Annotated in this window: 63 protein-coding genes (1 of these 63 cut by a window edge); 25 read left to right on the forward strand and 38 right to left on the reverse strand. The window is 47.8% G+C overall.

Going from position 1 to position 56,329, the window contains the following annotated elements:
• Window positions 1-472: divalent metal cation transporter (locus tag FO440_RS23410; protein ID WP_144250749.1), on the reverse strand; the 472-nt coding region annotated here is incomplete at its 3' end.
• Window positions 473-702: 230 nt separating this feature from the next.
• Between FO440_RS23410 and FO440_RS23415 the strand changes: the two genes are divergently transcribed.
• Window positions 703-1,095 (forward strand): response regulator, encoded by a 393-nt coding sequence (locus FO440_RS23415; protein WP_144250750.1) that lies wholly within the window; start codon window positions 703-705, stop codon window positions 1,093-1,095.
• Here the strand turns inward: FO440_RS23415 and FO440_RS23420 are convergent, their stop codons facing one another.
• From FO440_RS23420 to FO440_RS25175, 9 genes are all read right to left on the reverse strand, one after another.
• On the reverse strand, window positions 1,096-1,341 hold the full coding sequence (locus tag FO440_RS23420; protein WP_144250751.1) for a hypothetical protein: 246 nt from the start codon (window positions 1,339-1,341) through the stop codon (window positions 1,096-1,098).
• A 61-nt stretch (window positions 1,342-1,402) separates the two neighbouring features.
• Window positions 1,403-1,819, reverse strand: a complete 417-nt coding sequence (locus FO440_RS23425; RefSeq protein ID WP_186292779.1) for a hypothetical protein — start codon at window positions 1,817-1,819, stop codon at window positions 1,403-1,405.
• 43 nt (window positions 1,820-1,862) lie between these two features.
• On the reverse strand, window positions 1,863-2,294 hold the full coding sequence (locus tag FO440_RS23430) for a response regulator (protein ID WP_246104312.1): 432 nt from the start codon (window positions 2,292-2,294) through the stop codon (window positions 1,863-1,865).
• On the reverse strand, window positions 2,225-3,427 hold the full coding sequence (locus FO440_RS23435; protein WP_246104313.1) for an ATP-binding protein: 1,203 nt from the start codon (window positions 3,425-3,427) through the stop codon (window positions 2,225-2,227). Before FO440_RS23435 ends, FO440_RS23430 begins: the two co-directional genes overlap by 70 nt.
• Window positions 3,424-4,434 carry an ATP-binding protein gene (locus tag FO440_RS23440; protein ID WP_144250753.1) on the reverse strand — a complete coding sequence of 337 codons (1,011 nt, stop codon included), beginning with the start codon at window positions 4,432-4,434 and terminating at the stop codon, window positions 3,424-3,426. The genes FO440_RS23435 and FO440_RS23440 overlap by 4 nt, the downstream gene beginning before the upstream one ends.
• Window positions 4,427-4,840, reverse strand: a complete 414-nt coding sequence (locus tag FO440_RS23445) for an anti-sigma regulatory factor (RefSeq protein WP_144250754.1) — start codon at window positions 4,838-4,840, stop codon at window positions 4,427-4,429. The genes FO440_RS23440 and FO440_RS23445 overlap by 8 nt, the downstream gene beginning before the upstream one ends.
• Window positions 4,821-5,231, reverse strand: coding sequence for an STAS domain-containing protein (locus FO440_RS23450; RefSeq protein ID WP_144250755.1), 411 nt, complete (start codon window positions 5,229-5,231; stop codon window positions 4,821-4,823). The genes FO440_RS23445 and FO440_RS23450 overlap by 20 nt, the downstream gene beginning before the upstream one ends.
• A gap of 11 nt (window positions 5,232-5,242) precedes the next feature.
• On the reverse strand, window positions 5,243-6,106 hold the full coding sequence (locus FO440_RS23455) for an STAS domain-containing protein (protein WP_144250756.1): 864 nt from the start codon (window positions 6,104-6,106) through the stop codon (window positions 5,243-5,245).
• A 116-nt stretch (window positions 6,107-6,222) separates the two neighbouring features.
• Complete coding sequence (locus FO440_RS25175) at window positions 6,223-6,381, reverse strand: alpha-amylase domain-containing protein (protein ID WP_144250860.1); 159 nt, start codon at window positions 6,379-6,381, stop codon at window positions 6,223-6,225.
• Between the two features lie 54 nt (window positions 6,382-6,435).
• Here FO440_RS25175 and FO440_RS23465 point away from each other — a divergent pair, with 54 nt between their 5' ends.
• The 3 genes from FO440_RS23465 (at window position 6,436) to FO440_RS23475 (ending at window position 8,490) form a co-directional block, all read left to right on the forward strand.
• The gene (locus FO440_RS23465; protein WP_144250757.1) at window positions 6,436-6,972 is read left to right on the forward strand and encodes a hypothetical protein; all 537 of its coding nucleotides are present in this window, start codon (window positions 6,436-6,438) and stop codon (window positions 6,970-6,972) included.
• Between the two features lie 16 nt (window positions 6,973-6,988).
• Entirely contained in the window at window positions 6,989-7,285 is a 297-nt protein-coding gene (locus FO440_RS23470) for a hypothetical protein (protein ID WP_144250758.1), read from the forward strand.
• Between the two features lie 404 nt (window positions 7,286-7,689).
• Entirely contained in the window at window positions 7,690-8,490 is an 801-nt protein-coding gene (locus FO440_RS23475) for a hypothetical protein (protein ID WP_144250759.1), read from the forward strand.
• A 69-nt stretch (window positions 8,491-8,559) separates the two neighbouring features.
• Here FO440_RS23475 and FO440_RS23480 read toward each other — a convergent pair whose 3' ends face one another.
• The 7 genes from FO440_RS23480 to FO440_RS24620 form a co-directional block, all read right to left on the reverse strand.
• The gene (locus FO440_RS23480; RefSeq protein WP_144250760.1) at window positions 8,560-8,886 is read right to left on the reverse strand and encodes a glycine-rich domain-containing protein-like; all 327 of its coding nucleotides are present in this window, start codon (window positions 8,884-8,886) and stop codon (window positions 8,560-8,562) included.
• Between the two features lie 90 nt (window positions 8,887-8,976).
• Window positions 8,977-9,198: a hypothetical protein gene (locus tag FO440_RS23485; protein ID WP_144250761.1), complete on the reverse strand. Its 222-nt coding sequence runs from the start codon at window positions 9,196-9,198 to the stop codon at window positions 8,977-8,979.
• 58 nt (window positions 9,199-9,256) lie between these two features.
• Entirely contained in the window at window positions 9,257-9,454 is a 198-nt protein-coding gene (locus tag FO440_RS23490) for a hypothetical protein (protein ID WP_144250762.1), read from the reverse strand.
• A gap of 4 nt (window positions 9,455-9,458) precedes the next feature.
• A complete protein-coding gene (locus FO440_RS23495; protein WP_144250763.1) occupies window positions 9,459-10,124 on the reverse strand; it encodes a response regulator in 666 nt (221 codons plus the stop codon).
• Window positions 10,117-11,784, reverse strand: a complete 1,668-nt coding sequence (locus FO440_RS23500) for a tetratricopeptide repeat-containing sensor histidine kinase (protein WP_246104314.1) — start codon at window positions 11,782-11,784, stop codon at window positions 10,117-10,119. The genes FO440_RS23495 and FO440_RS23500 overlap by 8 nt, the downstream gene beginning before the upstream one ends.
• Window positions 11,785-11,872: 88 nt before the next feature.
• On the reverse strand, window positions 11,873-12,046 hold the full coding sequence (locus FO440_RS24615; RefSeq protein ID WP_186292780.1) for a hypothetical protein: 174 nt from the start codon (window positions 12,044-12,046) through the stop codon (window positions 11,873-11,875).
• 34 nt (window positions 12,047-12,080) lie between these two features.
• Complete coding sequence (locus FO440_RS24620; protein ID WP_186292781.1) at window positions 12,081-12,224, reverse strand: hypothetical protein; 144 nt, start codon at window positions 12,222-12,224, stop codon at window positions 12,081-12,083.
• 362 nt (window positions 12,225-12,586) lie between these two features.
• On the opposite strand from FO440_RS24620, the gene FO440_RS23505 reads away from it, so the two are divergent.
• Complete coding sequence (locus tag FO440_RS23505) at window positions 12,587-13,258, forward strand: hypothetical protein (protein WP_144250764.1); 672 nt, start codon at window positions 12,587-12,589, stop codon at window positions 13,256-13,258.
• 38 nt (window positions 13,259-13,296) lie between these two features.
• On the opposite strand, the gene FO440_RS24625 is transcribed toward FO440_RS23505, so the two are convergent.
• Window positions 13,297-13,443: a hypothetical protein gene (locus tag FO440_RS24625; RefSeq protein ID WP_186292782.1), complete on the reverse strand. Its 147-nt coding sequence runs from the start codon at window positions 13,441-13,443 to the stop codon at window positions 13,297-13,299.
• Window positions 13,444-13,550: 107 nt separating this feature from the next.
• On the opposite strand from FO440_RS24625, the gene FO440_RS23510 reads away from it, so the two are divergent.
• A complete protein-coding gene (locus FO440_RS23510) occupies window positions 13,551-14,201 on the forward strand; it encodes a DNA/RNA non-specific endonuclease (protein WP_144250765.1) in 651 nt (216 codons plus the stop codon).
• 46 nt (window positions 14,202-14,247) lie between these two features.
• Here FO440_RS23510 and FO440_RS23515 read toward each other — a convergent pair whose 3' ends face one another.
• The 4 genes from FO440_RS23515 to FO440_RS23530 all read right to left on the reverse strand — a co-directional run bounded on the left by FO440_RS23515 (window position 14,248) and on the right by FO440_RS23530 (window position 21,019).
• Window positions 14,248-15,792, reverse strand: coding sequence for a RagB/SusD family nutrient uptake outer membrane protein (locus FO440_RS23515; protein ID WP_144250766.1), 1,545 nt, complete (start codon window positions 15,790-15,792; stop codon window positions 14,248-14,250).
• A gap of 27 nt (window positions 15,793-15,819) precedes the next feature.
• Window positions 15,820-19,227 (reverse strand): SusC/RagA family TonB-linked outer membrane protein, encoded by a 3,408-nt coding sequence (locus tag FO440_RS23520; RefSeq protein WP_222104044.1) that lies wholly within the window; start codon window positions 19,225-19,227, stop codon window positions 15,820-15,822.
• A gap of 173 nt (window positions 19,228-19,400) precedes the next feature.
• Window positions 19,401-20,366, reverse strand: coding sequence for a FecR family protein (locus FO440_RS23525; RefSeq protein ID WP_144250767.1), 966 nt, complete (start codon window positions 20,364-20,366; stop codon window positions 19,401-19,403).
• 95 nt (window positions 20,367-20,461) lie between these two features.
• Window positions 20,462-21,019 (reverse strand): RNA polymerase sigma-70 factor, encoded by a 558-nt coding sequence (locus FO440_RS23530; RefSeq protein ID WP_144250768.1) that lies wholly within the window; start codon window positions 21,017-21,019, stop codon window positions 20,462-20,464.
• A gap of 604 nt (window positions 21,020-21,623) precedes the next feature.
• Here FO440_RS23530 and FO440_RS23535 point away from each other — a divergent pair.
• The gene (locus FO440_RS23535) at window positions 21,624-22,556 is read left to right on the forward strand and encodes an NAD-dependent epimerase/dehydratase family protein (RefSeq protein ID WP_144250769.1); all 933 of its coding nucleotides are present in this window, start codon (window positions 21,624-21,626) and stop codon (window positions 22,554-22,556) included.
• Between the two features lie 140 nt (window positions 22,557-22,696).
• Window positions 22,697-22,885: a hypothetical protein gene (locus FO440_RS23540; RefSeq protein WP_144250770.1), complete on the forward strand. Its 189-nt coding sequence runs from the start codon at window positions 22,697-22,699 to the stop codon at window positions 22,883-22,885.
• Here the strand turns inward: FO440_RS23540 and FO440_RS23545 are convergent.
• The 3 genes from FO440_RS23545 to FO440_RS23555 form a co-directional block, all read right to left on the reverse strand.
• On the reverse strand, window positions 22,861-23,697 hold the full coding sequence (locus FO440_RS23545) for a DUF808 family protein (protein ID WP_144250771.1): 837 nt from the start codon (window positions 23,695-23,697) through the stop codon (window positions 22,861-22,863). The genes FO440_RS23540 and FO440_RS23545 overlap by 25 nt on opposite strands.
• A gap of 190 nt (window positions 23,698-23,887) precedes the next feature.
• Window positions 23,888-24,214 carry a hypothetical protein gene (locus tag FO440_RS23550; RefSeq protein WP_222104045.1) on the reverse strand — a complete coding sequence of 109 codons (327 nt, stop codon included), beginning with the start codon at window positions 24,212-24,214 and terminating at the stop codon, window positions 23,888-23,890.
• A 61-nt stretch (window positions 24,215-24,275) separates the two neighbouring features.
• Window positions 24,276-24,662 (reverse strand): TraR/DksA family transcriptional regulator, encoded by a 387-nt coding sequence (locus FO440_RS23555; protein ID WP_144250773.1) that lies wholly within the window; start codon window positions 24,660-24,662, stop codon window positions 24,276-24,278.
• Between the two features lie 123 nt (window positions 24,663-24,785).
• Here FO440_RS23555 and FO440_RS23560 point away from each other — a divergent pair, with 123 nt between their 5' ends.
• A complete protein-coding gene (locus FO440_RS23560) occupies window positions 24,786-25,043 on the forward strand; it encodes a hypothetical protein (protein WP_144250774.1) in 258 nt (85 codons plus the stop codon).
• Between the two features lie 76 nt (window positions 25,044-25,119).
• Here the strand turns inward: FO440_RS23560 and FO440_RS25020 are convergent, their stop codons facing one another.
• Window positions 25,120-25,242 carry a hypothetical protein gene (locus FO440_RS25020; RefSeq protein WP_262711513.1) on the reverse strand — a complete coding sequence of 41 codons (123 nt, stop codon included), beginning with the start codon at window positions 25,240-25,242 and terminating at the stop codon, window positions 25,120-25,122.
• A 493-nt stretch (window positions 25,243-25,735) separates the two neighbouring features.
• On the opposite strand from FO440_RS25020, the gene FO440_RS23565 reads away from it, so the two are divergent.
• A complete protein-coding gene (locus FO440_RS23565; RefSeq protein WP_144250775.1) occupies window positions 25,736-26,185 on the forward strand; it encodes a LexA family protein in 450 nt (149 codons plus the stop codon).
• Complete coding sequence (locus tag FO440_RS23570; protein ID WP_144250776.1) at window positions 26,169-27,419, forward strand: Y-family DNA polymerase; 1,251 nt, start codon at window positions 26,169-26,171, stop codon at window positions 27,417-27,419. The genes FO440_RS23565 and FO440_RS23570 overlap by 17 nt, the downstream gene beginning before the upstream one ends.
• A 1-nt stretch (window position 27,420) precedes the next feature.
• On the opposite strand, the gene FO440_RS23575 is transcribed toward FO440_RS23570, so the two are convergent.
• The gene (locus FO440_RS23575) at window positions 27,421-28,398 is read right to left on the reverse strand and encodes an alpha/beta fold hydrolase (RefSeq protein ID WP_144250777.1); all 978 of its coding nucleotides are present in this window, start codon (window positions 28,396-28,398) and stop codon (window positions 27,421-27,423) included.
• A 93-nt stretch (window positions 28,399-28,491) separates the two neighbouring features.
• Between FO440_RS23575 and FO440_RS23580 the strand changes: the two genes are divergently transcribed.
• Genes FO440_RS23580 through FO440_RS23590 form a run of 3 tightly spaced genes read left to right on the forward strand, consistent with a single transcriptional unit; the run spans window position 28,492 to window position 29,810 of the window.
• A complete protein-coding gene (locus tag FO440_RS23580) occupies window positions 28,492-29,091 on the forward strand; it encodes an SOS response-associated peptidase (protein WP_144250778.1) in 600 nt (199 codons plus the stop codon).
• Window positions 29,092-29,138: 47 nt separating this feature from the next.
• Complete coding sequence (locus tag FO440_RS23585) at window positions 29,139-29,525, forward strand: response regulator (protein ID WP_186292783.1); 387 nt, start codon at window positions 29,139-29,141, stop codon at window positions 29,523-29,525.
• Between the two features lie 57 nt (window positions 29,526-29,582).
• A complete protein-coding gene (locus tag FO440_RS23590; RefSeq protein WP_144250780.1) occupies window positions 29,583-29,810 on the forward strand; it encodes a hypothetical protein in 228 nt (75 codons plus the stop codon).
• A 44-nt stretch (window positions 29,811-29,854) separates the two neighbouring features.
• Here the strand turns inward: FO440_RS23590 and FO440_RS23595 are convergent, their stop codons facing one another.
• The 6 genes from FO440_RS23595 to FO440_RS23620 form a co-directional block, all read right to left on the reverse strand.
• The gene (locus FO440_RS23595) at window positions 29,855-33,520 is read right to left on the reverse strand and encodes an ATP-binding protein (RefSeq protein ID WP_144250781.1); all 3,666 of its coding nucleotides are present in this window, start codon (window positions 33,518-33,520) and stop codon (window positions 29,855-29,857) included.
• Between the two features lie 3 nt (window positions 33,521-33,523).
• Window positions 33,524-35,104, reverse strand: coding sequence for a GAF domain-containing sensor histidine kinase (locus FO440_RS23600; RefSeq protein ID WP_144250782.1), 1,581 nt, complete (start codon window positions 35,102-35,104; stop codon window positions 33,524-33,526).
• Window positions 35,105-35,290: 186 nt separating this feature from the next.
• Window positions 35,291-37,258 (reverse strand): HRDC domain-containing protein, encoded by a 1,968-nt coding sequence (locus FO440_RS23605; RefSeq protein WP_144250783.1) that lies wholly within the window; start codon window positions 37,256-37,258, stop codon window positions 35,291-35,293.
• Between the two features lie 48 nt (window positions 37,259-37,306).
• Complete coding sequence (locus FO440_RS23610) at window positions 37,307-38,296, reverse strand: LLM class flavin-dependent oxidoreductase (protein ID WP_144250784.1); 990 nt, start codon at window positions 38,294-38,296, stop codon at window positions 37,307-37,309.
• A 280-nt stretch (window positions 38,297-38,576) separates the two neighbouring features.
• Window positions 38,577-39,869 carry a sensor histidine kinase gene (locus FO440_RS23615; RefSeq protein WP_186292784.1) on the reverse strand — a complete coding sequence of 431 codons (1,293 nt, stop codon included), beginning with the start codon at window positions 39,867-39,869 and terminating at the stop codon, window positions 38,577-38,579.
• Between the two features lie 90 nt (window positions 39,870-39,959).
• On the reverse strand, window positions 39,960-41,645 hold the full coding sequence (locus FO440_RS23620; protein WP_144250786.1) for an FAD/NAD(P)-binding protein: 1,686 nt from the start codon (window positions 41,643-41,645) through the stop codon (window positions 39,960-39,962).
• Window positions 41,646-41,711: 66 nt separating this feature from the next.
• Between FO440_RS23620 and parS the strand changes: the two genes are divergently transcribed.
• Together parS and FO440_RS23630 are read left to right on the forward strand one after the other, a co-directional pair.
• Complete coding sequence (gene parS, locus FO440_RS23625; protein WP_144250787.1) at window positions 41,712-42,119, forward strand: type II RES/Xre toxin-antitoxin system antitoxin; 408 nt, start codon at window positions 41,712-41,714, stop codon at window positions 42,117-42,119.
• Between the two features lie 2 nt (window positions 42,120-42,121).
• Complete coding sequence (locus FO440_RS23630; protein ID WP_144250788.1) at window positions 42,122-42,571, forward strand: RES family NAD+ phosphorylase; 450 nt, start codon at window positions 42,122-42,124, stop codon at window positions 42,569-42,571.
• 42 nt (window positions 42,572-42,613) lie between these two features.
• On the opposite strand, the gene FO440_RS23635 is transcribed toward FO440_RS23630, so the two are convergent.
• On the reverse strand, window positions 42,614-43,441 hold the full coding sequence (locus tag FO440_RS23635) for a hypothetical protein (protein ID WP_144250789.1): 828 nt from the start codon (window positions 43,439-43,441) through the stop codon (window positions 42,614-42,616).
• A gap of 43 nt (window positions 43,442-43,484) precedes the next feature.
• On the opposite strand from FO440_RS23635, the gene FO440_RS25025 reads away from it, so the two are divergent.
• From FO440_RS25025 to FO440_RS24630, 3 genes are read left to right on the forward strand one after another with little or no spacing between them, the layout of a single operon-like run.
• Window positions 43,485-43,619 carry a hypothetical protein gene (locus FO440_RS25025; RefSeq protein WP_262711514.1) on the forward strand — a complete coding sequence of 45 codons (135 nt, stop codon included), beginning with the start codon at window positions 43,485-43,487 and terminating at the stop codon, window positions 43,617-43,619.
• 1 nt (window position 43,620) lies between these two features.
• On the forward strand, window positions 43,621-45,090 hold the full coding sequence (locus FO440_RS23640; protein WP_144250790.1) for an SDR family oxidoreductase: 1,470 nt from the start codon (window positions 43,621-43,623) through the stop codon (window positions 45,088-45,090).
• A 4-nt stretch (window positions 45,091-45,094) separates the two neighbouring features.
• A complete protein-coding gene (locus FO440_RS24630) occupies window positions 45,095-45,238 on the forward strand; it encodes a hypothetical protein (RefSeq protein ID WP_186292785.1) in 144 nt (47 codons plus the stop codon).
• Here the strand turns inward: FO440_RS24630 and FO440_RS23645 are convergent.
• Genes FO440_RS23645 through FO440_RS23655 form a run of 3 tightly spaced genes read right to left on the reverse strand, consistent with a single transcriptional unit; the run spans window position 45,231 to window position 49,300 of the window.
• On the reverse strand, window positions 45,231-46,454 hold the full coding sequence (locus tag FO440_RS23645; RefSeq protein ID WP_144250791.1) for a delta-60 repeat domain-containing protein: 1,224 nt from the start codon (window positions 46,452-46,454) through the stop codon (window positions 45,231-45,233). The two genes, FO440_RS24630 and FO440_RS23645, sit on opposite strands and share 8 nt — an antisense overlap.
• Before the next feature lie 15 nt (window positions 46,455-46,469).
• Complete coding sequence (locus FO440_RS23650) at window positions 46,470-47,513, reverse strand: CsgG/HfaB family protein (RefSeq protein ID WP_144250792.1); 1,044 nt, start codon at window positions 47,511-47,513, stop codon at window positions 46,470-46,472.
• Window positions 47,514-47,542: 29 nt separating this feature from the next.
• On the reverse strand, window positions 47,543-49,300 hold the full coding sequence (locus FO440_RS23655; RefSeq protein ID WP_144250793.1) for a DUF5018 domain-containing protein: 1,758 nt from the start codon (window positions 49,298-49,300) through the stop codon (window positions 47,543-47,545).
• Between the two features lie 245 nt (window positions 49,301-49,545).
• Here FO440_RS23655 and FO440_RS23660 point away from each other — a divergent pair, with 245 nt between their 5' ends.
• The gene (locus tag FO440_RS23660) at window positions 49,546-51,414 is read left to right on the forward strand and encodes a sensor histidine kinase (RefSeq protein ID WP_186292786.1); all 1,869 of its coding nucleotides are present in this window, start codon (window positions 49,546-49,548) and stop codon (window positions 51,412-51,414) included.
• Window positions 51,414-52,079 (forward strand): response regulator transcription factor, encoded by a 666-nt coding sequence (locus FO440_RS23665; protein WP_144250795.1) that lies wholly within the window; start codon window positions 51,414-51,416, stop codon window positions 52,077-52,079. The genes FO440_RS23660 and FO440_RS23665 overlap by 1 nt, the downstream gene beginning before the upstream one ends.
• A 4-nt stretch (window positions 52,080-52,083) precedes the next feature.
• On the opposite strand, the gene FO440_RS23670 is transcribed toward FO440_RS23665, so the two are convergent.
• Window positions 52,084-53,253, reverse strand: coding sequence for a BamA/TamA family outer membrane protein (locus tag FO440_RS23670; protein WP_144250796.1), 1,170 nt, complete (start codon window positions 53,251-53,253; stop codon window positions 52,084-52,086).
• Window positions 53,254-53,658: 405 nt separating this feature from the next.
• Between FO440_RS23670 and FO440_RS24635 the strand changes: the two genes are divergently transcribed.
• From FO440_RS24635 to FO440_RS23685, 4 genes are all read left to right on the forward strand, one after another.
• A complete protein-coding gene (locus FO440_RS24635) occupies window positions 53,659-53,823 on the forward strand; it encodes a hypothetical protein (protein ID WP_222104046.1) in 165 nt (54 codons plus the stop codon).
• On the forward strand, window positions 53,820-54,563 hold the full coding sequence (locus FO440_RS23675; RefSeq protein WP_144250797.1) for a hypothetical protein: 744 nt from the start codon (window positions 53,820-53,822) through the stop codon (window positions 54,561-54,563). Before FO440_RS24635 ends, FO440_RS23675 begins: the two co-directional genes overlap by 4 nt.
• A 133-nt stretch (window positions 54,564-54,696) precedes the next feature.
• Complete coding sequence (locus FO440_RS23680; protein ID WP_144250798.1) at window positions 54,697-55,947, forward strand: YdcF family protein; 1,251 nt, start codon at window positions 54,697-54,699, stop codon at window positions 55,945-55,947.
• Window positions 55,948-55,951: 4 nt separating this feature from the next.
• Window positions 55,952-56,329, forward strand: the 5' portion of a protein-coding gene (locus FO440_RS23685; RefSeq protein ID WP_144250799.1) for a hypothetical protein. The gene runs 498 nt beyond the window's last position; the window shows 378 of its 876 coding nt (coding positions 1-378); its start codon is at window positions 55,952-55,954; its stop codon lies beyond the right edge, outside the window.

Raw genomic sequence — 56,329 nt, forward strand, 5'->3', positions numbered from 1 at the left:
CCAGGTATAACAGTAAAACAAGGCACAGCCATTTTAAGATGGAAGCGATGCGGTCATAATCAAACCGCACGATCACAAAGATCAGCAATGCTGTAAAAAATATACTGAACACAAAATCCGGGATGGCCGGGATGATCAGGTGGGTCACCGCGCCCATGCTTTGGATATCCGCGCCGATATTCAGTACAATGGCAGGAACGGTAATTACCAGTAAAGCATAGAGCACCCATTTTGGGTAATGCGCCTTTAACGTTCCGGGTAGTCCGCTGCTGGTTACCGTCCCGATGCGTGCACACATTTCCTGGATAGCAGCCATTAGCGGAAAGGTGATCAGCGCTGTCCATAGCGTAGCGAGTCCGAAACCGGCGCCTGCCTGAGAATAAGTAGCAACACCTGAAGGGTCGTCATCACTGGCGCCGGTTACCAGGCCGGGGCCCAGGTTTTTAAAAAAAGCTTTAATTTTTGATGGCATAACGGGTCAAACCCTGCTAATTATTGTGCCATTTTCCAGCAATGGTAGAACTGTCCGGGACCGGCATGTTTAAATTAGCTTTAATTAGTTTCCCGGGGACAGTCAGCACTTAATTTAGGCCGGTGATTTCTACCATAAGCTTTTATTGCCGCACAACCTTTCGTTGTTATTCCCTGCTTGTTTGATGGTATGTTTATTGACCTGTAAAGCCAAACATTTAATTTAACGATTTGCATCATAAGACGCTGCTGGTACTGGATGATGATGGTATTTTTCACCACCTCATGAAACTGGCCAATAAACCAAATTTCTTTAAAGAGGTCATTCATTATGATCAGGTAGGAGAGCTGATCAGTGACCTGCTTGAAAATCAGGGTACAGCCGCGCTCCTCCCTGATGTGATTTTCGTCGATATTGCCCTGCCGGTCAGAGACGGTTACAGCTTTTTAGACGCCTTCGCTACTTTGCGCCCTTCGTTGTGTAAAGAGATCAGTATCTATGTCGTAACCGTTTCGGTGAGGCAGGTGGATCATGAAAGGGTATCTGCCTATCCTTTTATAAAAGAATACATCACCAAGCCGGTTTCCATGAACCAATTCCGGAACATCGCTTTAGCTAATTAATTAAAACTCATCTTCCCTTGCTTTCAGGTTGGCCCTGATCATCTCGTTAATCAGTTGCCGCCTTAAAGATTTGAACATCATTGGCTTCAGCAGGTTCACGGCCTTTAACAAATTGATCTTCTCTTCATCCGTTTTCTCCGATGCAACTATTTTCTCCTCAATATTGGCGAAGCGTTCCATGACAAAATCCACCTTGTACTGGTATGACGCGTTTGCTTCCACCATTTCAATAAAAGAATCGTCCATCTTTTTCAGGCAACGCTAATTTTTACTACTCAAACAACAAATCTTCCTGACTTATGTTGGACTAATGTGCTAAAAAGCGCTTGTTTTTATTCTGCCAGTAAATCAGGTTTAAGCTGATGTGGTGCGCATTGGCAAGCAAAACGCGTTTTACCTCCAGTTTTGCATTTTTTTCAGCGTCACTCAGGTTTCCGGGAAGGGTCGCATGTGCAATAGTATTGCCGGTTTGTGAATTGATGAACTCATAATAATCATTGATACTAATCACAGGCATCGCCGGCGCGGCACCGGAAAATAGCGTTTGGTAATGGAGCTGATCAAGGGATGCAGTCAATTCTGCCTGATAGCCATCCGTAATTTTAAAGACGGTAACGGTTTGCTTGTCGTGGTCTATAGCCGCCGAAAAATCTTCTCCAAGTTTGAGGTTCATCTGGTCAACGACAATGAACACAAATCTTCTGGTATCCTTACTAATTTTCATCCTCGGTAAGGTACGCTTAATTATCGGCCGTTTGGCGTTAATGCTATAATTTCATAGCCTGTGCTTTGCGCACAATTTCCTTGAGTGCATCCAAATCAAATGGCTTTGGGAAAACCAGGTCGGCGCCGGCTTGTCTGGCCAGCGTTTCTATATCACTGTTGGCAGAGAAGTAAATCACCGGGATACGCTTTAAGGCATCTACGGACTTGATCTCCCGGGTCGCCACTACGCCGCCCTCATCGGGAATCCAGTTGTCCATGATAATCACATCCGGTTTGAATAAGGAGATCTTACTGACCAGGTCTACGCAATCCAAATTGGATTGTACCTGCCAGCCTTCCCCTTCTAATATGTATGTGCAAATAGAGAGAATGTCTTCGTCATCATCAAAGATCATGATCTTTTTCATTCCCTGATGGCTATCGGTATAGTGAAATAAAAAGTTGAGCCGCGCCCTTCGAGACTTTGCACCCAAATTTTGCCTTGGTGATCGGTAATGATCTTTGATGTAATGTATAAACCCATTCCCAAACCGGTATGACTTTTCAGAACATCTTTGGCCCGATAGAATTTATCAAAAACCGATGACATGGTTTCTTCGGTCATACCGCGTCCCTGGTCGCTAACGCTAACCGTTATCGTTGATGGATCCGTGATTACAGTTGATAGCTGAATAGCGGTATTGCGGTCTGAATATTTTCCGGCATTACCCAGCAAATTGGCAAATACCTGTTCCATCCGGAGTTCATCGATCAACACTTCTACATTATCAGCAAAACTCGTGGTAAAATGATGGTTCGGCAGGATGTGCTTCATCACTTCAACCTGCCGTGTCAGGAAATCGTTCAGCGACACCGGCTGAATATTGTATTGCAGGTTTCCGTTTTCGATCTTTGAAATATCCAGTAACTGCTGAACCAGCGCCATTAATTTGTTGGACTGCGCATCAATTTTAACAAGCAATTCATTTAAATGCGCGCTGACCGGCTCTTTGGTACTCCTGGCCATCTGTGTATACGCTTTCAACACGGTCATTGGCGTCTTCAATTCATGGCTGGCCGTTGAAATAAACTCGGTCTTCTTCTCATCGATCAGTTTAGACTGCCGCAGTTCTTCTTCCTTTTCGGAAGCCAGCCGGTGCAGCGTAGCATTACGCTGTTTGATCTCCTCGTACGCATTAAGCGGCTGTTCCTCTTCAAAGTCTTTTTTCAGCGCATTGATCTTTATGGGATCAAGTTTCAGGGAGCGGGGCAGCCCGATCTTCATCGTGATCCTGTTCAGATCTTCCAATTCCGACAAATCAAACTCAGGCACCAGTTTCTGGGCATAATAAAAGCCCGCGTCTGCGTTGGTAAATCGGATCTCCTTATCAAAGCTCACGGTAGCCATCAAACTGTAGCGTGTTTTATTTTGTTCCAGACCGATATCCAGTATGCCATCGTCCGTGTGTTCAATGACCGTACGGGCAATTTCAGAAACAGCGGTAGCAAAAGTGGTCTGTGTGGCTATGGTCAGTCCCAGCCGTTCTGCGACCTTCATGGACCGTTTATGCGCCAGCACCAGGTCCATCTCGTTTTCTAAAGAGATCGATACAACTTTTATCATCATTTCACTTTTGCTATGATTACCGACATATCATCATTCCGGCGGGCGTGGTCCTTATAAATTGCAGCTGCTAAGATAGTTAAATCATATTTATACATTTGGGGGTAGCGGGCCATATCGATGCGCGTTTTGATCCCGTCTGAACAAAGCATGACCTGGTTGTATTCTTCTGCCGGGTATTCCTGGTCGTTCATGGTATTGGGTATGTTGTGACCCACGATACCGTTATACGACATTTGATTTTTAAAACTCACCGGGCCAAAAAAACGGGCCGCGATATTGCCTATACCGGCAGAGGTCCATACCCTGCGCGCCAGGTCATAGCCCACCACGTTTATGACAGCTCCCCTTGTTTTTTTGACCGCGCTGTGGATGAAACGCAGCGTTTCGGTCGGGCTGTAATCAGGGAATATTTTAAAAGCCGCAGCCGCTTCGTTCACCGCCAGGTTGGCTTCCGGTCCGTGGCCCAGGCCATCGGCCAGCATGAGTTTTAGATATTTATCCGTTTTTTTATAGACGAAGCCGTCACCGCTGGTTTTTTCTCCCGGCTTGTAGACAACAATAGGCCGCATGATCACCGCATTCTTTTCATTTACTTTTTCGGGGTCGCTGTAGACCCGGCTTAGAACGATCGTACCCCAGCCAATTTGTGAGTACAATTCAAAAGTATCGGACAATCTTTTCATACTTCCCAGGCCATGCCCAAGCGTATTGGAAGTAGAAACCCCGTCCTGCATCATCCGCGAGGGATTCATCATCCCCGGCCCGTTGTCGATACTGATGAGTTCCACGTAGGGGTTTCCGCCATTGGCGAATACACCCATCAGCAGTTCACCGTCATCGCTGTATTTAAACAGGTTGGATGTCATCTCAGCGACGATAAGGTCCAGCTCGTTGATCCGGGATTCTATGAGACCGCCCTCTGTGGCCAGGCGATGGATCTCTTTTTTGATCAGGGAAAAATAGCTCCGGTCATCTGCTGTAAAACTAATATGTGTCGCATCAACCATTGGCCCATTTTAATATAGTCACTACTGTACCTTCGCCCACTTTGCTTTTGATCTCAAATTCATTGACCAGTCTTTTGGTTCCCGGCAGTCCGAGTCCCAGGCTTTTCCCGGTGGAAAAACCGTCACGCATCGCTGCCTGTATATCAGCGATACCGGGACCGCGGTCGGAAAAGGTTAACCGAACCCCGTTGTTGCGGCCGCTGGATACCACCTCGATGATGCACACGCCGCCATCGGCATAACGCATCATGTTACGCACCAGTTCACTGCATGCGGTCAAAAGGCGGGTCTGGTTGACCAAGCCCATCTTGATCTTCACCGCGGTTTCCTTGACGCGGTTCTTCAAAAAGACCACGTCCTGTTCTTTTAAGACCTGTATGGTATCTTTACTCAGTGATAAGGTCATCAGCTGTCTGGTCTTCGTCTGCGTCGTCTTCTGTGGAGTCGATCATGGACTTCAGCAAATTCATGCCTTTTTCCATATCCAAAGCGGTGTGCACGCCTTTTAGCGGCAAGCCCAGCTCAATTAATGTGATCGCCACCGCAGGCTGCATACCCACGACAACGGTTTCTGCATCCAGTATTTTGGACATACTGGCAATATTGCCGATGATCCGGCCCATAAAGGAGTCCACGATCGAGACGGCCGAAATATCAATTAAAACACCTTTCGCACTGGTCTTGTTTACCATTTGCACCAAATCAGCTTCCAGGTTGAGGGCCAGGCGGTCGTAAAGGTCAACTTGTATGGTTACCAGCAGGTAGGCTCCCATCCGGAGAATAGGAATTTTATCCATTTGCTATGACGTTAAGATTTTGAAACTGTACTGATCTTTTTCACTTCCAGGCGCATGACCTTAAACGAATAAGCCAGGGCGCTGGCCAGCGTAGCCTTGGTGATGATATTGGATAGATCGATTCCCAGATGCACGACCGTTTGCGCGATCTCGGGACGAATGCCGCTGATGATACACTCAGCACCCATCAGGCGGGTGGCGCTGACGGTTTTGATCAAATGCTGGGCGACCAGTGAATCGACCGCCGGTACACCTGAGATATCAAGGATAGCGATGCTCGAGCCGGTCTCCACGATTTCCTGTAAGAGATTTTCCATTACGATTTGCGTACGGGCGCTGTCCAGCGTGCCGATGATCGGCAAAGCCAAAATGCCGTCCCAAACACGGATCACCGGCGTAGAGATCTCGGTGATCTCATCCGTCTGGCGCAGGATCACTTCTTCACGGCCTTTGATAAAGGTCTCAAAAGTCACCACGCTTAAATTGTCCATGATCTTGTTGACCTTGGTGCTTTCTTTAAAAAGCGTCAGCGGATCGTCGGTGATCTCCTGTTGCAGCACATCCAGGATGGCTTCTTTTAAAGAAAATACAAAGTTTCCGGTCTCGCGCGGGCTGAAGCCCTGACGGGCACGGGTGATGGCAATGCCGCCTAAAATTTCGATAACGGGGCTCCATTCGTCAGACTCAAGATTATTGAAATTTTCTGAAGACAGGTTATTGATCAGCGAATTGATCAGTTCCTCCGACTGGCTGCGCAGTTCGTCGTTGCTGATCAGGTCTTCGCGTAAGCCTTCATCAGCCAGCTGGTTCTTCATCCAAAGCTCCAGGATATTCTTTTTTTTGTTTTTTAACAATTGTTGTGTGTTTTGAGACATGAGTGAAGGATACAGGTTAAAAATTGATAAACTATATGGTCCAAACTTGGCATTTGAAAATTAAAGCGGAAAGGTAAAAAATAGGTTTTGGATAAAAAAATTAATTCGAATTGTATTTATTTGGCGGCCCAAACCGAAACTGAGGCGGCCATGACCTTAAATTCGGCCCAGCCGTTTTCAGCTAACGCCACTTCTTCCGCAACGTTCCCTAAAAGATCAAGCAGGGTCTTCCCCGCGAGGCGATGCCCGTTTCCGTGTGCTTGATTAAAATTTATAAAGAATCTGTTTAACCCACATCTGCCCGTTCGCTTTCAGCGTACATAAGGTACATGAAAAATAACAGGTTGATCCGGTTCCTGATCCGGCAGGAAAAAAAAGCCGTGGACTGGAAAGCCCGGAACGGCCTGAATATTTTAAGAGTATCCCTCGGACTGGTCTTTATCTGGTTTGGTATCCTCAAATTCTTTCCCGGCGTAAGTGCCGCGGAAGTCATTGCCGGCAAGACCATCGCTAAACTTACTTTCGGGTTTGTTCAGCCGCGGTTTTCCATGCCGGTGCTGGCAATTTGGGAATGTACGATCGGGCTCGGTTTGATCTCCAAGAAATGGCTCACCCTTACCCTGGCTTTATTATACCTGCAAATGGCCGGCACTTTTCTGCCGCTATTCTTTTTTCCTCACGAGACATTCACTTCCTCTGTCCTGGTTCCGACCTTGTTGGGTCAGTATATCATTAAAAACATCGTTTTGATGTCCGGCGGAATTGTGATCGGTGCAACGGTTAAGGGCGGACGTTTGACCTCAAGACCGGATGTGCCTTTGAAGCCTGCAAAAGCTGGCACGCTTATCGTATCAATAAACCGTTGATTATTAAACCCTTTTCATGAACCCATCTTTACTTGCCAAAAATGAACTACTTAAACTGATCCGGGCCAAAAGCAGGGTAGGTGCTGAAGGCTTATATGACCAGTATGCCGTAGTTTTGCGGCTGGCCATTTTCCGGATTACCGGCGACAGGGACCTGAGCAATATCGTACTTGAAAAGACCCTACATAAAATATGGGACAGCGCCGCCCTCTATAATGAGCAGGAAACGCCTTTGCTCACCTGGATGCTGGTGATCGCCAAAGGGCTTGCTTTAGAAAACCGCGTTATGCCGGCGGCAACACTAAGCGCCTGATACAAAATCACCTTTACGTGTAATCAGGATTTCTGTTATATTTACAGACCATCATCTGATTACACCATTATGAATATTGTAATTTCTGTTTTATCCGCATTGGTATAAATTACGAGGCCATTGACCACCTCATTCCGCAAATTCAATGAATCGATTCCGTAAAACTTTGACCATGCTAACTTATTGATTGCAATAAATAAATCGGAGAATCTAACGACACAAATTGGTGCTCTAAAGCCTACGGTATTGCATGGTCAAGCCTTTCGGAATCTCCTCTATACAATAGAACAATTAATATTTTGAAAAAAAACGTTAATTTTAGTTGAAAAGTTTAATTACGAAATCGAACTGGCCCATCGAGTTTTCGTTGAGGAATATTAAACCATTTGATTAAAGTACTGAGGATGAAAAATCTGACAAACGATTCTAAGAAAAGCTTAATCAAATTATTGGTTAGCGGTGGCATTAATTGCATAACGAACGAAGGGTTTAGAAAATTTTTGGATGCGCATGCAGTAACAATTGCAGGCGTAGGTGCTTCAGCTACCGGACTTGGCATTGTGGCCCCGATTGTCGCCGGAGTCGCGAATTCAATTTCTTCAAATATTGCAAGTAATCATGTCAACAAATTAGCCAATGTTGACGATTTATTGAGCTGGATAGAAAACAGCGATCCCGGTAGCATCAATCATGACTTGGAAAAGTCCATCATCCGCGCGGGCATTAATGCTTTTAAGTTTATTGAAGTCTTATATATCAAAGGCATAAAGCAAGATGAGACCTTTTGGCTGTCCTCTGAACCTGACGAAAAAAAAGAATTTTTAAGTAAACTTAAAAAATTTTTCCGACAAGCGAATGAAGACCTGAAAAGAGAAATTACCTACATTAAAATCCAGCGCAAATTTATCCAAAAACCCCAGCCTTTACTAAAAGCCTTGTCGGATTACATTCTTATAGGGCCTAATGGCAACCTATCACCAGCAGATCTCAAGAAGTTCAAGGATTTTTATATTTATAAAATGCCTTATTGTTTCGATCTGGCCTTTAAGGAAGAGTTAAAAAGTAATGACCGGAGTTATAAAGCTTTTCAAATGTGGATCGCAGAAGGGATTCAAAAGCAAAATATTCATATTCTACATCTCCAGGAAAAAGCGCTCAAAGTGGAGATTCCGAAAGGATTGACCATGCAATACCTTAGGCTTTAGAGCACCAAATTGTGTAGCTGGCTTTTCCGATTTATTTATTGCAATCAAGAAATTAGCATGGTCAAAGTGTTACGGAATCGATTTACTGCATTTGTGGAATGAGGTGGTCATTGGCCTCGGAATTTCCACCTGGCAATCTTCCGCATATTTTTGCGTATCCAAAATGTGTTGATGCCAAAAGAGGTCAACCAAACGGTTAGGTACGATTTCTTTGTCCGGATATGTCCTTTTCAAGGTTAAAAACTTTTTATATTCGGCTTCTGCATATTCACATTGAACTTTTGTCCATCCGGGACCTTCTTCCTTGTCCTGCATTTTAAGTTTTACCATCGAAAAATCAATAGCATTTATATCAGACATGAATAAAGGAGATGTTATTGTAAATGTTTCGCTCATAATTGTTTACAGTTTTTACATTTCAAAAGTAAACAGGTCTTATCAGTGATTTTTACGGGAAACCGTAAAGCAGGAAATTTTTAGTGATGCTTATTTTTCATATCTGCACAGCGTTTTGCCGCGCTTTTTGGCTTGCTCGAGGGTGAGTTTAACGATCTTGTGGCTGCAGTTGTGCAGGCCTTTGCAGTTTTGGCTGAGGTGATACTTTTTTCCGCCGGGGCTGTCGCAGATGTATACATAGGTGGAATCTGTCGGGAGTACCGGGTGTTTACAATCACTGAACAGTAAAAACAGCAGCAGTAGGGTTTTCATGACAGGTCGTGTTAATAGATCTTTATTTATGAATAAATATAGAAATTTTCCGGATCTTTTACCAGGTGTGACAGCTTGGCGAACAGGTTTTGCAGCCATCTGCGGTGGGGAAAGTTTTTTTGGCCTCGTCTACCGCCGGTTTGCAGGAGGGATAATCCCCCAGATATTCCCGGTTAATTGGAAAGTAAGGGCAATGTTTGGTGTGCACTTCATGGTATCCATTGGTTTGGGCGTGTTTGTTTACGTAATACTCCATGAAACTAGATGATTTTATTGTCTTTGCAGTAGGCGACCAGTTGCTCGTTCTTTGAGAAATCCAGGGTTTCTTTAATGAGGTTCAGCCGTTTTTCAACGCTGCTCAGGCCTGCGGGTTTGATGTTGTTTTCCAGGAAATAAGCAGGGATGTCCTTTTGGAGCGTACCTTTGGCGAGTTGCGAAATAATGGCGATTTCATAGTTACTGAAATCATGCGCGTTCTTTGTTCTTACGGTTTGCTGCAGGCTCGGGGAGATATACTTTCTCCCTTTAAAGATCGCCTCAATGGCATCTTTTAGTTCGATAGCGTCACTTCGGCCTTTCCGTACAAAACCATTGATCTGCTGGTCTTCGAAAAGTTTGTGAACCACTGCTCCGCTGGATTCGGCAGAAAATACGAGTATTTTTAAGGCTGGCTGCATTTTTCTTACCGCTTCGATGAGGTCCCTGCCGGTAGTGATCTTTTGCTCCCGTCCGTCCTCATCAAAGGAAAGGTCGGTAATTAACAGTTGGTAGGGGTTGCTTTCCAGTAAGGCGGTTTTTAGCCGGAGCAGCGCGTCATCACAGTAATACGCGTAGTTATGGACGGTTATCCCCAATGTATTCAGGGTTTGTTCCACGGTGAGTTTTATGCTTTGGTGATCTTCAGCGATGAGTACATTTTCAAACATATGGACAGGTGATTTTAATTTGCAGGCCCGTACCTGAGCTGCTGTCAAAAGTAATGGCACCGCCGATCGTTTTTATACGGTTTCCCGTATTTTTCAACCCGTTGCCTTCAGCCGTACCTGCCGCCATACCGATGCCATTGTCTGTGTAAAGGATCGTAGCCTTATCGCCACTGGGTTCAAACCGGATGACCACGTTGGTGGCATGGCTATGTTTGCGCATATTGACCATCAGTTCCTGCAAAATGTATTTGAGCTCTGTCTTGTACAGCGGATCTATATGGTCCCAGAACTCAAGACTGTTACCGACCAGTGAAATCCTGGTTGTATCGGTCGCAAATGCTTTCAGCCTTGCGGAAAGGTTCTCGTGAAAATGCGCTTCAGCAGCCGGCGTGATCTCGTAGGAAATGTCCCGTGCCCGTTCATAGATTTCGTCGATATGATTGACCAGCCAGTCTTTATCCGGCACATCGTCATTTTGAACTTTTTTTAACAGGTAATAAATATCGTTGGCCAGCGTATCGTGTACTTTTTTTGAATCTTTCAGCTGGGTATCCCGGACTGCCGCCAATGTAGCGGCCTGTTGTTCCTGTTTTCGTTTCCTGTACCAGAAAAATAAAGCGATAAAGGTTCCAATTACAGCTGCTATGATCACCCCGATGATCACACGCTGCCCTAAAATCTGGTATTTGGCATTTGTATTGTCTTTTTGTAATCTCAGGTTATCTGTTTTGGCTTTTTCGGTATTATACCTGATCAAGGCAAACTGATTTTTGGCGGCACTGCGCGCGGTTTCCAGGCTGTCACTCAATTTTTGATAACGGGCAAAATAACCTTTCAGTTCTTTTTGGGGGCCTGTACTGATCAGTTTCTCCAATGCTTCCAAAACGTCGTCAGGACTGCCGAGTTTACTTGCTACAGTATACATTTGATGTGAATACCACAAGGAAGAATCGGGTCTTGAGCTTTTATAAAAATCAGCCAGGTGCGCGTAGCTGGAATTTTGGCCCCAAAGATCTTTTTCTTTTACCCGCATGGCCAGCGCCTTTAACAATTCAGGCGCCGCGTTGTACGAGGGATGATACAGCCATCGGGCGGTAGTGCTATTGGACAAAATACGGGCATAAGTTTCGGGCTCTTTGGCCTTCAATAGGGTTGAATCGTAGATGCGGATCGCTGGTTGGTATTCCTTGTTTTCCCGGTAAGCCAGGGCTTTGTTATTGAATAGAACAAGTTTATAACTCGGCCCGTCGGAATATTTGATGGCCAGATCAAAAAAGGCAATGGCGGCGCTATTGTTCCTTAAACGGATACTGGTCAGGCCTAATTCATTGTAAGTTGAAGAAAGGCATTGCCGGTCTTTTTCTTTCAGCGTATCTAAATATTTTAATGCTGCGGAAAGACTTTCCTGGCCTCCGAAATAATCCCCTGCATCAGACTGGATCGATGCCATATAGTTATAAGCAAAAGCAGCTTGCAAACTGTCTTTCACGCGCGTGGCGACCTTATTGAAATAGTAGAAGGCTGAATCGTCCTGATGGTAGAGAAAGGTCTTCGCTTTTTTGTAATCCGGGTCGTCTGCCACAGTAGCAGCCGGGCGCGGTTTGTTGCACGAAAGCAAAATGTTCAGGATCAGGATTGCCGGCAGTAGAAATTTTCCCAAGGTTCGGTTTTTTGACCTAAAGATAAAAATAAACCGGCACTTAAAAGTAAGGCAGGGTATACCTGCCTTACTGAATTAAAATGATCGCTTAGTGATGTGGCGGCCCGTCCGGTGGAATATGGCCGCCGTCACCGCCTGTTCCACCACCTCCGGGCGCTGTAGGGGTGTCCTGGGTAGTAACTGTACCGCCGCCATTAGCAGGCGTATGTTTATCTGCCGGGCATGACAATGCCAGGAAGAGCGCTAAAAAGATCTCAAACATTTCAAAAAAATTAAAGGGTTAATAAATCCGGCAGCTACCCGGAACCTTGTCCCGGGCATGACTGCCAACCGCGTAAGAAGCGCTTCTTACATTTTTTTGGGAAGTGTGAGCATTGGATGCGGAAACCTTTACCTGCTTCCCAGGCCGGGCTCGGGTCGCCGCATTTACTGCTCTTCATGATCGCGGCCTGAACGTCCTGACCGAAATCGAAAGCAAATGTATAGGGCTGTAATCCGCTTGTTTGCAGACAATTCCGATAATTCCGTTTTGTCCGTAATAATTCCGATGAGGGTCCGGTCGGGCGCGGAAAATGCCGCAGATTTGTTAGATTTACCTTAAAATTTTATTATGACCTCCGCCGATCACAAAAAAAATGTACTTGAGAGATATCGTGAATTAATGTTGAACGGGCCGCTTTCAGAGAACTTAAAGCAGCCTGCGCCGGCCAGGATACGCGATGAAAGTTTGTCGGTTATTGAGCGCAGGTTTTCCAAAGATGACCGGGAGATCCTAAGCTCGTATTTTGGATACCACGCTGATATGTTAGAATACGTTAAAGCGATTGAAGATGTCGATATTGATTTATTTAGGCCTTTGATCCGGTTTATGAATGACACGGTTGCGAATCCACATTCAAAACATGTGGAACTTTTGGCCTGGCTTATTGACTATAAGCCACGGCCTAATCGGGTAAAGGATATGTATGATGTATCAGGTGATGATCAAAACAAAACACCCTCAATAAATTTGGTTGAAAATGATCAAACGCAAAGCGAAGATGTTGAAATCTCACTGGTAGCAGGCAATGCGCCGGAACCACCCAAAATTAACAAGCGTGTAATTGCCTTATCAGCTTTGTCACTACTGGTGTTATTTGTTGGACTTTTTTTTGCGTTTAGGGGAAGGAACAATATTGTTCAGAAGTGTATGTACTGGAATGGTGAGGAATTTAAGCCAATTGCCTGCGATGAAAAGCCCGATGATACAAATGCAGTTGTTATCGCAAAGGATAGTGATAAAATGGTGCATTTCAGACGAGATACCCGTGCAGATACCCTAACCGCAAGTTCGATTGGAAAAATTTGGTATATCAAAATCAATGGAAGGGTCGAATACTATACCGCACCCGGCGCGCCGCCATTATACCCTGACCGGCGGTTGTTGCCTTTGACGGTCTATATCCTAAACAAATACCCGAGAAGCCCCGGTTAACGAGAAAAGCCCGCTTAACGGGCTTTTAAATAGGAAGGTTATTTTCCTTTGGGTTTAGGTGGTAAGTGCGTCGGGAGCGTTGGGTGTTTTGGTTTGTTTGGCGGATCCACATGTCTTCTCCGGTCGTCGCTGCCATCTTCCTTTTTAGGTTTAGGCCCTGGTTTGATCGCTTCTATTTTTTCCATTTTGGTGCTGATTTTATGAATATCCGAAGTTCGAAATTCGTAAGGTCTGATTCTTACGGTTTTCCGTAAAACCGGTTTTTAACACCGGATTATTATCTTCGCCGTAAATGAAGCTATTCCTATACCTTATAATTTTGTGTTCCTCGGTGGTTTACGCCCAGGACACTGTTACCATTCATCACAAACGATATACAACCACCTTCGACAGGGTTTTGCTGTACCCGGTTAAGGTGTATTGGGTGGATAGCGCGGAAAATATTTGTACGGCCAAGGCGCCGGGTCATGTGAAGCGAACGAATGATTTTAAGGCGGATCCTTTGCTGGCGGGGGTTACGGAGCTGAGGGAGGATTATAAGCAGGGGAGCGACCGTTATGACCGGGGGCATAATATGGATGCGGCGGATAATGCCTGTGATGTTGACCAGATGCACGAATGTTTTTATTATTCGAATATGACCCCGCAGACAAAGCATTTGAATGAGCAGACGTGGAAGGCGTTGGAGGAGTATACGCGTAAACTGGCTTTAAGCGCTCGCAGGGTAGAGGTCTGGTGCGGGAGTTATGGGAGTACGGAAAAGATTGGCCGGGTCACCGCGCCGGCTTTTTGCTGGAAGATCTTGCGGTACCAGGGGAAGGTCGAGGCTTATCTGATGCCAAATACGGCGGATGTGAACCTGCATCCCTATTATTACTATAAAAGCACGGTCGCTGAGATCCGCGCGGGTTCGAAGCTGGCCCTGGGGGAAATAAAAAGGTAAACAAAGATTTAACTTTGTTTACCTTGATCGTGATGGTTCAGGCGGGTTAATAGCCTGGGTTTTGGGTCAGTTTGTTGTTGATCTGGATCTCCCGGAAAGGGATCGCGTAGATGAGCCTGTCCGGGGTTACGTTAAAGGTGATGGGCAGCAGCCAGGGGTCGATCGCTTTTAACCTTACGCCTTTGGCGTTGAGGACGTCGACGGCGGTGCCGTTGCGTACCAGGTCGGTCCAGCGGTGGTTCTCGAAGGCCAGTTCGTGGCGCATTTCATTGGCTACGTTTTCTTTGGTGGCGGCTGCCAGGTCCGGCAAACCGGCCCTTTTCCTGACCTGGTTGATATAAGGCAGCGCTTCTGTGTTTTTATTTTCGTCGACCAGGCATTCTGCCAGCAGCAATAACGCGCCGGAGTAACGGTAAACCGGCCAGTTATCGTCGGTATTGTACTCGACCTGGTAGGGCGGGTGCAGGTATTTTTTGATGAAGTAATAATAACCCAGCCCGGCGGTCGGGGTATAGTTTACCGGGCTTTTTACGGCGGTGGTGGTCAGTACCTCGTTGGCGACGGTACCTTCGGCTACGGCGATGGAAATAGGCAGGCGCAGGTCGCCTTTTTCGTAGGAGTCAACGAGTTCCTGGGTGGGAACGTTCCAGCCGCCGCTGGCCAGTCCGCCACGGGCATTGGTACCGTGCAGCCCTAAAATGGCTTCCGAGTTGGTGGTTTTAGGGATGAAGCGCCAGATGAAATCACTTTGCTGGCCGTCATTGCCGGCTTTGTATTGGACCTCAAAGATCGATTCCTGGTTGTTTTTGTTGGCGGGGTCGAATACCGTCGCGTAGTCGGGGAGCAGGATATAGTTCATTTTGGTGATATCCAGCAGGGCTGTTTCCGCCTTGTCATACTCTTTGGTCGGTTCGGACATATAAGCGTAGGCTAAAAGCATTTTAGCCGCGCCCTGGGTCGCCCTGCCACTTTGCGGGAAGGTTTTAGCGACGGGCAGGACCGGGATGGCCGCGTTCAGGTCGCTGATGATCTGCTTGTATACGTCTGCCGCGCTGCTGCGGGGTAAGAAGGCGCCGGTAACATCGGTCACTTCAGTTAATTGCAGGGGCACGCCGCCGTAGTGCTGCACCAGGTCGAAATAATAAAACGCCCTTAAGAACAGCGCTTCCCCGGAGATCTGGTCTTTATCCGCCTGCGCCAGGGTGGACTTAGGCAAGCGGGTCAGGATGGTGTTGACCTCGGAGATGCCGGAATAGTCATTGCCGTAGCGGTTGCCGGGATTGTTGGGTTCCTGGCTGGAAATATTATTATCGATGAATTCGGCCATCGCCTCCGCGCTGGTAGAAGTGCCCCGGTCGGCGGAATAGATGGTGAAAAATGTATTGTCCGAACGCATTTCGTCCATATAGATCCCGATAAAGGCGACGCCCCTCAGGTTGGCGTAGGCCCCGGTCAGCGCCTGATTATATTCTGCCGCGTTCTTAAAGAAGGTGGCGGAGCTCAGCTGTGTCTGCGGAACAAGATCGAGCGTGTCCCTTTTACAGGCGGCCAGGCTGCAGATGATGAAGAGTAGATATGATAACTTTTTCATGTGAATTTCTTTTTGTTTTAAACTGGTTTAAAAACTCGCGTTAACCCCGGCGGCGAATACCCGCGGAACCGGGTAACCGGTAAAGTCACGTCCCTGGTTCAAGCCATTTAAGCCGGCAAGGCCCGCTTCCGGGTTCATGCCTTCATAACCGGTGACGATAAAGGCGTTCTGCGCGGATACGTAAACGCGTAAGCTTTTAAAGTACTTGCTTTTTTGTACCGGCAGCGTATAACCAAATGTGATGTTCTTGGCGGCCAGGTAAGTACCTTGGAAGACCTGCCTGCTGGTAAAGTTCCTGAAATCAGCGGTCGTTCCGCTTCTTGTCCTGGGGTAGATCCCGTCACCCGGGTCAGCTTCCGAGCGCCACCTGTTGGCCACGCCTTTGCGCACATTGAAAACACCGTCCAGGTTCTCGGTCGACTGAAAGGCGTCATCGGCGATATCATTGCCTACGGTACCTGCCAGTACGATGCTCAGGTCGAAGTTTTTATAAGAGAAGGAGTTGGTGATCCCGTAAATGAAGGTTGGGTTAGGGTTACCGATCCAGGTACGGTCATAGCTGTCGATCTTACCGTCCGGGACACCATTGGGTCCGCTGACATCTTTGAAACGCGCGGTTCCGACCATAGCGGTAGCGTCATGCGGCTGGGTGTCAAACTCCTGCTGGGTCATATACACCCCGGTATTGATATAGCCATAGAATAAGCCGATCGGGTGGCCGACAGCGGTACGGTTATCGTCCCAGTACTCGCTGTAACCGCCGATAGGCGCGTTATTGGTGCCGAGTTGCTTGACGATGTTCCGGTCAAATGAAATGTTGAAATTGGTGTTCCATTTGAAGTTACCGGTGAGGTTCTTGGAGGCCACGGTAAACTCATGTCCCCAGAAATCAAAGCGGCCGATATTGGAAGTGATCGAGCTGAAGCCGGATTGTACCGGGATATCGATGCCGTAAAGCAACCCGTCGGTTTTCTTCCAGTAATAATCATAGGTAAAGGAAATACGGTGGTCGAGGAACTCCGCGTCCAGGCCGAGGTCATAACTGGTCGAGGTTTCCCAGGTCAGGTTATTATTGCCGATCCCGCTGAGCACCTTACCCGGTGTTACCTGGTTGCTGAACACATAGTTGCTGCTGTTCACGGAAGCCAGGTAGGTATAATCACCGATGTTATTGTTCCCTACTTTACCATAGCTGGCCCGTACTTTTAAGAAACTGATGGGCTTGATGTCCTTCAGGAAGCTTTCATCGGAAACGACCCAGCCCAAAGACAGGGACGGGAAATTACCATATTTGTTATTAGGCCCGAATTTGGACGACCCGTCACGGCGGAACGCGAACGATAACAGGTATTTACTGTCATAATTATAGTTAAACCGACCAAGGAATGATAATAACGACCATTGGTTCGCGTCCACGTTACCGATGCGGGTAGTGGCGGCATTGATCCAGGTGATGTTATCATCGGGGAACTGGCTGCCGTCGATCTCGCTGCTTTCGAACGAATATTTCTGGACGGTGTAACCTGCCAGGACATCGAAATTATGCTTGTCCGCGATCGTCTTTTGATAGTTCAGCGTGTTCTCACTCAACCAGGTCAGGAAATGGCTGGTGGAATAACTGCCCGAAGCAGGGTTCGGCGGCGCGCTGCCCAGGCCGCCCTGCGCGGTAGAAGGGGTGAACTCCCGGTTGATCATATCATTGGTATTCACATTGATGGTCGATTTGAATTTCAGGCCATCCACGATCTTCAGTTCCGCAAAGCCGTTGGCGATCACACGCGTCGCCTTGGTCTTGTTGGTAATCTGGGTGAGTACCAGGTAATAGTTCGGGTTCGGGAACATCCCCGGTTGTGAAAAGGAAGTAGGGTAGCTGCCGTCAGGATTTTTATAGTTCAGGGTAGGGTCCATCAGGTAAGCGTTCTCGATGATATTACGGCCGTTATCCAGTCCCGGTACGACCTGGTTATTGCCATACGAAGTTTCCAAATTGATGCCGAGGGTCAGGCGGTCGGATGCCGTGTAGGTGTTATTGGCCCTTGCGGTGAAACGCTGGTCGTAGGAATTGAGCATCACCCCGTCCTGGCGGTTATAATTGATATTGACCACGGACTTGAAATCCTTGTTACCCGCCGCGTAATTCAGATTGTAGTTTTGGGTAGGGGCGTTCCTGAGCAAAATGTTGAACCAGTTGGTTCCTTTCTGCCCGGCATACTGACTGGGGTTCTGGTAAATGGCCGGAACACCGCCCGTATAACCTTCATAGGTCGCCTCATCCTCGTAATACTCCTTTTTATATTCGGCGAACTCTTCCGGGTTCATCAGGTCGGGACGTCCCCTGGACGGCACGGATTGCACGCCGGTATAGGCGGTAAAGGTCAGGCTTTTCTGGCCGATCTTGGCTTGTTTGGTCGTCACCAGGATAACGCCGTTGGCGGCACGTGAACCATACAAAGAAGAGGCCGAGGCATCCTTCAGTACCGATATCGACTCGATCTCGTCAGGGCTCAGGGTTTGCAGCCCGCTTTCGGTCGGGAAGCCGTCGATCACGATCAGCGGGCTGTTACCGGCATTGATGGATGCCGCGCCCCGGATGCGGAAGGTCATTTCAGCCCCGGGCGTGCCCGAGTTCTCGTTGATCTGCACACCGGCCAGTTTGCCCTGCAGCTTTTGCCCTGCATTGGCTACCGGCAGGTCCTTGACCTCCGATTCATTGATCTGGCTGATCGCGCCGGTCACTTCGCGTTTGCTCTGCGTGCCATAACTGACAACGACCACCTCTTTCAGGTTGCTGGTCGCTGAAGCCAGGCTGACATTAATGGTCGTCCGGCCGTTCAGGGCGATCTCCTGTGTTTCAAAACCAAGATAGGAGAACACCAGCGTCGCTTTTACCGTATCCACCAGTTTCAGCAAATAATCGCCGTTGGCATCAGTGGTCGTGCCGACCGCGGTATTTTTTACCGTTACGTTAACGCCGGCCAGGTCTTCCCCTTTATCATTGGTTACCTTTCCTTTGATGGTAATGGTCGCGGCCTGGTTTTCCCTGCCGTCGAGCATCCGGATCTCCGGCTGTGCTTTTTCAACGATGATGATCTTGTTCTTCTTTTCAATATAGCCCAGGTCGGCAGCGGCAAAAATGCTTTCCAGGAGCGCGGCTACCGTTTGCTCCCCCTTACTGACACTGATGTGCTGGTACTTATTGATCAGGTTCTCATTATAGGTGAAGCGGATACTGGTACGGTTCTCAATATCCTTGAGTACTGATTTCAGGCTTTGATGATCCGCCTGCATATTTATTTTCGTTTTTTCTAAGATCTGCCCGGAGGAGTCGCTCGCCCAGATCAGCTGGGTGCCCGATACAACAAACAGGAACATATAGAAGGTAAGCTTCATGGTGCGTAAAATTAACGGCATGAGGAGGTTGGTATATTTTTCCATACCTTTGAATGTGGTTAAGTGAATAAAAATGTTTACTAACTCGCATTGATGATCAGTGAGTGATTGGCGTTACAGAACTGATTTTTCAATTGATACAGCCGGTATGATTTCAAGCTCATACCGGTTTTTTGTTGTGGTGGCGTGTAATTTTTTTAACTCATAGGTTTTGGTTTTTAAGGTTTGCTGATCGGGCTCAGCATGACGGCCTGCCCGTTGATGGTATAGGTTAATTTATTGGCATTGCAAATAGCGAACAGCAGGTCCTCCAGTTTATCCGTACTGTCGAACTCAGAACTGAACCGGATCTCCTTCATGTCATCCGCCGCGAAGGTGATCCTGATCTTATAATAGGATTCGAGCATCCCGGCGACATTACCCAGGGTCTCATCGTCAAATTTATATTTACCCTTCACCCAGCCGGAAAAGTCGTTCGCGTTGATATGGCGCCTTGAAATTTCCCCGTGGGCCTTTCCGATGCTCACCTGTTCATCCGGTAATAAAATGACATTGGCGGCGGTTTGCGGGTTGTTCAATGACCGCACGGATACCTTGCCGCGGCTGACAGTTACCTGTACACTGTTTAAGAACTTATAGGCCCTAACGTTAAAGGCCGTGCCCAGGACATTGATCTGGGTCCGTACCGCGTTGACGATAAAGGGCCGTTTGGGCTCATGCCGGATATCAAAGAAACCTTCCCCTTCCAGGAGTTCCACCTGCCTGGTCTTCGCGTTGAAGTTTTCCGGGTAGCGTAACCTGCTGCCGCCGCTGAGCACGATCGTTGAATTATCGCTCAGCGTAAGTTTCCTTTTTTCCCCTAAGGGTACATAAATTTCGGTATAGTTATCCGCGGCTTTGGGTACCTGCCTTTTAAGGAGCCAGCCCATGCCGATGCACAGCAGCAGGGAAGCCGCCGCCAGGAAAAGCCTGAACGGGGTAATAAGCCGCCGGGGCGGGGCGATCTGCTGATCGAGGGCATTTTTCAGCTCATCCCGGATGCTTTGCTTTTCAAACGGGTTCAATTGCAATTCACCGGTCTGCGCGAGCAGGTCAAACCAGGCCTCCAGTTTTTCTTTTTCTTCAGGTGTGCAGTTGCCGTTATGGTAACGGTCTAAAAGTTCCTTTGCTTCTTGATGGTTCATGATGGTGCTGCTAATGATAAGTCTCTATCCGGGCGCTCTGGTAGTAGGGGAAATTTGGAAAAAGATCTAAAGGGCTGTATTACAGCTGTAAAAAATTATTTTTCCGCGAGCTTTAACCGGAAATGCTTCAGGACATTGTTGATCTGTTTTTTTACGGTCTTGTCGGAGATCATCAGTTTTTCCGAGATCAGCTTATGGGAAAGCTGTTCCGTTCTGCTGAGTATGAATACTTCCTTCATTTTAGGCGGAAGTTTTTCCAGCTCCTGCTGGATGATCAGGTTTAACTCATCGGCTTCTACCTGCCCGGCAACCGAGGCGCATTCCTGCTCAAAAAATAAGCTGAGCGATTCCAGGTACTTGTTTTTATGGCTGTTGTTTTTGATATAGGTCAATCCTTTGTACCGGGCAGCCGTAAACAAATAAGCCTGTAAAGAGTTGATCGGGTGCAGGCTGCCCCTGCGGTACCAGAGGGAAACGAATACTTCCTGTACGATATCCTTGGCCTCGTCACGATCTTTTACCGCTTTGGCCACATAAGTAAAAAGCGGTTCCCAATAACGCTGATAGATCAGGTCAAATGCTTTTTTATCATCTTCTTTTAACAATTTCAGCAAATGTTGATCCGAACAAAGAATGTGATCTTTATCAAGCATAAATTATAGGTTAGTCTAGCTTTTCCTGCTCCGCTGCTATCAAAACATAATGGCTATGCGTTTGAAATAACGATGGGTCAGGAGGTATAATTGGTTTAATTTCCGGCACTGCCGGATCTGTTGACCGACAATGCCGCAATTACAAAATTAACAATTAGTTTATCCGAACTATCCTGAACTGTCTTACCCGGGGCGGATGCCGTGGAAATTCCTGTTTCCCGGCAATCCTGCAGTGGGTTTTCACAAAGCGAAAATAATCAGTCCCGGTGCCCTGTTAATTGTGAACCTTTAGTTCATAATTATAAGCGATCTCTTCAGGAGGTTTCATTAGTTTATTTGGTTTTAGTTCGTAAAAGTGTGCCGGCCAGCCGGCACACTTTTGAAATGGTCAATGTCTACACTTCTCATAAGGTAGTATCATAGGTTGGTAAAAAAGGTGCCGGATGTTCCGGTGCCTTTTATTCACAGATGGTACGCCCGGAGATCAGGATACTCAGGCGTTCTTTATCGTTTTTTCATACCGTTAAATGAAATCAGTTAAATAGTTAAAACGAAGCGTGCCTCCCGCCGGGTCGGGAGGCTTCTTTTTAAACTTTATTCTTTCATGAACAAGATCTTAGTCATTGGTGCCTGCGGGCAGATCGGTACCGAACTGGTTTCGGCTTTAAAAGCAAAACATGGTGATGAGGCGGTTCTTGCGGCGGATGTAAGGCTGCTGGATGATGTGCCATTCGCGCTTCGCCCTTATGTCAGGCTGAACGTCCTGGACAGGACGGAACTGCGCGGGCTGGCGCTGAAGGAAAAGATCGGAACGGTCTATCATTTGGTGGCCATGCTTTCGGCGACAGGGGAGAAGCAGCCGCTCGCGGCCTGGGACCTGAATATGCAGGGTTTGCTGAATGTGTTGGAGATCGCTAAATCCGACCGGATCAGGGTATTCTGGCCAAGCAGTATCGCGGTATTCGGGCCTGCGAGCCCGGTATCATTCTGTCCGCAGCATGCGGTCACCGAACCCGCGACCGTCTACGGGATCAGTAAGGTTGCCGGTGAGCTTTGGTGCAAGTATTACCATGACCAGTACGGGGTCGATGTCCGGAGCATCCGTTACCCGGGCCTGATCAGCTACACGGCACAGCCGGGCGGCGGCACCACGGATTACGCGGTGGATATTTTTCACCAGGCCCTGAAGCATAAACGTTACCAATGTTACCTAAAGTCCGATACGACCCTGCCAATGATGTATATGCCGGACGCGATCCGCGCGACACTCGAACTGATGGATGCCCCGGCGGACAGGCTGACGGTAAGGACAGGCTATAACCTGCATGCCTTAAGTTTTACGCCGGATGAACTGGCCCGCGAGATCCAATCCCATATCCCGGAATTTAAGATCACTTACCAGCCGGATTACCGGCAGCAGATCGCCGACAGCTGGCCCTCCAGCGTCAACGACCGTGACGCAAGGCTCGACTGGGGCTGGCAGCGGCAATTTGACCTTCACGCGATGGTGGCGGATATGCTGTCGCACCTGAAATAGGCGGGTATCCCGGTCGGATACATCAGGTTCAGGGCCTGTACCGTATTGATCAATGCCGTCCGCGTTCAAAGAACAGGCAGCAGACCGTTTCCAATGAGAAAATTTCATAAACCTAATGCAAGCTTGATTGTTAAATTGATATGAATTGGAATATACGACCCCTATATCCCTTAGTTGTGCTGCTGATCATTTTCGCCATGATCGCAAGCGACCAAAACCGGGACAAAGTGACGATGGGCAATGATACCGCCAGTATGCGTAAAGACGCTTCCACGATAGCAGATACCACAATAGTAATTGATCATCAATTGCGTTCGCCACGAAAGTAATGGCCTAGCCTTACTATAGCAAAGACCAGCAATCCGCCGATCAGGCCCAATAACAGTTCCATGATAAAAGACGGTAAATGGGGAAAAAGCTGAAGTAAGTGTTCCGCATGGTGCAGGAAGATCCCGCCGGCGACCAGGATCAGCGCTACGGTGCCCACGATCCCAAGCAGTTTGATCACGAGGGGCAAGGCTTTTACCAGTACATTGCCAAGCGCGAAAAGCAATCCTTTATTTTTTGAACTTTTGATCAGGGAGTAACCTGCGTCATCCATCCGGACGATCAGGGCCACGATACCGTAAACACCGATCGTTGCCAGTATTGCGACTAAAGCAACTGTAATGATCTGTACTAACAATGGCTCATCCAGTACGGTGCCCAGCGCGATAATAACGATCTCGATGGACAGGATAAAGTCGGTCGTGATGGCGGCCTTGACTTTTGCGCTTTCTTCCTTTACCTCAGGTGCTGTCCTGCCCTTGTGAAAAAAGAATTCGATGATCTTTTCGACCCCTTCATAAGCCAGGTAAAAGCCGCCCAGTACGAGGACGATCGGGATGATTGCCGGGAAGAAGGCATTGAGCAGTAAGGCGATGGGGACAATGATCAGTTTGTTCAGCAGCGAACCTTTCGTGATGGCCCATAGCACCGGCAACTCGCGGGAGGCGACAAAGCCGGTCGCCTTTTCCGCGTTGACCGCCAGGTCATCGCCCAGGATCCCGGTCGTTTTTGTTGCCGCGACTTTCGTTGTCACGGCTACGTCGTCCATTAAAGAAGCGATATCGTCGAGTACCGCGAAAAATCCTGATGCCATTTAAAACAAATTTATTGTTAAACCCTTAAATATAAACTTGTTTAATAACAGGGGTCAGTTAATTAGTTTTTTAGGCTAACCAGCAATGGTTAGCCTTTTTACAAGATGCAAAGCAGGATAACAACCAGGGTAAGCACGATCACGTAACAAGAAACCTCTATGCTGTTCCGCTTAAAAATAGCTTTGAAATTCAAATAATCGCTTCGTTCTGGTTTTGTTTCCATATCCGGTTGATCTGATTTGTTAAACAATACAGCGCTTCACTTAACGGCATTTTTACCTGGTTGATGATCGCTCCGTTTAGTAAGGTGATTTCCAGGTCCTCAAAAGTTATTCCGGGCAGGAAATCCGTATATTCAATTTCAAATCTGAAAAATTCCACTGTTTCACTTAACAGGTAAACCACTTCCATTAATCCGCGGCTTTCGGTCTGGAAATAAAAACTAAATTCAAATAAAGTGTTGCCGGACCTGAATGGTTTACTTAAGAATTCCTGTACTTGTTGTTCGGGAGTCATCGTCATCAATTGGTCAAGCAAACGTGAAGCCAATCAGCTTCTGTAAGAAGAAAGTTACAGATCACGATGCCTGTTTCAGTTTGGCTTCCATGCTCAGAGTGGTATGCGGCACGGCACGCAGGCGTTCCGCAGGAATGATCCGTCCCGTCTCCCGGCAGATCCCGTAGGTTTTATTATGGATGCGGATCAGCGCGGCTTCCAGTTGTTCGATAAACTTTTTTTGCCTTGCCGCCAGCTGGGTGTTTTGTTCCTTTTCATAAGTGGCCGAACCATCTTCCAGGGTTTTACCGGCGATGGCCGCGTCGTCACCGTTGCTGTTTGATGAACTTAACGCAGCCGTTAACTCACCCAGTTCCTCCCGGGCCATCCTTATCTTATCTTCTATTAGCAATTTAAATTCCTGCAGCTCAGGATCGCTGTAGCGTGTTTTTGTATTTTCGTTTTTCATGTTGCTTTCAACAATTAGTCACAGGAATGGTTTGTTCAGGTAGCGTTGCTTTTTATGCAGTTTTATCAAATAGTTTTTTGCAACTTTCACTGCAACCTCATAGCTTTATAAGAAAAACCAATCATGAGAAAACTACTTGCTATGCTAACCGTTGCCGCGTTAGCCTTCACGACAACATTTAAAAATGTTCAGGCATCACCGCTGGCTGTTGCCGTATTTCAGCAACATTTAAAGAAGGACGGTACACCTGACAAGCGCTTTAAGGAAAACAAAGCAACTAAAGGCCCGCTCAAGAAAGATGGAACACCTGATATGAGGTACAAGGCTAATAAGACTTCGGCATCTAAAACGACTACGGTCAAAAAGACCAAGAAATCTTAACATTCAATTATAGCAATGCCTGGTTTGGAAAGCCGGGCATTGCTATATAAGCATGATGTAATGCTGAATGTCGCGTCTAATCCTCTCTTACGTATACTTCGTCGTATATGGTAGGTTTACCGTCAAGTCCTGACCCGCTAAGTGTACCTACCGTATGAAGTTTGCCATCTTCCATCGTCAGCTTATAGTTAACTTTCATTGTTTCAAATCCTTTAAAGGATGCGTATTCGGTCAACTCTTCGTAATCACCATTGACCAGGGTATAGTGACCGCCAGCTACCGATACCGCTAATTTCTTATAATCGTAGTTCGGAATTTTTTGTTCTATGGTAACAACGAAAGTGGTAGGGGTGATTATTTTATGTTGAAATACATTTGAACTATCTCCAATGGAGATCTTGCCGTCGGGATATGTTACCTTTTGTGAAATGAGCTTCCAGGAACCGATGTGGCTGTACCCGAAGCCTGGGACGTTTTCTTTTTAGATTGTGCGAATACAGTTGTAGAAATACAGATGCATACCATGGCGAGTGGCAATAGGTTTAGTTTCATAAGGTTATATATTTGGTTAGGCTAAATATAATTAATATTCTATCAAATCAAACCACTGCCGCAGCTATTATAAAATATGCTGCGCCGGCTTTTTTTGTTGATAATAAAAATTACTAAAAATATTAGCATTTTAAAATTAATTGATAATTTTGAAGGCTATGCTGAGGATCAGGAAACAGTCGACGAAAAGGGATGTGCTGGGCTTTCGTTTGCCCGCGCAGACATTCGAGGAACCCGCGCTCGATATCTCCGACATTACGGTCATCGACCCGGATAATACGTATTATATGCGGATGGGCAGCGGCGCGATGCGGAGCTATCATATTTTGGAAGATCATATCCTGGTCATTGACCGCTCGTTGGCACCGGTGAGCGGCTGTATCGTGGTCTTTTTTCATGAAGGTGATTTTTATGTAAGGGAGTATTGCCCGGGCGGCGCGGTATTGCTGTTAAAAGCGGATACGCCCCGGGAGACGATCACCATTACGGCTGCACAGTGGGAATGCTGGGGCGTGGTCATGCTGACCTTGAACCCTTTGCTGCAGCCGGCACAAAAAACAGGGAGGTACGGCCGTGTTTGCGCATGTTGATATCAATAACTGCTATGTCAGCTGCGAAACGCTGTTCAACCCGGCGCTGCGCGGCCGTGTCGTTGTCGTGTTGTCTAACAATGATGGCTGTGTGATCGCGCGGAGCAATGAGGCCAAAGCGGCAGGGATCAGGATGGGCGACGCGGAATTTATCGTCCGCAAGCGGCTCAAAGAACTGAATGCCGTCATCTTCAGCAGCAATTACGCTTTTTATGCGGACATGAGCGCCCGTATGATGAACAACCTGGCCCGTTATACTTATCTGCTGATGGTGTACAGTATTGACGAGGCTTTCCTTGCGATGGGGAATTTGCCCGTGGACCTGGAAGCGCATGTGGCCATGATCAGCCGGAACGTGATGCGGGACACCGGGCTTTCGATAACTGTGGGCGTGGGGCCCACGATGGCACTCGCCAAACTGGCGAATAAAGCCGCCAAGAAATTAAAACGCAATTACCTTGTGCTCGACACCACCGCTAAAGTAAATGAGGTGGTCAAAGATTTTTTGATCGAAGACGTTTGGGGCATCGGGAAACAATATTATGAAATGCTGCGGGAAATGGGGGTCACGACCGCCGAAGATTTCCGGCAGCTGAAACCGGACCTGGTACGGCAGCGGATGACCGTACAGGGCTGGCGGTTGCAACAGGAGCTCTGGGGTAAGCCATGCAATGTGATCAAAGATGTAGCCGACCGCTCGAAGGGGATCGAAAGCAGTCAGAGTTTCAATAGTTACCAGACCGACCTGGAACAGCTGGAGGAAGCGGCGGCGATGCACGCGGCAACCATTGCATTTAAACTCCGGCAGCAAAACAGCATGGCGCTGCTGCTGACGGTTTACCTGCGGACAAACAAGCACAATATCAGCCATGACCAGCACTACCCGGTGATCACGGTCAAAGTACCTTTCGCATCGAACAGTACCCAAAATTTGACCAGGATCTGCGTACAGGCTTTGCGTGCGATTTATCAGCCCGGTTACAATTACCTGAAAACCGGCGTCCGTGCGACCGGCATTATCCCCGCCGGCGAGGTGCAATACAATTTATTCAGTAACTATGATAACAGCCGGCGGCAGGCGCTGAGCCATTTAATGGATGAGATCAACGCCCGCTACGGCCGCGGCGCACTGCGTGTGGCGGCGGAGGGTTATAAAAAATCCTGGAAGATGAAACAGGAATTTTTGAGTAAGCGGTACACTACGGACTGGCGGGACATCGTGGTAGCGCGTTAGATTATTGGCGTAAAAATTTTTTTAACGGGACGATAAAGCGGTCAAAGGCCTCGATCTGCGGCAGGTGTCCGACGCCGTCAATAATGACCAGTTGCGCGCCGGCGATTTGCTGCTGTGCCTGTCTGGCAAGTTTAGGATATTGTCCCATTTGCGCTTTAAGGGCCGGGTCTTTGACCAGGTCCCTGTTAATGGCCGTACGGTCCAGGCTGCCGATGATCAGCAGGGTAGGCGCTTTGACCAGGTTGAATTCGTAGACCACCGGTTGGGTAAAGATCATATCGGAAGTGAGCGCGTTGTCCATGGCCACTGTCGGGTACTGCGGGTCGCCGAACCAGGCAGTCTGCAGTTTGGCCCATTCGTCATATTCGGGCTTCCAGTTGCCGTGGTAATAATTTTCCTGCTGGTATTTTTTGGCGGCGGCAAAGTCGGTTTTCATTTCTTTTCGGTAACCGGAGTCGATTGGGGCGTAAGGCGCGACCCGTTTCCAGTCTTCGAGGCCGAGCGGGTCCAGTAATACCAGTTTACTGACCATCGCCGGGTACATCAGCGTGAAACGAACGGCGATCATCCCGCCCATGGAATGCCCGAGCAAATAAACTTTTTGAATATTTAACTGGTCTAGTAAGGATTTGGTGTTTTGTGCCAGTTGCTGAAAAGTGAACTGGTAGCCGGCGGGTTTGGACGATTTGCCGAAACCGACCTGGTCGGGCGCGATCACGCGGTAGCCTTCCCTGTTCAGCGCCCCGATGGTGGTTTTCCAGTAGGCGCCGTTAAAGTTTTTTCCATGGAGCAATATTACTGTCTTTCCATTTGGAGTTTGCGGCCGTAAATCCATATAGGCCATTTTTAGTTGCTGATGCTGGCTGTTCAGCTCCAGGTAGCTCACCGGGAAGGGGTAGGGATAGGTACTCAGCAGAATATCCTGCTGTGCCCTTGCCACCTGGCTAAAAAGGGCGAGTATAAAAATAAGGCGTTTCATACCCTTAAAAGGATCGAACGATTAAATCGTTTTAGTTAATAAATTAAATTAATTACTAAAATAATTAGTATTTTTGTGCGTTAAAAGGATCATATGTGCGGAAGAGTATTAATAGGAGAACAAAAAGATATCGTAATTACCGGCAGGGACGGACAGCAATTCAAACCGAAGCCCAATGCGGGCGGCAATCCGGGTTCGATGCTGACCGTTGTGACGGATGCGATGCCCGATAAGGTCCAACAGTATCGCTGGGGCTTACTGACAGCGGATGACGATAAGATACACGCCAGGCACAAGCATGCCAGGATCGAAAATATCCATACGGTCTGGCGCAGGCAATTGGGCAGGAAACACTGCGTGATCCGTATCCAGGCATTTTTTGAATATAACAAAGACCAGAAGAAATCTTACCGCGTTGAAAGGGCGGACGGGAAACCGTTTTATATCGCGGGCTTATGGGATATCTGGATGGACGTGGACACGAATGTTTTACTGCCGACCTGCCTGATGATCACCATGCCGCCGAACCGGGCGATGGGAGAGATCCATGACCGGATGCCGGCCATGCTGGAACGCTGTGATGTAAAGACCTGGCTGAACGGGAATTTGACGGGCCAGCAGCGGACGGCATTTTTGCAAAGTCATCCCTGTTTACCGGAAACATTAAAGATCACCGTGGAAAAAGAGTTTTAATGGTATGATTGTTGTCATTACCGGCACGAAAGCTAACACTTAATAGATTGCAAACGAAAACCCTCCTCGTGCTGGATGATGATGTACAATTTCATCGCATACTCACCTTAGCCAATAAACCCAACTTTTTCCATCATATCGATCACCACTACGAAGTCGACGCGCTGATTCGCTATCTTACTGCAAATCAGCAAAGTAAAGCTAATTTGCCCGATGTGATATTTGTGGACCTTTCCTTGCCGGTCAATGACGGCTGGAGTTTCCTGAATGCCTTTGAAGTCATCCGCAGTTCGCTCTGTAAACAGATCACCGTGTATATTTTAACGGCTTCTGTACGAAAAGCCGACCGTGAGCGCGCTTCAGGCTATACTTTTGTAAAACAATATATTTCTAAACCTTTCACGATGGATCAATTCAGGGAGATTGCAGCCTGATTTACCGTGATTTTATAAGTTACACAAACCTGGTGCAACTTTTATTGTTAGTTGAATATGAAACCGAACATAGAACCCTTTTATCCTTTACTTGTGCTGCTGATCGTATTCAGCATGATCGCCTGCGAACAAAACCGGAACAAAGCGACGATTGGCAAGGATACCGCCAACATGCATAAAGACGCTTCCACGATCCTGGATACCGCTAAGAGGGACATGGTTCAAAAGGATTCTGCCAAAGCCAGGCAGGCCAGGAACCCGGACTCCACAAACCATAGCAATTAAGCATGGACGGCGCAGAGGGCCGGGTTAACCAAACAGCAGCCCGCTCAGGCTATATTTAATGGTAAACTGAAGTAAAAAACAGAACCTGCACCACGCTCGCTTTCTACCCATATCTCCCCATTATGCCGGTGAATTATCTCCGCGCTGAGATACAAACCAATACCAAAACCCGCGATTTGCTGCGTATCGCCGGATTGCACCCGGTAGTAACGCTCAAACACTTTGTCCCTGTCCTGCGGTTTTAAACCCATACCTTCGTCTTTTACACTGACCTGCACGTGGCTGCCGATCACCTCGCATTTGATATAAATATCTTTACCTTTTGGCGAATATTTGACAGCGTTACTGATCAGGTTGGTGATAACCGAACCAATCTTATCATGATCCGCATGGACGATCACCGGATCGCAGGGTTGAAAATGGATCGTGTGGCTGCTAACCGTCAGTTCCGTTTCCTGTATGGCTTCATTTATCAGCTTCTCCAGGTCAAATTTACGCTTGTCAATGATCAGCTTAGCCGCTTCCAGCCGGGACACGTTGAGAAAGCCATTGATCATATTACTCATACGTTTGACCTGCACGCGCGCCTTTTCCATTGCCCCGGATAAGAAGGTATCTTCGCTGTTCTTCAATTTTAAATTGGCGACCTGCACAATAGCTGTTAAGGAGGTCAGCGGCGTTTTCAGCTCATGGCTCACCATCCCGATAAAATCATTTTTACGGAGATCGTCTTCTTTACTCTCCGTTATATCCAGGATCGTGCCGACCACTGAGATCACTTCGCCTGCACTGTTCAGCTCCACTTTCCCGGTAGAATTCAGCCATTTTCGCTTACTGCCATCGAAAGGTTGTATCTGGTAATCCTCACTGAAACTCCCCTTGTTCTCCACCGCCTGCATAATCGCCTGCGTAAAACGCTCCCGGTGTTCCGGTACGACCACACTCAGCGTCTTATCAAAAGATAAGACCTCATCCATGGGTATGGCGTGGATCTGCCGGGCTTTAGGGGACACTTCCAGCAGATCGCTGCCCCAGGTTGTTTTCCAGATCCCCATGCCCGAAGCATCCATGGCCAGGCGCAGTGTACTGCTTACTTTCTCCAGTTCCAGGCGGGCGTTTACCTGCTCGGTCACATCCGCCGCTACAGCGATCATCCCGTTGACTTGTTTCTTATCATCCACCAGCGCCTCCATCGTCAGGTTGAGATAGACCATTTCCTCTTGTCCGAACCTATGCAAAGTGACCGGCGTTTCTGAAGAAACAAAACGTTCACCTGTTTGAAATACAGCATCCATCACGCGGCGGAAACCCTGGTCTTCCAACTCCGGTATCGCTTCAAAAAGCGGTCGTTTGACCGTGACCTCTTTTGTGCGGCCCCAGTAAGCCAGCATCCGGCTATTGGCCAGTTCTACGATATGGTTCGGTCCGCGATAGATCGCCATCGCTACCGGCGCTTCGGTCAACAGGTTCCGCAGTTGTTCTTCCGCATGCCCGCGGGCCTTGCTGATATTGATCTGAGCGCGGACCTTCGTCAACAGTTCCGCCGCCGAAAATGGTTTCACTAAATAATCATCCGCGCCGGCCTCCAGGCCGTCGATCCGGGCTTCTTCCCCCGCACGGGCCGACAGAAAGATCACCGGCAGCCGGTAAGTATCTTCATCATTGCGGATCTGCTGTAATAATGCCTTGCCGTCCATCACCGGCATCATCACATCGCTCAACACCATTGAAGGTACATCTTGCCGGATCAGGTCCAAAGCTTCCGCACCGTTGACCGCCGTTTGAACCGTAAAGAAAGGTTCCAGTAAACGCTTCAGGTACGCCCGCATATCGGCATTGTCATCCACAATCAAAATACGCGTCTCTTTGTTGACGCTATTGTCTTCGCTGATCACCTGGTCATTTGCCGTGGCGGCAGCGGCCTCCTCCTGTAACAAACTGTAGGCCTCCCGGATAAACGGGGCCGCGGTAGCAGCAGTATCACCGGCTTTGCTGCCGGAAATTACATGCGCCTCAGGCAGGTGCACCTTGCCGGACGGTATTTTCACCGTGAACGTGCTGCCTTCTCCTGCTGTACTCTTTACATCAATTTCACCGCCATGCAGCTGTACCAATTCATTTACCAGCGACAAACCGATCCCGGTACCTTCATGGGTGCGTCCCGCCGAATTTTCCACCCGGTGAAAACGCTCGAACATATGCGGCAGTTCCTTTTCAGGGATACCCACACCGGTATCGCTCACTTCCAGCACGGCAAAATTGCCTTCCTGCCTCAGGCCAACGGTAATGCGGCCCATCAGCGTATATTTAAAAGCATTGGATAATAAATTCAGTACGATCTTTTCCCACATCTGCCGGTCAACGAAAAAAGAATGATCCGGCAGGTGACAATCCACCTCCAGTTCCATCCCGGCTTTTTCGATGATCGAGCGGAAACTGCTCGCCAGGTCAGCGGTCAGCTCACAAAGATCGAGCTGTTGGTAAACCGCCTGCACGCGCCCGGCTTCCACACGGCTATAGTCCAGCAGGTTATTCACCAGCTTTAACAAACGCATCGCGTTACGGTGGGTGGCTGCTACCTGTGTCTTTTTACTTTCGTCCAGTCCGCTTTGCAACAGATCCTCCAAAGGCCCGAGCATCAGTGTCAGCGGTGTCCTGAACTCATGGCTGACATTACTGAAAAAAGCCGTCTTCGAACGATCGATCTCCGCCAGGGCCTCGGCGCGCTTTTGTTCCTGCGCGTAGGCATAAACATTGGAAACCGCCGTATTATAGGTTCCGGCCAGCTGGTCGTAAAAATTATAATAAGCCGTGTCCAATGCCCGGCAAACACTGACACCCGCGATGATAAAGCCAAAAGGTTCGCTTTGGCCGGTGATCCTCACCGGCAGGATCATCGCCGTATGCGGGGCCTGATCATAGGGGCCGCTTTTAAATTCCCCAAACAGGGACTGTAATTCCTTAACCTCGATAATTTCGCCCGTATCGCTAACCTTTTGCAAAGGCCAGCGGTTATCACTCAGTTCAATGATCTCCGGTGCCAAAGCCGCCGAATCCATGCCTGAGGCGCTGATCAGCTTTGCCTGCTCCCCTGAACGTTCGTAGAAAAGCAGGAAAGGGATATCCAGTTGAAAACTATCATACTGGCTGCCGGTAAATTCCGCGATCTCCGCTACCGATTTGGACTTGCCGATCGCTGCACCCAGGTCGCGTAAGACCTGTGTACGTCTTCCGGCCAGCATTTTCTCCGTCGTTTCCGTGATCGGGTGAAATATCCCGCCCACGCCGCCGCTTTCATCCCGGATAGGGGCGAAAGAAAAGGTCATCCAGGCTTCTTCCAGGTAGCCGTAGCGTTCCAGGAACATGCGCTGGTCGGTAATATAAGTCCCTTCTCCCTGCTGCCCGCGGGTAAATTTATCGCCAACCACAGAAAGTGCCGATTCCCAGCAAACCCGGAAGTTCATGCCCATCGACCGCGGGTGCATTTCACCGCAGATCGGGCGGTAACTATCGTTATAGATCTGTATGGTTTCCGGTCCCCAGGCAATGAGGATCGGGAAGGTAGAAGACAGGCAAAGACTTACCGAAGTCCGCAAACTTTGTGGCCAGCTTTCTACCGGGCCAAGCGCGGTCTTTGACCAGTCCATCGACCGGATCAGTTTGCCCATTTCGCCACCGCCGGATAAGAATTGTTCGCTGCTTTCTGTCATGGTTTAAAGATGAGGGGTGAGGGGTAAAGTAAACCAAAAAGTACTGCCGGCTCCCGGCTCACTGATCACACCGATCTGCCCGCCGTGGCGTTTGATGATCTCCGCCGAAATATATAATCCCAGCCCGAGGCCGGTGTTTTGTAAACGTTCGCCCTGGTAATAGCGTTCAAATACATGTGCCTGCTGTTCCGCTGAAATACCGGGACCGTGATCACTCACCGAAATTTTGACACTCGAGCCCGTCTTTTCGAACCGGACCCCGATATCTTTGCTGCCCGGCGCGTATTTAAAGGCATTGTTGAACAAATTGATCAGCACCTGTTCCACCCGGTCGCGGTCGGCTTCGACCCGCAGCGCTTCATCACCCTCCAGTACCAATTGATAAACCGCCGAGAGTTTTAAAAAAGCGGCAGCCTCCTGGATGAGTTCCGACAAATTGAATTCCGTTTTGTTCAGGCGCAGCTGCCCTTCAGCGGTCCGCGAAAAGTTCAGCAGGTCTTCTACCAAACGGGTGATCTTATTGATGCTGCGGTTGGCCTGCTCCAATAGTTTCGGACGAACGCTCTCACTGGGATCGCGGTTCAATAATTGCAGCGCGCCTTTCAAACCCGTCAGCGGCGTCTTCAACTCATGGCTCACGACACTGATAAACTCATCCTGGCGCATGATCAGCTTGCGGCGCCGCGTCACATCCATAAAAGTGCCGATACCCCCGGCCAGTTCTCCATCGGCATCAAAGATCGGCGCGGCATTGATACTGATGTAAAAGCGTTCCTTATCCGGCGGCTGCACACCGATCTCCATATCATACACCGGCTGACGGGTAGCCATCATGATCGCCATCGGGTGTTCTGCTTCCGGCAGCGCACTGCCGTCCACCCGCAGGTTCTCCCATTTCGGGTCATGATAGGTACGGCTCTTGATCTCATCCTGTGCCAACCCGAGTATTTTTTGCGCCATTTCATTGGCATAAGTCAATTGCCCGTCCAAACCGATCATACCCACCCCTTCGGCCATCGTATCCAAAATACTTTGCAGGCGGGCATTGGTCTGCTCCTGGACATCGGACTGCTGATAATTAGCCAGCCGGAGCTCCACCTGGTCCATCACTACGGTTGCCAGTTCACGAAGTATCTGCTGTTCATACAGAGACAACGACCGTGGTTCCCGGTCCACCAGGCACATTGTACCAATGACATAATCGTCGGGGGTGATCAGCGGCGCGCCTGCGTAAAAGCGCAATCCGAAACCGCCGTGAACCGCCGGATGTTTATCCAGCAAGGGTTCTTCCAATGCGTTTTCAATTACCGTTACCTCAGGGCTGAGCACCGCCAGCGCACACAGGCTTTCACCCCGGTCCACCAGCGGCATCGGCGGTAACCCGGCAGAAGCTTTCACCGCCTCGTGCGTGCCATCCAGGAAAGAAACATGCGTGATCGGCATCCGGAAAATCGTCTGGGCCAGTTTACAGATACTGTCGAAGGCAGGTTCACCGGGCGTATTAAAGATGCGGTAACGCGCCAGCGCGGTTATCCGTTCGGAATCGTTAACAGGAATGATCCCGATCGGGTAGCTGTTTTTCATTGTGCAATTTAATCAAATTTTAACTGAACTTTTGTCATCACGCAATAACCAAACCAGTGCTATAAAAATGGAAAATACTTTTGGAATTGACATCATCCCTAAAAACGCTTAGGCGATACCAAATTCTGAACACACCGCATGAAAATGCATTTGATAATGTTGCCCGGTCAACGATCCCAATATTTGCTAAAATAAACTGACCTGCTCGGTTCCGGGATTTTGGTAATTACGGATCAGGGTGATCAGTTCAGCGCCATATTGGGTAGCCTTATGCGGGCCAAAGCCTTTGATAGCGCCCAGGGCTTTCAGTGTCGCCGGCAGCTTTTCCGCGATAGCTGCCGCTGTTTTTTCAGAAAGGATCATATTCGGCATCACTTTTTCGGCCGCAGCCCGGGTTTCCCGCCATTGGAGGATCTGTTGATAGAGTGCTTCGTTGGGTACGGCGTTAAGGGCCTCAAGATAAGAGCGCTCCCGGTTATCCTGTTTCTTTTTGCGCAGGGCCAGGTAAGCACCCGTTTGGAAAGTGTTGGCCGAAAAATGCTCCAGTAAGGTGATGCGGTTCATCAGCCAGCTGATCAGCTGATCGGCTTTGGCCGCCTTGTCTTTGGATTGACCGATCAGCGCGGGTAATTGCCGGTGAAGGTTTTCAACTGCCCGGCGTAGTTTATCTAAAAAATAAGCCGAGGCGGACCGGCTGCGCCCGGGATCGAGCTGCAGGTTAAATTTTGCCGCCACATCCAGTACTTCCTGCTGAAAACCGGGCAGCCCCGGGTCGAAACCCTTGAGCCTGTTTTGAAGCGGCAGGAAATTAAACAGTTCGCTAAGCAGGAAAAGACGGTATTTTTCACGGTCACGTTCGAGGGTTAGCCGATCAGGCCGCAGCGCTTCCGCCTGTTCGTTAAAACGGATGACCGCCGGGTCACCGATGATATTTCGCGCGCTGACAGGCTTGCGTAAAACCATACCCGGCAAACTGCGGCAGCGGCTCAGGGCGACATAAGCCTGGCCATGCGCGAAAGATTCGGACACATCAATGATCGCCTGTTCAAAGGTCAGGCCCTGGCTTTTGTGGATGGTAATGGCCCAGGCTAATTTGAGCGGGATCTGCGCGAAGCTGCCCGCATTGGTTTCTTTGATCGCTTCTTCAACTGCCTCGTATTTGACATTCGTCCATTCCTGTGGTTCGACCGCGATCTCCCGGCCGTCCTTATCTGATACATAAACGGTATTATGTTCGATTCGGCTGACCGTGCCGATCTTCCCGTTATAAAAGCGTTTTTCGGCCGTGCCGTCGTTTTTAACGAACATCACCTGCGCTCCCGTTTTCAGCTTAAGGCTGGTCTCGGTAGGATGGGCATCCTTTGGAAAATCACCCCGGATGGTGGCGGCGAACACTATTTCCTCAGCGGCTAAATCATCCAGGCGTTCCGTGTTGATCTTTTGCGCGATGCTGTTATGGGTGGTAAGGGTGATATAAGGATCTGCTTCGCCGGGTTTAAAATCCGGCAGGTAGCGGGCATTAAGTATGGCCAGACTTTCGGCGCTGATGTGCTGGTTCCGGACCTCGTTCAGGATATCGACAAAAGCCTGGTCTTTTTGCCGGTACACCCGGTCCAGCTCGATGCGGACGTAAGGCGCTTTTTGCAGCACCTGGCTGCTGAAAAAATAGGGCGTGGCGTAGTATGGGCGCAAAATGTTCCACTCGTCCTCGCGGATGATGGGGCTGAGCTGGGCCAGGTCGCCGATCAGTAACAATTGTACACCGCCAAAAGGATGTGCCGAAGCTTTTATATTTCGCAGGACGAGGTCGATCTGGTCGAGGGTGTCCGGCCTGACCATACTGATCTCGTCGATCACCAATACTTCCAGGTTTTGCAGCAGATCGCGTTTTTCGGCGCTGTAAAAGCTGTCCTGCCCCAACGAACCCGGTACGGATGGGGCAAAACTTAACTGGAAGAACGAGTGGATCGTCATCCCGCCGGCATTAATGGCGGCAACCCCTGTCGGGGCCACTACGGCGAGGCGCTTTTGGCTGCTTTGACGTAAGTTTTGTAAGAAAGTGGTTTTGCCCGTTCCTGCCTTACCTGTTAAAAAAACGATGGTATTGGTGCTGTCCAGGTAGTCGGCAGCCAACTGAAGGGTAGGGTTATTCATGTTCACTGCCAAAATTATTAGTAAAAAACTAAAATTGATATAATAATCTTAAGTCTTTAAAGCTTCTGCCAGTAAACGGTAAGATTTTAAGCGGGCGTTTTGATCGTATAAGTGCGAAGTGGCCATGATCTCATTGATCCCGGTACGACTGATGAAATCCTTCAATTGGGTTTCAACCGTGGGCTTGCTGCCGGTAAAGGAGTAGGTCAGCATCTGCATAGCGGCATCGCGTTCAGCGGGGCTCCAGATGTCGTCCATTTTTTCGACCGGCGGCGGCAGCAACTGGCGCCTGCCGGTGATGATCCCGCGGAAAAGCTGTTTTAACGAGGTGGCCAGGTATTCGGCTTCATGATCTGTATCTGCGACGACTACGTTCACACAGGCCAGGACGTAGGGTTCGGCTAAGTATTTAGACGGTTTAAAGGTCTGACGGTAAAGTTCGATGGCAGCTAAAAAATAGGTAGGCGCGAAGTGGCTGGCAAACGCGTAGGGCAGTCCTTTGGCCGCGGCGAGGCGGGCGCTGTCGAGGCTGGAACCGAGGATCCAGATGGGGATGTCCAGTCCTTCGCCCGGAACGGCACTGATGTTGTTCGGATGGTCGCCGGCAAAATAGTGCTGCAAGGACTCCAGGTCCTGCGGGAAATGAAAGGCCGCGTTCATGTTCTCCCCGCGGATGGCAAAGGCGGTGGCCTGGTCGCTGCCCGGCGCACGGCCCAGGCCCAGGTCGATCCGGCCGGGATACAGTGTTTCCAAAGTACCGAACTGTTCGGCGATCACCAGCGGGGAGTGGTTGGGCAGCATGATCCCGCCGGAGCCCACACGAATGCCTGACGTATTAGCAGCGATATGCCCGATCAGTAAACTGGTCGCGGAACTGGCCACATTGATCATGTTATGGTGTTCAGCGAACCAGTACCGGGTGTAGCCTAAAGCTTCCGCTTGCCTGGCATTCGCCACACTATATTTGAATGTGTCAGCGATCGTATGTCCTTCGATAACCGTCGCCAGGTCGAGCACGGAGTATTTGAAGTTTCCCATAAGGCAAAAATAGCAGAGACGGCGTGAGCAACTGTCAGCCGTTTCTCCTATTCTGCGCTTAACTGATCATCGCAAAAAGTACAAAAAAAAGTGCCGATAGGTATAAAAATGATGGTTCCTGAAAGCTACATTTACAGGTTAGCGCGCCAATCGCTCAAACCAAATAATGATATGAAAAAAAGGGACTTATGTTTCGCCATAGGGTGTTTGCTGATGCTGCTAAAGACGCGCCGCTCATTTCATCCGGACTGATCGGGCCCGTACGGCTGATGAGCGGTCATTAGGATGCAAGCGAATTTACCGGCAGTTCCACATAGAAGGTAGTACCGCTTTCCGGCGCGCAAGTGAACCAGATGCGCCCGCCCATGAGCGTGGTATATTCCCGGCAAAGCACCAGGCCCAAACCCACGCCGCTTTCGTTGGCTGTACCTTTGGCGGTCGATGAACTGAATTCGAAGATCGCGTCGCTTAGCCCCGCGGGCTGCCCGTTGCCGCTGTCTTTTACAATGAGCAGGCAGGTTTCCGTATTGCAATTGGCGCTTAACCGGACATTCCCGCCCGGGGAGGTGAATTTAATCGCATTATTGAGCAGGTTGCGAATGATCAGCTGCAGCATATCCGCGTTCGCGTAGATCATGGTACTTTCGGCAAAGACACCATCCAGCTCGATCTGCTTCCTGGCAGCGATGGCCCGGAACAACTGGATCTGCGGCTCCAGCAACTGCGCGATCGCCAGGTTTTCTTTCCTGATACCGGCCCCGCTCATCTGGCTGGTCGACCAGTGTAAAACGTTATTGACCATATCCAGTGTGCCGCGCGTGGATTGCAACAGCTGCGCCTTGATGTCCCGCCGCTCGCTCTCAGACAGGTCAAACTCTGCCAGCAGTTCCAGGTAGTTCTGGATCAGCGATAAAGGGCTGCGCAGGTCATGTGAAATGATCGAAAACAGCTTGTTCTTTTCCGCGTCCAGCTCCTGCAAACGGGCGGCCGTTTGCTGCGCCTGCTGCCGCTCGGCGTCATAGCGCCTGCGGATGATATAGAAACAGGCCAGTACGATCACGACGACCGTGGTATAGGCCGAGGTCATATCCAAATACCTGTCAGCCTTGTTATGATAAGTGAACGGTACCCAATCCGGGTACAAATATTGTATATAATGTAAAGTAAATACCACCAGTAAATTACTGATGATCCAGAAGGGGTATTGTTTCACGGGCATGATCGCCACAATGATGACCAGTATCAAAATAAAAAAATACCCCGTGGGCCCGTCGACACCCGAATTCAGGAAGAAATTCGCGATGAACAACCCCGTACCGGCCAGGCAAAAGATCACCCGTGCAGGCGCGGTCGCGTCCCGGTAACGCGAAAAATAATACAGGGAGATCACCAGCAGCAGCGAAACGATGCTGGCGATAGCTACCGCCGGGAGGCCCACCATGAAATTCAGCGGGATATTATAGACCAGGGCGGCCATGCAAATGACCAGCACGGAATGAAAAATGCGTACGGTCAGTGGGAAATGTTCCCGCTTACCGCCCACACGCTCACTGACCTTCCGAAAAAAACTCATCATAGGACCCACCCAGGGCATAAAAATAGCGAAATATTTTAATACGGATGGCAGGCTAATGATAAGTGTTAATTACTCAGGCGGATGCTGTTACGCCCTTAAACTTTTGATGATGATGGCGGAGGCTTCTTCACTAAAGTCGAGCCCGGAGTAGTCAGGGTTATAGCCGCCAATATAAGGAACGGCCATTACATAGATCCGGTCATTCAGCGCGCCGTAAGCGTCTGCGACCTGGAAGTTATCGTTGATGGTAATGCCCGGCACCCGGAGATAATAATCGCCATGATCATCTTGCGTCACCGCTAAGCCTTGTTGCTGGTCTTTCAGACCGATATTCGGATCTTTATATTTGAGTTTGGCAGGAGTGATGGTACGATCTTTTATTAAACTTTTGAACGGAAATTCCTCAAACTTCAAATGCGGCTGCCCGGTACAATTGATATAGGTTTGAAAAAATACATGCCGGTTATCATAGTGATAAATGGCGCCGCCGCTTGCCACGGGTTCCACTTCGCTGTCTTCGCCGACCGGGATCAGCTCCAAAACACCCGCAGCATGCAGGGCCAGCAGTTCCTCGCTTGAACTTTGGGGAATATAGGCGATCACGATCGAGATCAGCGGGGTCAGCGTTTTTTGCAAACGCTGCATATCTTCGGCGGATAAATGTTTGGCCGGGTAGTTCAGCGCGAAACTCAGCACACCCAGCATTTCCTTCCAGTAAATTGATTTTTTTCGTTTGATGGATTTTGCGGCTTCGGCATATTCGGCTTTCAATAACTGGAAAGGATCCAGTTTTTCGCGCAGGTCCATCATAGCGGCCACAAATTCTTCCATGCGCATATCCTTGATCTGCTCATAGAATTCGGGCTCCTTTTCCTGGATCGGCAGTTTAAAATCCTTTTCGAAAATATAGTCGAGCGAAAGGAACCCACCATTGGCTTTGATATGCGCTTTGATCTCCTCATCGCTCAACAGGCTGTCATTTTCCAAATGGGAATCATCCAAGTGAAAGCGGACCGCCGGCAACATCCCGTTCCGGGTATGCAAAACCATTTTAAATTCCGGGCTTTCTGCTGACAACTCATAGTTAAGTTCGCCATCCTCTTTTTTTACAAAAGTGCCGTTATGCCGTGCCAAAGTCCGGATCGCGTCAACGGCCGTAAGTGACGAACCTGTAATAGCGACCGCATGGTTCAGTTGCAAACCTAATTTGGACGGGGGATAGGGCGAATCAAAAAAGCCGGGGATCATACCTTCGTGCTTCTTCGGCCAGTTATGCCCCGTACAGATCACCACATGATCAAATTCAAACTTTTCCGAGCCATCAACTTCAACAAGGACAGTGTTGCCCCGGTCAATCACATCCGTCACCTCAGTATTGTAATAAACGGTAAATTCCAGTCCGATCTCTTTAGCCCGCTTCTGCAAAAGATCAAACTGTGCTGTCAGGTACTGCCCGAACAACAGTCTTGGCAGGACCTTGAACTCATTAAAGCGCTTAGCCTCCAGGTGGTACTTATCCAGTGTATCCTTCGGCACATGTTGCACCCATTGATCCAAAGCTGTCACCAGCTCGGGGATCTCGTTTCCTGAAACATTTGTAATATGCTCATCACAAGCGCCCTCCGCGCTATACGGCATGCCCGCACCCAAACGGTTCTTCCGCTCAAAAACCGTCACCACGAAATCCGTGTCACCGCTTTCTACCAACCGCTTAAACATAAACAAGCCACTCGGCCCACCGCCCAAAATTGCGACCCTCTTTTTAATTTCCAATTCTCAATGAATTTTAATGATTAGAAAAATTTCTTTAGGTTAGTAGAAAAATTTCTATATTTGTGTATGATCGATACATCAATTTACATGCCATTATACGCCAACCCGGTTGCGCTGCTAAACAGCTCCAGGAACGGCCTGGCCGCTAATGCCGCGATTGATTTTCTTAACCTGTCAGGATTTACCCATTCTGAGTTTCAAACCACGTTTAAAACTACGGTCAAGACCATCCAGAATTATGCGTCGCAAAAATTGAAGCTGGATTCGGTATTAAGTGAAAAACTGTTAAAAGCATTTGCTTTATTTGAAAAAGGGGCGGCTGTATTCGGTTCACCCGAAGCCTTCCATGACTGGCTAAACAGGCCGGCATATGGTTTGGGCGGACAATTACCCTATGAGTTGATGGATACCATTACCGGCATTATGCTGATTGAAGAAGAACTGATCCGCCTGGAATACGGAGACCTGGCCTGATCATGATCGTCAGCCGCATTGCTTTACGAAAATACGCGAACGACCTGCAGGCTTCCGGCAGGGCCGCCCGCTGGAACCCCAATGACCTCTACATGCTCTATACTGCCGCTTCGCGTTCACAAGCCTGCCTTGAAAATGTAGTTCACCGCGACAGGGTAGGACTTACACAGTTATTCAACGTGATGACCATTGACATTCCCGACAACCTGGTCACCCATCAAATAACTTTAAAACATCTGCCGGCTGACTGGAAACAATTCATCAATATGCCGCTGACACAGCAAATGGGAGCGGACTGGATCAGGTCAAATCGCTCTGCTGTCTTAAAAGTCCCCTCATCCATTATCGACGGCGAAGTAAACTACCTGCTCAACCCGGCGCACCCCGACTATAAAAAAATTCGCCTGGTCAGTTCAGAACCCTTTACCTTTGACCAAAGAATTAAGGCTTAATGGGCGCAAAAATCAGGAAGGCTAATTCCAGTGCCACAGCCTTTAATAGTGTTTGTTCAATTTATATTCGAAATAAGTAACTTTCTTCCGGATGGCATCTACCCATACATAACCGCCGTTCATGCCTACGTAAATATGCTTAAGGTCCTTGATCGCCACTGAGTTGGGTGAGAAAAAGCCCCAGGTCAATTTATCCAGGAGGAGTTGCTTTTGCCATTTCCGAGTGCGGTACAAACCTCTAAACGTGGCGATATATAATTCGTCCCCGTAGTTGCTGAACGCCATCGGCCCGTCTTCCAATTTCTGGACCTCCCTGGTGATCACCGAATCGCCTTTTACCCCGACATAATTTACCGCACCATAGCTATATTCCATAAACACCAGGCCCTCCATCATGAACAGACTGTCCCTGAATTTAAAGAGCCGCTGCACGTTCCCTCCTTTTAAAAGGAACGTTCCACGGAGTAGTTCGTCATATTCATGGGTATTTGCCGAAATGGCACCCCGAAGCGGGCTGAATGGCGGTTCCATCGGCTGGGATTTGCCGTTCACATATACTTGTCTGATCGTCGTATCATTAGGCTTGAAAAAAAGCCCTCCGCCAAATTCACCCAGGTGGATCGCGATGAGCTTACCTTCCGGTACCCGATATTCACGGATCGTCGAGTCCCTCGTTTGATTGATCCTTAACCGCCCATGCAACATGGACACCGCAAAAGCGTAACGCGACGCGTTGAGGGCGTAAAACAATTTGCTGCTCAGGGCAGGAGCGGGAACCTGTTTAAAATCACTGACAGCATAACGCTGCGCATAGCCATTCGACCACAAGCACGCGCATAAAAGGAAAAGCAGGTAAGTAATTGGCTTCATACTTGCTGTTAAAGATAAAAGGAAAATTAAAATAAACCCGGTTATGAAAAAAGATAAGGAAAGCGAAGATTTAGAAGCCAAAAAAAATGCGGAAGAAGAAGCCCTGGAAGGTCCTGCACCGGCTGAGGATGAAACTGAAGTAAATCCGGAAGACGCTAAAATAAGCAGGAGCGAGTAAAATGAAAATATTGCTGACCGGCTCGACCGGCTACATCGGAAAAAGGATCCTGCCCGCGCTTTTGGAAAAAGGGCACGAAGTCGTTTGTATGGTGCGTGACAAGGACAGGCTGGATATTAAAAAATACAAAGCCGGGCAAGTAAGCGTCGTAGAGGCCGATCTAATGAAACCCCCTACGCTGAAAAAACTGCCCAAAGATATCGATGCTGCCTATTACCTGGTGCACTCCATGAACATGAGCGGCGGCGATTTCAGCAAGGAAGAAAAACGTTCCGCCGTCCATTTTGTGGAATTCATGGATTCGACCGATGCGCAGCAGATCATCTACCTGGGCGGGATCGTCAATGAAAAACAGCTCAGCAAGCATTTGGAAAGCAGGAAGGCAGTAGAGGAGGAGCTGCGGAAAAGCAAGGTGCCCGTTACCGCTTTAAGGGCGGGGATCATCGTCGGCTCCGGCAGCGCATCATTTGAGATCATCCGTGACCTCGTGGAAAAACTGCCCGTCATGGTTGCGCCTCGCTGGCTGAAAACCAAATGCCAGCCCATCGCCATCCGTAACGTGGTACAATTGCTCACCGGCGTGCTTCATAAAAAGTACACCTATAACCAGCATTTTGATATCTATGGCCCCGATACGCTCACCTATAAGCAAATGCTCCTGCAATTCGCGCAGGTGCGGAAACTCAAACGCAGGGTTTATGTCGTTCCCCTGTTCACGCCGCGCTTATCCTCTTACTGGTTGTATTTTGTGACCTCGACTTCCTATCCGCTGGCGAAAAACCTCGTGGACAGTATGAAGGTGGACGTCATTGCGGGAAAAAATGAGCTCTCCGGACGGTTGCAAGTCGAGCTGATCCCTTATAAGGAAGCGATCAAAATGGCCTTCGAAAAGATCGAACAGAACATGGTGCTCTCCAGTTGGAACGACGCCGGCGACAACAGCATCTTCGCCAAGGGCCTGGCGACCCATATCGAGATCCCTAAATTCGGCGTCTTTAAGAACCGGCAAACCCGGGAAACGAAGGATCCCAAAAAGGCGCTTGACCGCATCTTCGCCATCGGCGGCCGCAACGGCTGGTACTATGCCAACTGGCTCTGGGGATTCCGTGGTTTCCTGGACCGTCTGTTTGGCGGGGTAGGTTTAAGGCGCGGACGTAAGAACGCTGCTGAAGTTGCGCCCGGGGATGCCCTCGACTTCTGGCGCGTCATCTATGCCGGCAAAGAAGACAAACGGCTCCTGTTATATGCGGAAATGAAGCTCCCCGGAGAAGCCTGGCTTGAATTTAAGATCGACCAGAAAAACTGCGTTGAGCAAACCGCGACCTTCCGCCCGCTGGGCATCGGCGGCCGCCTATACTGGTACGCCATGCTGCCCTTCCACCATTTTATCTTTCGCGGCATGCTCAAAAAGATCGCCGATCCGGGGCAAAATCCTGAAACTAAAAACATCTTGAAACCCACCCCATTATAAAATCATGAACAAAATCTCCAACAGACTTTTGCTATTCACCTGCCCGCCGGCGGTTGCGGCAATCACACCCATACAAGACAAGTTTCCAAAAGATATCGCAGGCACCATGCAGATCCAGGGCATTTACCTGGATACTCAGACTACTTAACTGTAACCCGGACAACAGGGTACAAATTGATATCACCAGCCAATATATACTTATCACCTTGCTGAAAAATCCGGACAACTGTACTGCCTAAATAGCCCAAATCAAATTTGTCATCATGCGTTCCGTCACTCTGGTAAAGTGAAAGATAGGACGGACCCGATCTGTTAAGGTCCTCATAACCACCCGCTAAAATACGGCCATCAGCCAAAATGCCCATTGTCCACAAGTTTCCCGTGGTTGCAGACGTTTTGAATGATTGGTCAAGCGAGCCATCGGCATTAAAACGGGCTACCCGGCTATAATTATGAAAGCCATCCCTGACGCCGGGATCGGTGATACTTATAAAATCACCGCCGACCACCACCTTATTGTCGGGCTGCACAACGATCGCGTTAATGCTCCCTCCGGTACCGGGTAAGCGCCCGTCTATGGATTGTTTCATCTCAAACGTTGGATCTATACTGCCATCCGCATTTATACGTGTTAAACTATGCCTGGTAATGGATCCGCTGCCCGCAATTAATCCACCCGCAACATACATTTTACCGTCGTTCAGGACCTGTACAGCGCTCACGCCGCTTGAACCGGTCATATTCAACCTGAAGTCTGTGTAAAGCAAGCCATTGGCCGTGATTTCGATCAGATCATCATAAGCTGTACCGTTGGTGATCACCGTATTAAATATGCCCGCGATCAACAACCGGTCGGTGCCTAAAACTGTGATACGATTGATATATGGCAGAGATTGACCCATATTATTGAAATTGGGCGAGGTAAAGGTGTTATCGAGCGCTCCGGTAGCCGTAAGACGTATCAGGTATTTTTTTACACCCTTAACGGTAAAATCCCCGGCTGCCAGTATCTTGCCGTCGGACAGGATAGCCATCGCGGAAAAATTGTTGATGAGCCATGTCTTATCCACATCTATATTGAAACTGTTATCCAGGCTACCGTCCGTATTCAGACGATATATACCGTCTTTAGCGTTAAGCGTCCCCCCAAATACGACTTTGCCATCCGCTTGAATTGCGGCAACCTCCGCTCCCCCTTCGGGGCTGTTATATGTTTTGTCAATGACTGGATTTGATACGGTGGTACCGGAACCATTGTTATTCGAATTATTATTTGTGTTGTTGTTTGGACTTGGACCGCCACTTTTGCTGCAGGATCCCAACAATGCCGCTGTTGTTAATAAGATCAGGATAGTTTTTTTCATATTGCAGGTAGAAATTTATTTCGCTTTCATTTCAACTTTGCCGGAGTCGAACCCGGTTACTTCATACTTGACGCCTATTTTTTTGCTTATTTCGTCTAAGAAAGCATCGGCTGTGCCGCCATAGCTTACTGTGAAGCTACCAACGCCCGACGATAAAGCTTTCTCCATTGATTTATATCCGGGCATCGTTGAGATCATTCCTGCCAGACCGTTAAATGAAGCATAATTAGCATTTGTAAGTGATATCTCAATTTCGTTTACACCCCCGTTATGACTGGTGTTGCCCGGGATATTATCTGAGGTGATATTTAATGAATCGCGCACATGAGCCATATATTCCACGGCATGGATCACCCCGTCTTCCAAAACCGCCGCGATAGCCGGGTCGCTGTTATCGGTTGACACCAGGCCCAACACCGAAACGCTGTTACCCGTTTTCGACTGTACCCGGATCACTTTCGAAGTGATCACATCGCGCGTTTCCGGATTAACCAGTTTCAGGTTGAAGCCTATTTTTACCAGTTTTTTACTGGCGCCCACACCCATTACATTTACCCCTTTGCCTTTAACACTATATTCAATGATCTCGCCGGTCGCCACGATTTGCGCGCCAAGTTGTTTACCCGCTTTTGGTGCCTTCTTGCTGCTCAAACTGGTTGTACCCGCATTGATTTCCTGGGTAAGGTCGTCGTTGTTCTTCAGGGTTTCCAACACCCTGAAGCAGCTTACGCCCTGTAATGCGTTCGTCAGCATAGCAGCCATGTTATCACCCAGGGTTGGTGGTATGGCATCAGCTTTGGGCGCATTACCACCGCCACCCGTAAGCATGGACAGGGCTTTAAGTGTATTATTTGCATTAGCGGTTCGCTGCGCCGCTGCATCATTAACGCTGGTCGTGGTTACATTGAACCGGGTCACGCTGATGCGAGCCCTTTTTTCAAGCGGCATCGCGGCACATTGCTGTTTCACTTCCTCGTAGGTGATCTTTTCGTCTTTTTGGGCGTATGCTGTCACCGTTACCAGGGTCAACAACAAAACCATCATATTTCTGTTCATCATGCTATTTGATTATTTTGGTTTTTACTTCTTTACTGAAAAGCTTGCTCATCAGCCAATGTGTTATTCTGATAAGTATTTGATTGAATAACTATTCCAGCTAAACCTTTTTTATAAATAATACCGTATCCGCCGCTATTTGAAATCGTACAATGCGTTATGGAAGCGTTGGTGGCCGTTAAACCATATTCTATGTAAAGATTAACAGCACATTTCAAACCCAAGCCGCTGGGGAGTTTATTTGAACCCGCGCCATCGATTACACAATAATTCAAAGCAATCTCTGGGTCAGTGTTGAGTAGTGCCAGGCCTCGCCAAACACCGATACCAGGCTTATAGCCGCTGAACTTGATCGGATCTGATGCAGTTCCATTAGCAATCAGGGTTCCCGTTCCAAGTATAAATCCCGCATCAGTTAAAAATTGCATTTGTACGCCTGCATTAATCGTTAACTTTTGGTTCAGATTGATATAGTCATCAATTTGGTAGGTGGCATCCAACTTTTGCATAATCGTGTTTTTTGTAAGCCCATGATTAAGTCCATCAAGCTCGATGTATTTTTGACCGTTATTGACATAAGTACTTTTAGTATCGAGTTTACCCAAGGCATCCATGGTGATCCGTAATGCGGAAAGCTGATTATTTGAAAAAGTATTACTTTCAAAATCCTTAAAAACGACTCTGCCATAAGAATAATTTTGATCATAATCCCAGAGACCATAGCCCGAATTATTTAAGAAGCTACAATTCTTTACCGTAAGTTGCGTACCCCCGTTGCTGACGGCATAATTATCGGCAATTAATACCCCAGCCTTATTAGCGATGGCGCCCCCTGCATCTTTAATCGTAACATATTCCCAATCGTTGAGAAGATTACCGGAGGCTATTTGAACGCCGGTCCACGAGCCGGCAACTGCTGTTTTACCTTCCAGCACAATAGGTTTGTCTGCCGTTCCGATCATCTGCAATGCACCGGAACCGGTTACTGTAAATCCTGAAGCAGCCCCGTCGAATTGTATGGTAACCCCCGGCTCTATGATTAAAGTTTTAGTGATGGGTATATTGCATTTTACAATATAATCCACTCCGCCGCTTACATCTTTCCAATCCGCCGGTATCGCGCCGGTACAGTCAACAACAATCGGTTGTGGCTGGGCCAGGGTAGCAGTTACCTGGTATACCTGTGTGCTGCCATCTTCTGCTGTAACGGTGTAATTAACCGGTTTGCTGAAATCTGCGGCAGCGCCCGATGCCGGCGATACAGTCGCCTTCGCCGAAACCGTGATGGTCGGCGCCAAAGCGGTCAAAGGGGTGCCGTAGGGAAGTGTCGCGGTTATTTTTTTTGTAGTATCGTTAACAGACGCGGTAATCGCGGGGTTCAATGTGCTAAATGAAAAACCCGTAATAGCTTTAGCAGGGCTCTTGCCCACGATCACAGTTATGGTAAAGGTCTGCGTGCTGCCATCCTCGGCGGTAACCGTATAAGTTACCGGGCTGGTAAAATTCTGCGGCGTGCCTGATTTTGGCGAAACTGCCGCTTTGTCAGATGCGGAGATCGTAGGCGAAAGAGCAGTTACATCAGTACCGTACGGAACGGTGATTTTAATAGAACTGCCATCGACAGTGCCATTGGTTACTGTCCCGTTTATGGTCACGCTGAAAGCTGAAATACCCTTCGCTGATGATTTTGAAGGAGCGGGGTTGTTATCCTGCTTTTTACCGCAGGATTGAACAATCACTAAAAAAAACAACACCGATAAGGTGCGAACAATCATGTTAAAGTGTTTCATATTAATCAAATTGTGATAAGGTTTAGTATTACTGTTTTCTGAATATTTTTAAAGTATCGATGAATTAATTTCGTTGTTCAAATTTAGCGCTTGCCTGGCGGCACGCATCTACCTGTTTACAGGTAGATAACTGGAAATGAGGATAGATTAACGTAGTTTAGTCGTAATTATCAGGAATACCTTAGCCGAATGCACTAACAATGGGATTACTAAAATCTATAAACATTTATTTATTGCTCTGTACAATGGCACTGGTTCCTGTTTGTGCGCGGGGACAATCAATAAAGGACACGCTCATGATTAATGAGCCGGACGGGGAATATCCAATCAACCGCCATTTGCACATCTATGGAACGGACCGCCGCTTAAGTCCTGATTTTATAGCCGGCTCCTTAGCGCCCTCAGCTTTTACAACGCTATTCCCGGAAAAATCATTTAGTGCAAGGCTAAAAGTTTATAAGTATTATTGGCTGCAAGTGACCGTTAAAAATAATTTGCCCAAAGTGGATTTTTTTTACTTTCAGCTGAATAGCCAAACCCTGGATGTAGTAACTGCTTATCAGGAAAACCCAGGCGGTCATTTTACCACACTCGGAATTACCGGTACAGATATCCCGTTCAAGTTAAGGGCATACCGGTATTGTGATCTGGTTTTCCCTGTTATGTTAAAACCAGGCGAGGTTATTCATTTATTATTAAGAATTGATAATAATGACCCTAATGACGGCGATGACATTCATTTTCTTCCGCAATTTAGTGCATCCAATATTTTCAAAGCAGAAGAAGAAAAGTTCTACATTGTTACAGGATTGATAACAGGAGTGATGTTAACGGTTTTCCTGTTAAATATATTTATAGGGTTTGCGCTAAAAGAGAAAATCCATCTTTATTATGGCTTATACATCCTGGTGGCGCTATATGAAATATACAGCATATCAGGTACCGACCTGCAATATATTTATCCGCAGCGTCCCGAATTTTCAGGATACCTGCAATATCTGTCGCCGTGCTTGCTGGCAATTTTAATGACGATGATTATGCAGTTCTTTTTAGATCAAAGAAAAACCAACAGCAAAATTAAGCGATATGCTGATATTGGCTTTTGGGCAATTATAGGCATGATGCTGGTCAACCTGTTTATCTTTTTTGCTTTTCCCGAAAACAGGTCATTAATAGGCGTTTACGAGATAGTATTAGCTGTTTTGCTGCTTTTTCAATGCCTGGTGTTTGTTGCCTCCGCCGTTGAAAAGATCCTTCAAGGGTTTAAACCTTCCTGGTTTTACCTGGCCGCGATCACTGTATTCATCATCGGCCTAATTGAATTTATAGTAATGGTATTATTTGGCAGTAACCAGGAATTGGTTTTAAAACGATATCCGAATGATTTGCAAATAGGAATAGTTGTTGAGGCCATAGTGGTGTTTTTAGGGATCGCCTATCGGTATAATTTATATAAAAAAGAAAAAGAGCGGCTAATGATAGAACTGAGCATACAACAAAGGAACCTGATCGAAAAAATTGTTGAAGCAGAAGAAACTGAACGCAAACGAATAGCCGAAGACTTGCATGATGATGTTGGCGCAACACTCAGTATTTTATCCATGCATCTGAGTAATGTCCCGAAGGGAACGGGTGGTGAAAGTCACGAACAGCAGAGCTTAAATTTAAGTGTTAAAGCTTTTAATGATATTAGAGCCATAGCGCATAACCTGTTACCCAGGGATTTTACAGAAACAGGCTTGTTTTTGACCTTAGAAGCCCGCGTATATGAACTAAATACGACCGGACCCATCCGTTTTGTTTTAATTACCGAAGGCGATGAAAAAAAATTAAATGAGCTGTTTTCAATCACGATTTACCGCATTGTTAACGAGCTTTTAATTAATATCCGCAAGCATTCTATGGCGGCTGAAGCCGCGGTACAAGTTTTATTAACTGAAAATAATGTGCAAATAATGACAGAAGATGACGGCATCGGTTTTAAAAGTGACTCGGTTATGAGCGGTATAGGTTTAAAGAACATTAAGGGAAGAGTTGAACTTTTAAATGGCACGATCCATATTGATAGCAGTAAAAATGGTACCCAAACAATTATTCATATACCTTTAACATAATGCCCTCCGATTTTATGCATAGTGAAAAAACAAAAGTCATCATCGCTGATGATCATGCATTATTTGCTGACGGGCTGGAGCAGATAGTTAACAATATGCCTGACTTTCGGGTAATTGCCAAGGTGCCAAACGGAAAAATGCTTTTACAATCTTTTAACTGGCTGCAACCAGACCTCATTTTGCTGGACATCAACATGCCCTTGATGGATGGTTTGGAGAGTGCGGTAGCTATCAAAAAAAAATTTCCCGCGGTCAAAATAATTTTCATTAGTATGCATTATGATTTCAGGTATAAAACCTTCATTAAAGATCATAATATCAGTGGTTTTGTTATTAAAAATATCAGCGCGCTTGAGCTAAGACAAACATTGGAGCAAGTAATGGCCGGCGGTAAGGTTTTTATGCCTCCACCCGAAACTACAGTGCCCGCCAGAGAAATGCCGGAGACAGGGTTTATGAAATTGTATAAATTAACGAAGACCGAGACGGAGATCATCGAATTGATCGCGGCAGGCTGTTCCACGAAAATGATCGCGGACCAAAGAAAGCTAAGTCATCTGACCGTGGAATCTCACCGTAAAAACATATTCAGGAAGCTTAATGCAAAGAATATGGCCGATGTGGTTGCGTTTGCTGTGATACAAGGTATTTACAAACGCAATTAATGGTCTAAAATATTTCCCCTAAATTAAGAAAAAGTCCATTGGAGCCATAGCAGCCCACCGCGTAATCAATACAAATATTGGTATTTGAATGTTTGTTCACTTTTACCCGTAAGCCTGCACCTGCCGCCGGAATTATTTTTCTAAAACTATTACCCGCTAATTCGGTCAGACTTTCGCCATTAGCAAAAACAACGCCGCCCAATAAGCCGTCCCGCGAAATACCAAACCGGTATTCACCCTCCGCGTATATCATGTTTTTACCTATAAATCTTCCATCTATATAACCCCTGCCCGTATTATTAAACATATCCAGCCCGGTTCCCGGCAGGTCTAAATAGGGAGTATCACCGTTAGTCAGCCAAACCATTGTCCAAAAAGCAAGCACATTATTTGACCTTGCGGACAATTTAAAATAACGCCTGAGGTCTAGCTGCAAAGATTGCCAATTACTGTTACTTCCCGTAATCTTCGCATTGTCCCTGTAAATTAAACTTGCATAAGCACCGCCTGTAGGGTTGATCGGGTTGCGCCTGCTATCGTATAACAGATCCAGATTGATACCTGATGAAAAAGAGCCGGACGAAAAGCCGTATTTTTGAAAATCTGTAATAGTGTGTAAAATATTGCCTTTTTGCGTAATGTCAAAATGATGATCCATGTTGACACCGGTACCTGCGTAGAGATCCGGTAACAGTTTCCGGTAGATCGTTAAATAAGTTCTCACATATTTAAAATCTATCGGGTTAGCCTGCGCTTCTGTGGTCAGCGTTCCAAAGCCATAAGTATCTTCCGGGAATTGTTCGAAGCGTGTATCGGTTACGATCTTATAATGATCAGCAGCTATCCAGATCTCAGAACGTGCTACAAATTCTTTTTGATTTTTTGTATCGTACGTTAAACTTCCATCTATTTCTGAAAGATTTTGTTGATATTTTGCCTGGGTAAAAAAGCCGACGTTTGCGCTAATGTCCCCGTTAAACCCGGTTGTCAGCGAATAACCAACCGATGGTATAAATGAAAAATCCGCCTTTTTTGAAGATTCATGCTCATCTTCGTTTTCTTTAATATGCAAGAGTTTTCCAAAAAGGTCCGCAAGGTCACGCTGCTTTACAGAGTCGGTCAATTTTTCATTTAAAACGGCGGGCAATTGAGCGAAAGCGTCGCAAGAAGTCATGAACACTAAAATAGTAAATAGACCCCTGTAAGATTTCAAGATAAGGAATTAAGCTTTACAAAGATAGTAATAAAACGCAGCTGTAGAATGCGAATCGTTTACAGTTCAAGAGGTCATAAAACGTTTAATTATATGGTAATTGGCAGGCCTGTCAAACCATACGATCTTAAAGCATCCAGCTACGCAGTTTTTAGCACAAAACGTTTTCTTTATGTAAGTTATCCCCAATTTAGAGTGATGCCTTGGCGTGATACAAAACCCCGGGAATCTTCAAGGTTTTTAAATGTTTTCAAGTCGCCAAGATAAGCGTAGTTAACAAAGAAAAATTAAGTTCTATTGAACATATGTTCAATTTTTGCGTTTTTCAAAGAATAATGTTTAATTTTGTATCAGATGAAAGCATCAATGGGACAATTCGTAAAAGAGCTATTATCGGGAGACCAGTCTGCCCGTTTGCTTACTGCTGCCGTGATTTCCGGTTCCCGCCATTCTGATACGATTAAAGTAGCTAATGCTTTGCCGAACGGGCAGGTACTTACGCTTAAAAGGATCAGCCTGAAGGATAAATGAATTTAGCGCTTGGGGTGCTGGTTATATTTATTATAGCCATTCCCGGTATCGTTTTCCGCCTTACTTATCTTTCCAGTCCGTATTCCAAACGCACGATCAATACCACAGCGATCGACGAAATTTTCAACTCATTAATTCCTGCCTTTATATTTCACGCGATATTTATCCTGGTCATCGACGCTTTTGGTAAACCCGTTGACTTCCAGTTTATCTTTAATCTGCTGATCGGCAACGCCACCGCCAAAAACATCGATCAGCTAAATGGCTATCTCGGCGGTTTCATGGTGTATATCCTGGTTAATACCCTTGTCAATTTTCTCGCTGCCTCTGTCTTGAGGTATGCTGTACTCAAATACAAGTGGTACGATAACCTGCCATTCCTGGCCATCTACAACCGCTGGTACCAGATCCTTAAACCGGAGCCGGACGCAAATGGCCGCATCTCGGTTTGGGTAGACGTATTGGTCGAGACGAAAACCTGTGACGTGCTATACAGGGGCTTTTTGGCCGATTTTTGGCTGGACAAAGATGGCGGGCTCAGCCAGCTTCATTTTGAAAATGTCCGCAGGCGGGTCTTTGAAAATAAACAAATCACGGCAAGGACTGAAATTACAGAAGATGCCATCGAGGACGTGGACCAGCGCTATTACTATATCCCCGGCGAACTCTTCATTATCAAGTATGAGGATGTCCGCAACATGAACATCACGTATTACGAGGAAACCATCGCTTCGGAATAGCGCTCTTTACAGCGGGGATAATGCAATTTCCCGTAATGATACTAATCAGTGCCGCTTAAGGCTCCAAAGCTTTCGTTCAGCTTTATAACAATAGTTTAATCTGCAGTTTACATGGAATGCCCTCTTTTGCACCATGAAAAAGGGCTGGCTTACTGTGCTTATCTTACTGTTCAGTTTGCAACTTTCCGCACAAACCCGAAAAGTTACGCTTTTCGGTCAGCTTGCACCAAAGGCAAATTGGGTACAGGAAAAGAATTACTATTTACTGCATTTAATTCAGGAAGATAAAGTTGTTGAACAACAGCTGCAGGCCGATCCGTGCCTGGCCAGGCTCACACAGCAAAAGCTAAAAGACCTTCGCTCATCCCTGGAAGATTGTAAAGAGCCTGCCTGTTTTACGGACCGGCTAAAATTCAGGGACGATGAAATAAAAGAAGTAAGCACCGCCCTTGCACAACTTTGCTTGCCGGGGAGCGCCTTGGAGAGATTGGTTAAAACAAAATTGATCCCTTCTTATGCCTATAGTTTGTACAAAACAATTGTACCTGCAGAGATCCTGGTAAAAGCCTGGGAACAGGATGCTGCCGGGATCAATTATACCATTGCCGTTTACGCGGAGGGCAAAAAGCCCAATTACCCGCTGATCGATTCCATCAGTTTCAATACGAGGGCAAAAATGTACACCACGCTGCTCTATGATGCGAATGAAACCTTGATCAGCGAGCAAAAGAACACCCGCTTGTTTTTTGAAACGGCGATGCAGGCGGCTTTACTATACCTGCAACTCAATGAAAGGCAGGATCCCGCAAATTACGAACCGATGATCTCAACCGTTAACAAAGCTGCGGTCGGCCGGATAGGCCGGCTCAACTGGGCCCAATATCCTTATTCGGTGATCCTGGTACCGGGAGCCGGCCCAGAAGAGCCGGAAACACCGCTGAGCGCGGAAGGCATGCTGAGGTGCCGTTTAGCCGTACAGGCATACCGCGCGGGCAAGGCGCCTTTTATCATGCCTTCCGGTGGTAAAGTACATCCCTATAAAACCAAATATTGCGAAGCGGAGGAAATGAAAAAATACATGATCTCCATATTGCATATTCCGGAACAGGCCATTATCCTCGAACCGCATGCCCGTCATACCACGACGAATATGCGGAACGGCGTAAGGTTGATGTACCGCTATGGCTTTCCCGCTGCTAAACCCGGCCTGGTCATTACTGACCGCTCGCAGACCAACAGTATCCTGGTCATGGCTGCGCGATGTGAAAAGGAACTGAAATATGTGCCTTATAAATTGGGCAAACAACTTTCTGCTACCGAAGTTGAGTTTTTTATGGTTCCTGAAGCCATGCAGATCAATTCGTACGAACCCCTCGATCCTTAGAATTATGAAAAAAGTTATCCTTGCCCTTAGCAGCATTGTCATTATATTTTTCGCCTTTAAAGCGGCCACCATTGATACCAACCTGGTTCGTTCCATCACCATTGATTCTTTAGGCGCCTGCCAGGGAATTTCCTACCAGCACGGACGTATATTTTTATATGGCGACCGGGAGGTAGGCATGATCCGGGAATTTAAAATGGTGGGCGACAGCCTGACCTACCTGCATAAAGAATACCAATTGACGCAAAACGGAAAGGATGTGATCAGTCACCCAACCGGAATTGCTTATAATGGGGCAGGGCCAACCTTTATGGGAAATTCTGTTAAGATGAACGCGGAGGGCACCTTGTGGAAAACCAACATCTATTGTATTGACTGGAAG

The organism is Mucilaginibacter corticis (assembly GCF_007558865.1).
In the GTDB taxonomy this organism is placed as follows: Bacteria; Bacteroidota; Bacteroidia; order Sphingobacteriales; family Sphingobacteriaceae; genus Mucilaginibacter; species Mucilaginibacter corticis.

Coding starts and splice junctions, on each gene's coding strand:
- FO440_RS23680 (WP_144250798.1), top strand. CDS start 54,697: ATGAAAAAGGGCTGGCTTACTGTGCTTATCTTACTGTTCAGTTTGCAA.
- FO440_RS23665 (WP_144250795.1), top strand. CDS start 51,414: ATGCCCTCCGATTTTATGCATAGTGAAAAAACAAAAGTCATCATCGCT.
- FO440_RS23515 (WP_144250766.1), bottom strand. CDS start 15,792: ATGAAAAAGTTATCATATCTACTCTTCATCATCTGCAGCCTGGCCGCC.
- FO440_RS23675 (WP_144250797.1), top strand. CDS start 53,820: ATGAATTTAGCGCTTGGGGTGCTGGTTATATTTATTATAGCCATTCCC.
- parS (WP_144250787.1), top strand. CDS start 41,712: ATGATCGATACATCAATTTACATGCCATTATACGCCAACCCGGTTGCG.
- FO440_RS23530 (WP_144250768.1), bottom strand. CDS start 21,019: ATGCTTGATAAAGATCACATTCTTTGTTCGGATCAACATTTGCTGAAA.
- FO440_RS23475 (WP_144250759.1), top strand. CDS start 7,690: ATGAAAAATCTGACAAACGATTCTAAGAAAAGCTTAATCAAATTATTG.
- FO440_RS23560 (WP_144250774.1), top strand. CDS start 24,786: ATGAGAAAACTACTTGCTATGCTAACCGTTGCCGCGTTAGCCTTCACG.
- FO440_RS23455 (WP_144250756.1), bottom strand. CDS start 6,106: ATGTCTCAAAACACACAACAATTGTTAAAAAACAAAAAAAAGAATATC.
- FO440_RS24620 (WP_186292781.1), bottom strand. CDS start 12,224: ATGAAGAGCAGTAAATGCGGCGACCCGAGCCCGGCCTGGGAAGCAGGT.
- FO440_RS23645 (WP_144250791.1), bottom strand. CDS start 46,454: ATGAAAAAAACTATCCTGATCTTATTAACAACAGCGGCATTGTTGGGA.
- FO440_RS23420 (WP_144250751.1), bottom strand. CDS start 1,341: ATGGACGATTCTTTTATTGAAATGGTGGAAGCAAACGCGTCATACCAG.
- FO440_RS23535 (WP_144250769.1), top strand. CDS start 21,624: ATGAACAAGATCTTAGTCATTGGTGCCTGCGGGCAGATCGGTACCGAA.
- FO440_RS23440 (WP_144250753.1), bottom strand. CDS start 4,434: ATGGTTGATGCGACACATATTAGTTTTACAGCAGATGACCGGAGCTAT.
- FO440_RS23545 (WP_144250771.1), bottom strand. CDS start 23,697: ATGGCATCAGGATTTTTCGCGGTACTCGACGATATCGCTTCTTTAATG.
- FO440_RS23540 (WP_144250770.1), top strand. CDS start 22,697: ATGAATTGGAATATACGACCCCTATATCCCTTAGTTGTGCTGCTGATC.
- FO440_RS24635 (WP_222104046.1), top strand. CDS start 53,659: ATGGGACAATTCGTAAAAGAGCTATTATCGGGAGACCAGTCTGCCCGT.
- FO440_RS23510 (WP_144250765.1), top strand. CDS start 13,551: ATGAAGCTATTCCTATACCTTATAATTTTGTGTTCCTCGGTGGTTTAC.
- FO440_RS23655 (WP_144250793.1), bottom strand. CDS start 49,300: ATGAAACACTTTAACATGATTGTTCGCACCTTATCGGTGTTGTTTTTT.
- FO440_RS23505 (WP_144250764.1), top strand. CDS start 12,587: ATGTTAGAATACGTTAAAGCGATTGAAGATGTCGATATTGATTTATTT.
- FO440_RS25025 (WP_262711514.1), top strand. CDS start 43,485: ATGAAAAAAGATAAGGAAAGCGAAGATTTAGAAGCCAAAAAAAATGCG.
- FO440_RS23615 (WP_186292784.1), bottom strand. CDS start 39,869: ATGAGTTTTTTTCGGAAGGTCAGTGAGCGTGTGGGCGGTAAGCGGGAA.
- FO440_RS23630 (WP_144250788.1), top strand. CDS start 42,122: ATGATCGTCAGCCGCATTGCTTTACGAAAATACGCGAACGACCTGCAG.
- FO440_RS23590 (WP_144250780.1), top strand. CDS start 29,583: ATGAAACCGAACATAGAACCCTTTTATCCTTTACTTGTGCTGCTGATC.
- FO440_RS23485 (WP_144250761.1), bottom strand. CDS start 9,198: ATGAAAACCCTACTGCTGCTGTTTTTACTGTTCAGTGATTGTAAACAC.
- FO440_RS25020 (WP_262711513.1), bottom strand. CDS start 25,242: ATGAAAGTTAACTATAAGCTGACGATGGAAGATGGCAAACTTCATACG.
- FO440_RS23650 (WP_144250792.1), bottom strand. CDS start 47,513: ATGATGAACAGAAATATGATGGTTTTGTTGTTGACCCTGGTAACGGTG.
- FO440_RS23660 (WP_186292786.1), top strand. CDS start 49,546: ATGGCACTGGTTCCTGTTTGTGCGCGGGGACAATCAATAAAGGACACG.
- FO440_RS23580 (WP_144250778.1), top strand. CDS start 28,492: ATGTGCGGAAGAGTATTAATAGGAGAACAAAAAGATATCGTAATTACC.
- FO440_RS24615 (WP_186292780.1), bottom strand. CDS start 12,046: ATGTTTGAGATCTTTTTAGCGCTCTTCCTGGCATTGTCATGCCCGGCA.
- FO440_RS23595 (WP_144250781.1), bottom strand. CDS start 33,520: ATGACAGAAAGCAGCGAACAATTCTTATCCGGCGGTGGCGAAATGGGC.
- FO440_RS23465 (WP_144250757.1), top strand. CDS start 6,436: ATGAAAAATAACAGGTTGATCCGGTTCCTGATCCGGCAGGAAAAAAAA.
- FO440_RS23425 (WP_186292779.1), bottom strand. CDS start 1,819: ATGAAAATTAGTAAGGATACCAGAAGATTTGTGTTCATTGTCGTTGAC.
- FO440_RS23495 (WP_144250763.1), bottom strand. CDS start 10,124: ATGTTTGAAAATGTACTCATCGCTGAAGATCACCAAAGCATAAAACTC.
- FO440_RS23640 (WP_144250790.1), top strand. CDS start 43,621: ATGAAAATATTGCTGACCGGCTCGACCGGCTACATCGGAAAAAGGATC.
- FO440_RS24630 (WP_186292785.1), top strand. CDS start 45,095: ATGAACAAAATCTCCAACAGACTTTTGCTATTCACCTGCCCGCCGGCG.
- FO440_RS23435 (WP_246104313.1), bottom strand. CDS start 3,427: ATGATGATAAAAGTTGTATCGATCTCTTTAGAAAACGAGATGGACCTG.
- FO440_RS23490 (WP_144250762.1), bottom strand. CDS start 9,454: ATGGAGTATTACGTAAACAAACACGCCCAAACCAATGGATACCATGAA.
- FO440_RS23610 (WP_144250784.1), bottom strand. CDS start 38,296: ATGGGAAACTTCAAATACTCCGTGCTCGACCTGGCGACGGTTATCGAA.
- FO440_RS23550 (WP_222104045.1), bottom strand. CDS start 24,214: ATGACTCCCGAACAACAAGTACAGGAATTCTTAAGTAAACCATTCAGG.
- FO440_RS23600 (WP_144250782.1), bottom strand. CDS start 35,104: ATGAAAAACAGCTACCCGATCGGGATCATTCCTGTTAACGATTCCGAA.
- FO440_RS23450 (WP_144250755.1), bottom strand. CDS start 5,231: ATGGATAAAATTCCTATTCTCCGGATGGGAGCCTACCTGCTGGTAACC.
- FO440_RS23520 (WP_222104044.1), bottom strand. CDS start 19,227: ATGGAAAAATATACCAACCTCCTCATGCCGTTAATTTTACGCACCATG.
- FO440_RS23480 (WP_144250760.1), bottom strand. CDS start 8,886: ATGAGCGAAACATTTACAATAACATCTCCTTTATTCATGTCTGATATA.
- FO440_RS24625 (WP_186292782.1), bottom strand. CDS start 13,443: ATGGAAAAAATAGAAGCGATCAAACCAGGGCCTAAACCTAAAAAGGAA.
- FO440_RS23525 (WP_144250767.1), bottom strand. CDS start 20,366: ATGAACCATCAAGAAGCAAAGGAACTTTTAGACCGTTACCATAACGGC.
- FO440_RS23445 (WP_144250754.1), bottom strand. CDS start 4,840: ATGACCTTATCACTGAGTAAAGATACCATACAGGTCTTAAAAGAACAG.
- FO440_RS23670 (WP_144250796.1), bottom strand. CDS start 53,253: ATGACTTCTTGCGACGCTTTCGCTCAATTGCCCGCCGTTTTAAATGAA.
- FO440_RS23470 (WP_144250758.1), top strand. CDS start 6,989: ATGAACCCATCTTTACTTGCCAAAAATGAACTACTTAAACTGATCCGG.
- FO440_RS23575 (WP_144250777.1), bottom strand. CDS start 28,398: ATGAAACGCCTTATTTTTATACTCGCCCTTTTTAGCCAGGTGGCAAGG.
- FO440_RS23635 (WP_144250789.1), bottom strand. CDS start 43,441: ATGAAGCCAATTACTTACCTGCTTTTCCTTTTATGCGCGTGCTTGTGG.
- FO440_RS23555 (WP_144250773.1), bottom strand. CDS start 24,662: ATGAAAAACGAAAATACAAAAACACGCTACAGCGATCCTGAGCTGCAG.
- FO440_RS23605 (WP_144250783.1), bottom strand. CDS start 37,258: ATGAATAACCCTACCCTTCAGTTGGCTGCCGACTACCTGGACAGCACC.